Source organism: Rhizobium sp. NPDC092011, from assembly GCF_044756305.1.
Taxonomy (GTDB): domain Bacteria; phylum Pseudomonadota; class Alphaproteobacteria; order Rhizobiales; family Rhizobiaceae; genus Rhizobium.
Genome location: NZ_JBIVSO010000010.1, coordinates 171,730 through 227,846 on the forward strand (window position 1 = coordinate 171,730; position 56,117 = coordinate 227,846).

Here is a 56,117-nt window from a genome sequence, read left to right on the forward strand (position 1 = left end):
CGATGACGGATGCACTGCCCCTTCGCAAAATCTCCTTCACAGGATCGAACGCGGCCGGTGCGCAGGTGATGGCATCCGCCGCCCGCCGCGGTATTCCGGTTGCTCTCGAACTCGGCGGCAAATCCGCGATCATCGTCACGGAGGATGCGGACCTCGATCTCGCCGTGGAATGCGTGATAACCGGCATCTTCTACAATGCTGGACAGGTGTGTTCGGCGACCTCTCGATTGCTCGTGCATGAGGCGATCGAGAGCCGATTGCTCGAGGCGCTGATGGAGCGCGTGCGCTCCATGGCTGTGGCTTCTCCTCTTGAAGACCGTTGCGACATGGGTCCGATCACAACGCCCGCCCAGTTCCGCAAGGTGGAGAATTACTTCGCGGTCGCCAGGTCCGAAGATTGTGATTGCCTGACCGGCGGTCACAGGCTCGATGGCCCCGGTCAATTCGTCGCTCCCACGATCTATCGCCACGTCGATGTCGGAAGCCGGATCTGGTTGGAGGAAATATTCGGGCCGGTTCTGGCGACCCGTCGGTTCCGCAGCGATGCGGAGGCCATCGCACTTGCGAATGCGTCAGACTACGGGCTGGCAGGCAGCATCGTTGCCGCGGATCCGGAGCGCGCCGGGCGATTGGCGGACGAGATGGTGGCCGGCCATGTTTGGGTCAACACGCCCCAGATCGTTTATCCGCAAAGTGCCTGGGGCGGCTTCAAGTCCAGCGGCATCGGCCGCGAACTCGGCCCCTGGGGGCTGGCAAGCTATCAAGGTGTCAAACACATCACGTCGGCGCCCTGATCCCGCTTGAGGCAAAGCTGAATTTTCACGCTAAAACAGACGCAAATGGAGGAGCTCATGACCGTCATCGCCGACCTTATCATCCGCAATGGAGCCATTCGGACCATGGATGAAAACCGACCTACCGCACAGAGCCTGGCGGTTTTGGGCAACCGCATCATCCGGATCGGCTCGGAGGCAGAGTGCCAGCCGCTCGAAGGACCGGAAACCAGGGTTATCGACGCGCGAGGCGCCACCGTGCTGCCGGGCTTCAATGAAGCGCATCTCCATATTTTTGGCGGCAGTGTCTCACTGCAACAATTATCGGTCGCGACCGTCAAGGGTGTCGAAGATCTCGCGGCGCGGATCGCCGAGTGGCGAGCCCATAATCCGGGCCTCGGATTCATCGTCGGACACTCCGCGCCCTATAATTTTATCTCCGACGAGCGGATGCCGAGGCGCGAGGATCTCGACAGGGCGTGCCCCGACTTGCCGGTCTTCATCTCGTCGGCGGATCATCACACGGCATGGGCAAATACCGCGGCACTGAAGCTTGCCGGCATCGAGCGCGGCGCGGCCCTGCCGCCGGGCAGCGAAGTCGTGCTGGATGCGAACGGTCTTGCGAACGGCGAACTGCGCGAAGCGCCGGCAATGAACCTGATCTATTCCCTCTCCCCGTCAGGAGGTCGCGATCTTCTCGGCGCGGTCACGACTGCCGAAGACAGCGGCATCACGCCCGAGGAACGCTCGGAAGACATGGCGGCGCTGCGCAAGGGATTGGCCTATTGCGCGCAGAACGGTATCACCTCGATCCAGAACATGGATGGTAATTATTACCAGCTCGACATGCTGCGTGAACTCCATGCAAATGGTGAACTGCCGGTGCGTGTGCGCGTGCCCTATCTCTTCAAGCCGGGAACGGCCGTCGAGGCGATAGGCAATGCGGCGGACTGGCGCGAAGAGTTTCAGAGCGATTTCCTGACGTCGGATTTCATCAAGATATTTGCCGATGGCGTCGTCGAGTCCGGAACCGCGGTTCTTGTCGGCGACTATGCCGATGCGCCCGGCCACAACGGGACGCTGCTCTTCTCAGACGCCGATTTCAACGAGGCCGTGATCCTCGCCGATTCGCTTGGGCTGCAGGTTGCCGTGCATGCGATCGGGGACGGCGCCGTTCGCCAGGTGCTCAATGCCTATCAGGCCGCTCGCGAAGCGAACGGCGGCCGGGACGCACGTCATCGCATTGAGCACATCGAACTGCTTCAGGAAAGCGATTTCCCGCGCTTTGCCGAACTCGGCGTTGTCGCGTCGATGCAACCGGCCCATCCGCCCGAAGCGATGGATTTTCCAGCCGAGACCTATCTACCCAGGATCGGCGCGGAGCGGGAAGGCATTGCCTTCCGGACGCGGGAATTGCTGGATGCGGGCGTCCCGCTTGTTTTCTCGTCTGATTGGCCGGTCGCGCGTCTTGCGCCGCTTGACAGCGTAAAAGCGGCGGTCATGCGACGGCCGTGGCGAGAGGGCGGCAAGGACCAGTCGGTGACCGTCGATCAGGCACTGCACGCCTACACAAGGGCTGGTGCCTGGGTCGAATTCAAGGAAACGCAGAAAGGCAAACTGGCACCGGGCTATCTTGCCGACATCGTCATTCTCGACACCGATCTTACGAAAGTCACGCCCTCCGAGCTTTCCAGCGTCTCAATTGCGGTGACGATCTGCAATGCCCGCGTGACCTATGCGAAGGATGACGCGATCTAAAAGCTCTCTAAAGAAAGGTTTGGCGCTGGAGCCGCAGCGACGATCGCCATTGCGAATGTCGGTGAGCGATCTCGAATGGCGGCTCCAGCTTCTCCGCCGGCATGACCTATGGGGACTATCTGGATAACTTCCCTGGAGCATCGGCGGTGCGTAGCATCACGCCTTGACTGCGGGCGAGACGCAGATCAATCGCAACTGGTCCGTTCAAGGTTTCGAGCTGAGCTGAAATACGAATAGACGCATGGGACCTCGAATGTCGGTTTCCATGATTATGACAGCCACGATATTAGGCGACCTTGTCCACGCCATATCTCTGCGCGTCACCTAAGACGCGCAGCGCTGCGGGCTGTCTACACTTCGTCAGCCTCGATCCCTTTGCCGGGAAACGTCATCCTCACGCAGGCGCCTTTGGAGCCGGCATTGACGACGGCAACGGTGCCGCCGTGGAGTTGCATGATCTCCCGAACCAGATTGAGGCCCAGTCCGGCGCCGCGGCCATCGGGGCCGAGGCGATTGAACGGCTCGAAGATCTGTTCGCGCGCGTCCCAAGCGACGCCGTTGCCCTCGTCGGAGACTTCGACAAAATGCTCCTTGCCGACGCGCATGCAGATCGTTCCCTGACGACCGCCGTGATCGATGGCATTTTGGACGAGATTGGTCAAAGCCCGTTCGAGCGACGTGTGGTCGCCGATCACGAACACCTCGTCGGCCTCCGGTTCGAAGCTCACGTCATAACCGGCACCCAACGCCAGAGGACCGAGGTCGAATAGCACCTGCTTGGCCATGGCGGTCAGATTGACCGGCAGGAAGTGGTCGCGCTTCCGATCGAGACGTTGAAGATCGAGCAATTGACCGGCAAGCGTCGTCAGCCGAGCGGCATCCTCCAGCAGATCGCGCCTGTCTGAACCGGCGGGCAGGGCTGAAATGCGCGCATTCAGAATGGCGATCGGTGTGCGCAGCTCATGGGCCGCCTGCGCCAGGAAATGCTGATGGCGCTCATAGCCGACGTCGAGACGACGCAGCGCATCATTGACGGCCCCCACAAGGGCGCTGATTTCTATCGGCACGTCGCTTGCCTGCAGCTGTGCACCGCGCTTGTCGAACTCGATGTGAGCCGCCTGTTCCACAGTTCGCCGAAGACCCGCCAAAGCCCGCCTGACCACCAGTGGGGTTGCGAGCGACGTCGTCAAAGCCATAAGGAGGATGATGGGCAGGATCAGCGAGACCAGCCCGCCTGAAATACCTCTTGCAAGCCGCTGCACGGACATTTGTCCCTTCGTGCCGGTCAGGATCTGAATCCGGCCGGCAGGGCTGTCCACCCACTTGATCACCGCGTCGGGTTTCCCAGCCAGCTCGGGTTGCTTGCTCAGCCGTGCGTCGCTGAGCTGGTCGAGCATTGCGATGACAGGCAGATAGCCGGAGGGAATGCTGCCCTCTTGCAGATGGTGTCCCTCCGTGTCGCGGATTGTGAACCACAGGTCGGGCGCCTTGGCCCGAAGACTGCCAAGGGCAGGGGTCTCCCGCAGTGCCAGTCCGCCCGCCGTGTCCCGTTCGACCGCCTCGGCCAGGACGTCGAGGCTGGCACCTTCATAATCATCGAGGAGATAGCCAGTGCTCCACAGCGTGGCCGTGATCATGAGCAATACGATCGCGATTATGCATGCTTGCAGCGTCACCAGCCTGCTGACGAGCAGCCATTTCAGCGAAGGCTGCCGCATCATGCCGTCTCGCTGATAAGATAGCCGACACCGCGGATGCCGCTGATGGCGACGCCGGCATCGGCCTCGGTAAGCTTGCGGCGCAGACGGGAAATATGCGTGTCGAGCGCATTCGACTCGATCTCGTCGTTCATGCCGAAAACGGCTTCCATCAGCGTCTCACGCAGCACCATTCGCCCCATGCGCCGCATCAGCGCTTCCAGCACGAGTAGTTCGCGGCGCGGCATGCGCAGAGAAACACTTCTGACATGCGCCTCGAGATGCGCGAAATCGAAGGACATGCGACCCAGTCTCACGATATCGGGCTGCAGATTGGCAGGGCGGCGCAGGATGGCGCGCAGACGAGCCAGGAACTCCTCAAAGGAGAATGGTTTGCCAAGATAATCGTCGGCGCCGCTGTCAAGACCGGCGATGCGATCGAGCAGATCGCCCTTTGCGGTCAGTACCAGCACCGGCACGGTATCGCCTCTTGCGCGCAGCGATTTGACCAGCGACAGACCATCCCCGTCGGGCAAACGGCGATCCAGCACAACCGCGTCGTAAACCCCGTCGTAAAGCGCGGCGTCGGCATCCGACAGGTTCGCCACATGGTCCACGACCATTCCGTGGCGTACCAGTCCATTGCGCAACACGACCGCCATCGGTTTTTCGTCCTCGACCAGAAGCACACGCATTCAGTCAACCCCATTGTTTGCCCGGGCCAGCAGGCCATTCACGCGCTCCTAACATCCTTCCATTGAGGCAACCTTGCAGATAAAATTCTGCTGCATCGCCTTTTGAAAGGTGAACAGCGATCGCTCCGGACCGGCCGATCGGAGGATCGATAGCCGCCGACCGGGTAGAGCGTTTTGCCGCGAAACTTCCGTACCGCCCGGCACGACCACGTTATCGGATACCAAAGCTCCGGGTGTCAGTCTGTTGCCATCGATGTTCGAAGGCCTTCCATATCAGCAGGGGTGGGTTCCACTCCAGTGAACGTGACCAGGTAGGAGCGCAGGTGGGAGTACCGTTCGGCAAGTGTCTCCCGCACCTGCAAGGTGAAATGGCCGATTTGCGTATAATAGAGGACCCGAGCCCTGGTATTGGCCTCTTCTTGAGGAAAGCCATACCGCTCGAACATGCGGGTGACTGCTTCGACGCGCTGCCGATCCGCTTCATCGACGATCGATCGAATTCTTGGGTCGTGGCGGCCCCAGAAGCGAATTGCGAGATCGAGATCGGGCTCGAAAAGGCTATTGTCGATCCAGCATTCGAATATGTTGCAAACGGCCTTGTTGACCGTTGCGGCCGGTCGCATCGCTCGCTCGATGATCGGACCGGTATTCTTGCTCAGCCAATAGGCCAGTATCTGGTCCTGGAGATCCTGAATACTGTCAAAGAACCAATAGAAACTCGACCTTGATACGCCGAATTTTTTTGCCATGACCTGGATTTTGACCTGGTCTATGCCGCCCGTGATCAGGGTCTCGATGGCAAGATCAAGCCAATTCTCCTTCGTCAGCTTCCCGCTGCCATCATGGGCTGCTCCAGCGGTTGCTTGTGATCGAACAGCCATAGTTGAACCTTTGGACGGTGACGGATGTGCGGTGATGCCGGCACGTTTCATTGCGGACATCTTCGTACAGCTTTCGCCACCGCCTTACAAATCGAATAGCGGGCATCCCACTTGGTTCGCACCCATTATGCGAAAAGCCTGACAGGTCCTGAGCCCTGGACAGAAGAATTACGGTGACGTGCCAGCCTTGACCGCGTTCGGTGCGAGCGTGAGTGTTCGATCAAAGAATGCGGGGACTTCCTCGCCGAGTTGCTTCAGAAACTCCGCGCGGTTAAAACCGGGCGGGTTGGCGCTGATGTCGCCGTCCAATGTCTGGATGGGCGCGCTGGCACTGTTCATGAAGGCGAAGTGCCCGGCATTGGCGACGACGCGATAGGTGGCTCCAGGAATGTTCTGCCCGATCCATGCGGCGTGAAAACGTGGCGGTAGCCAGCGATCCTTTTCCGCGGCGTAGATCATGGCCGGTACGGTGATGGCCTTCAGGGATTGCTCCGTGAACATCACGCCGACAGGCGCCATGGCGACGATTGCGCGGACACGTGGATCGGCCGTCGATTCAAGCTCACCTGGTGCCTGCAATTGGCGAATGTCGCGGACCATGCCGCAGGTGATCGGATCTTCTTGGGCCTCGTTTACGCAATGCGTGCCGATCCGGGATAGATCGACCCGCCCTCCCGCCAGGGCAACCACGGTATAGCCGCCGGCCGCGTGCCCGGCGGCGCCGATCCGCGGACCTTGAGCATCCGCAGCGATGCGGTCCTTCCATTCGGGATCCGCAAGCAGGGCGTCGATCAGGCGCGAGACCTGGCGGGGCCGCTCGGTGAAGTAGGTGCCCAGCGGCTTTTGCCACAGCGAACTGTCCTGATAGCTGTCGCCTGGATGACGCAGGGCTGCCACCAGATAGCCGTCCCGCGCGAGTGCCTCGGCCAAGCTGCTTTGGCCGAATTCCGAGCCGCCGGTCCCGTGGCTGAGCATGATGAGGCCTTTGGTCTTTGCTTCGGGAGCGGCCATGGGCGTCGCGTGGATCGTAAACGACCCCACCATGATCGAGCGGGCAGGTGCCTGCGTCGGGTAGTACAGCGCGGCCGGGATCTTCACAGGGTTCGTGATGGAGGGCGGGACCTCGTAGGGTCGCCAGCCTGCTTCGGCTGCTCGCGCTGCTGAGACGAGCAGGCCCGTTGCGACTGATAGGCTGCAGAGCAGCAGCGCGGCGGAACGGAGCCGTTTGTAAATGGCAAATGTCATTGATGCACCTCTTGTGAGCCGCTATCCTGTTAGGTGCGGGCCGGAGAGCAGGTCGAGCCCGATTTCGCGAACGGTGGGATTTATTCGCCAGTGACCATTCAAGGCATCTTCTCGGCGGCTGCGCCGCTTCGATGGTACCGGCCCGCTGTCATCTTGCTGCCGCTCGCCGCCGCGACAGCGCTCGCCGTAACGGGGGCGTTCGGCACCTATCTCAGCATGACGCTTCCGCTTCGCCTGCTGCATTTTGTCGGTGTCGCCATTGCGATCTGCGCGATCGTCTTTGCGCTCTGCGAAATCGTTCAGCGATTTTGTTTCGGTGGCGCATTGCCATTTTGGGCGATGCTTGCGATTGGGGCCATCACGGCTCCGGTCGGCGGCTGGATCGTTCTCGAAGCCTTGGGCTTGTCGGCGCCTCGGGCGCTTGCCCATGTCACCTACTCCGAGCTGACGACCCAGGTGCTGCTGTCCAATCTCGCGATCGCAAGCCTCGGATGGACGTTGCTCCGGCAGTCCCGCTCACAAAGCACCCTTTGCGAGGCACAACAGCAGCTTCATCCGACCACCGACCAGGCGTTGCGCGCGAAACTTCCGATCGGGATCCGCAGCGCCGTCATCCTCGCCCTGAGCGCCGAGGATCATTATGTGCGAGTAAGGACCGACCGTGGCGAGGCTCTGATCCTGATGAACCTCGCAGCCGCGATTGCGGCGCTTGGCGAGGATGCGGGTGTGCGCGTCCATCGCTCGCATTGGGTATCGCGCCAGCTCGCCGAAGAGGCGAGGGTGCGTGGCGGCAGGCATGGCGTCCGTCTCAATGACGACACGGTGTTGCCGGTCAGCCGTTCGGGCCGAAAGTTGTTAAACGAGGGCTGGGCGGCTTAGTCGAGATTGGCCGCCGTGATCGCAACGGCGCATTCAATTTGGATCAGACGCGCCGTGTCGACTATCACCGAATGCAGTTTATTTGAGCCCGCGATAGCAAAGCAAGCGCTTATAACGGCTCCCTTTTGCGCTCATAGGAATCACTTCGCACCCATCATGCACAAGGCTGGCATGGTCGGAAAATGGACACAGATGTCCATGGCACATCTGTGTGAACGCTGAAATTCCTCCAGAAAAAGCGGAAATAGTCTGAAATCCATGGGCTTGATGCAAGTTGCTGTTTGAAGATGGCGCGCCGTTACCGCGTTTGCGGAATATTTATGGACATATATGTCCACAATGATTATCGTCTCGCCACTTCAATCTTGCTGAGGAGCCTTGCACCTTGTCCCGTTCGATCGGTCCGACGCTATGCGCCTGAGGATCTTGCGCGCCAATGTTCCAATGAACGCTCCGCGCCTGCTGCGCGTGGGAAGGCGATGGCGGCACGAGGATCCTCCTGGTCAGAGGCGGGCAGCCTCCTGGGAGGCTGGGTGGCTCTTCCGGCTAAATTTCCTGCAAACTCCGAGCGGGGCGCGGTCGTGACAAAGAAATATTCGGCATTTGCCCTTCTGAAAGAGGGGCTGAACAATCAGAGTGGCTGGCAAAAAGCCTGGCGATCGCCGGAGCCAAAAGCGCGCTACGATGTCATTATCATCGGCGGCGGTGGGCATGGGCTTGCCACGGCATATTATCTGGCGAAGAACCACGGCATCACCAATGTCGCCGTCATCGAACGCGGTTGGCTTGGCGGCGGCAATACGGGCCGAAACACCACGGCCATTCGCTCCAACTATTTCTTTCCTGAGAGCGTCGCGCTCTATGAACTGGCGCTCAAGCTTTACGAAAGCCTCTCCCGCGAGCTGAACTACAACATCATGTTCTCACAGCGCGGCATGATAAGTCTGGCGCACAGCCCCGCGGATCTCGAAATGGCTGCAAGAACCGTCAACGCCATGCAGATCAACGGCATTGACGCGGAACTGCTGTCGGTCGCACAAACAAGGGCGCTGGTGCCGCTCTACAACGATGCTCAAGATGCGCGGTATCCGATCTTCGGTAGCGTGATCCAGAGACGAGCCGGGACAGCGCGGCATGATGCCGTTGCCTGGGGATATGCCCGCGCGGCCGATACGCTCGGCGTCGATATCATTCAAAACTGCGAGGTGAGCGAATTCATCATCGAAGACGGACGCTGCCGTGGTGTGCGAACCTCGAAAGGCGATATTCGCGCCGAAAGAACAGGCATGGCGGTTGCCGGGCATTCGAGCGTCCTTGCCGAAAAAGCCGGTTTCCGCCTGCCGATCACCTCCTATGCACTTCAGGCCTGTGTCTCCGAGCCGGTAAAACCGGCGCTCGACTGCGTCGTTCTTTCGCCGGCGACCGGCGTCTATGTCAGCCAGTCCGACAAGGGCGAGATGGTCATCGGCGGCGGATTGGACCGAGTTCCCTCTTATGGTCAGCGCGGCAATCTGCCGACGCTCGAGACTGTCATTTCCGGTCTGCTCGAGATGTTTCCGAGCTTCCGCCAACTCAGGCTGATGCGCCAGTGGGCGGGGATCGTCGACGTGGTTCCCGACAGTTCACCGATTTTTGGCGAGAGCCCGCTTCCCGGCCTGTTCCTGAATTGCGGCTGGGGAACCGGCGGGTTCAAGGCAATTCCGGCGGGAGGGACGCTGCTTGCCCACTTGCTCGCAACCGGCAGGCATCACGACATCAGTCGACCATTTGATCTCGACCGCTTTGCAAAGGGCCGGTTGATCGATGAAGCCGCCGGCTCCGGCATCGCACACTGAGGGGGAATGATGCAGCTTTTTCCGTGCCCATTCTGCGGTCCGCGCAGCGAGAGTGAATTTCATTTCGGAGGCGATTTCGGCAATACGCGGCCGGAAGGCACTGACGTCAGCGACGAAACCTGGTCCTCCTACCTGCACTTGCGCAACAATTCGAAAGGACCGGCATCCGAGGTTTGGATGCACATGACCTGCGGCGAGATATTCCGGATGAACCGCGACACCGTCACCCATGCCGTCGTCTCATCCGACGCCTTTCTCGGAGATCACCAGCCATGACCTCGCATCGCATCGACAGTCTCGGCCGCATTGACCGGTCGAAGCCGATCCGCTTCACTTTTGATGGAGAGGATGTCCATGGTTTTGTCGGCGACACGATTGCCTCCGCCTTTCTTGCAAACGGGATCAGCATCGTCGGCCGCAGCTTTAAATATCATCGCCCGAGGGGAATCTGGGGAGCGGGGGTCGAAGAGCCGAACGCGATCGTGGACGTGATCGCACCCTCTGCCATCCGAAACTGCCGCGCAACGACCGAACTTGCCGTCGACGGCATGGTCGTGCACAGCGTCAATGCCAGTCCGACCGCGGCAAAGGACCGCAACGCGTTCCTCGATCGTTTCGCCCGCTTCATCCCGTCAGCATTCTACTACAAGACGTTCATGTGGCCGGATTGGCATCTCTTCGAGCCACGCATCCGCGCAATGGCTGGCCTTGGCGTGCTCGATCCGAACCTCGATCTGCCGCGCTATTCCGAACAGGTGAACGAGAGTTGCGATCTGCTCGTCGTCGGTGGTGGCGTGGCCGGGCTCTATGCGGCGCTTAAGGCGGCGGAGGCCGGAAAATCGGTCTTTCTATGCGATGACGGTCACGAATTTGGTGGCGTCCTGCTCCATCGGTACGCCATGATAGAGGGCATCGCAGGCGACGAATGGATTTCGAAAACCGTCGCAAGGCTGGCCGAACTCGGGGTATGCCTGCTGCCGCGCACGACAGCGTTTGGTGTTTACGATCATATGTTGGTCGGGCTGAATGAACGCCGAAGGGATGGCGGCGCGGATCGGCTGTGGCGGATCAGGCCCAAGACGATGCTGCTGGCAACGGGAGCCATCGAGCGGCCGCTGCCATTTGCCAATAACGACCTTCCAGGGATCCTGTCGGCGGAGGCGGGGCTTTTCTACCTGCGTCGCCATGGTGTCGCGGTCGGAAAGCATGTGGTGATTGCTGGCAATAATGGTCACATGCAGGAGGTCGCCTCGGCATTGGCGGCGGCAGGGTCGAAGATCACCATCGTCGACTATCGCAAAGGCCAGCGGCTTGCCTCGGCCCATGGCAAGGGCCGGGTCAAGGCGGTGACACTCGATGACGGGACGACGGTCGCCGCGGATGCGGTCCTGACATCCGGCGGCTTCACGCCGACCTTGCATCTCTATTGTCAGGCGCGCGGGAAACTCCGTTTCGACGATGAACTGCTGACCTTTGTTGCCGGCGATGCGTTGGATCAGGTGTTGATTGCAGGTGCTGCAGACGGCCGATTTGACTTGCCGGGCGTGCTGCAGAGTGCCGCGGCGGCCTTGAGCAAGATTGGTGTTGAGATCGGGGCTGTCCCCGACGTCAGATGCGAGGCCGTTGATCCGGCGATCGTCCCCGCATGGCCGCAACCGGGGATGACGGGTCGTGTCTGGCTCGATCTGCAGCACGATGTCACCGTCAAGGACATCGAGCTCGCGGCGCGCGAGAACTTCATTTCGGTCGAACATCTCAAACGCTATACGACACTCGGCATGGCAACCGATCAGGGCAAGACGTCTAACCTCAATGGTCTCGCCTTGATGGCGCAACTTACCGATCGCGCCATTCCGGCTGTGGGTACGACGACATACCGTCCGCCTTTCACGCCGGTGCCGCTTGCTTCGCTCGCGGGCATGCGCGCCGGCCCGCTGATGAATCCGCCGCGGCGACTGGCGCTCGAAAACTCACACCGGGCGGATGGGGCAAATCTGCGCGAATATGGCGGCTGGCTGCGGCCCGCGTGGTATGGCGACATGGCTGAGGAAGCCGCCATTCAATTCGAGGCGAACAGGGCCCGCGAGACCGTCGCGCTTTTCGACGGATCGCCCCTCGGCAAAATCGAGGTTCAAGGTCCGCAGGCGGCGGAGTTTGTCGACTTCGTCTATTATAACACCATGTCAACATTGAAGCCGGGGCGCTGCCGTTATGGCTTGATCCTGAATGAGGCGGGTGTCGTCTATGATGACGGGGTGCTTGTTCGGCTTGAACAGAACCGGTTCCTGGTGTCGTGTTCATCGTCGCATGTGTCAGGCGTTCATGCCCTGCTCGAGGAATGGCGCCAGGACCGGTTCGACCGCAACCGGCTCTTCATTCACGACGCGACGGCCGACAGCGCAACATTGACGGTGTCGGGGCCAAGATCGCGAGCCCTGCTTGAAGCCGTCGATCTTGGAACGCCTCTCCATGACGAGGCTCTGCCGCATATGGCAACGAGCTGGGGCCGTTTCGGCAATGACGCCGTCAGGATTACCCGGGTGAGCTTCACCGGCGATCGCTCCTACGAGCTGTCGATCCGCGCCGACCGGGCCGCAGCACTCTGGTCTCGACTAAAGGAGGCAGGCCGCGCATTCGATGCGGTCCTGCTCGGCCTCGAAGCCCTCATGCTGCTGCGCGCCGAAAAAGGTTTCATCGTGATCGGCAAGGATACGGATGGCCTGACCCTGCCGATGGATTTGGGAGTGTCCACGCCTCTTGCGAAGAAGCCTGTCGATTTCATCGGCCGCCGGTCGCTGCTTACGGAGGAGGCGCGGCGGCAGGATCGCAAACAACTCGTGGGGCTGGAGGTGCTGGAAGGGAATGAACCTTTGGCGGCGGGAGCGCATGGGGTTGAGGCTGTAGCATCCGGCAAGCGCAGCATCGGCTATGTCACCTCCAGCTATTCCAGCCCGGCCTTGAACCGGCCGATTGCACTGGCCCTGATCGAGCGCGGGGCGGCACGTCATGGCGAGGTGATTCAGATCCAGCATTTGGGAGAGATGCGCGATGTCCGCATCGCGCCTCCGTGTGCCTTCGATGCAAAGGGAGAACGGCTCAATGCATAGGTCCGATGCGACGCAGCTCTGGAGAGCGCTCCCGAAGGAGGACTATCGGATCGAGATTGCCGGCGTCCTTGTTCGTATCGTCAATGTCGGCGCCCAATTCCTGGTGAGCGGCGCTCTCGACAAGGCCGCGGACACAGCCGGGGTGAGCCCCGAAGGAGCCGGAGCGCTGGGTCTGGTGACCGGTCCGCGTCTTTCGCTCCGTCTGGCGCGCGAACGTCTTCTGATCGTCTCGGACAATGAGGAGGCTCTCACGCCCGGTTGGCACGACCATGGATATGCCGTTACCTCGATGAGCGGGGCGCTGATCGTCTTCGAAATCGCCGGGCAGCGTGCAATCGAAATCGTCAAGCGCGCGACGACACTGTCCTTGGCGCAGCCTGGGCGCAGTGCAGCGGTCAGTTTTGCTGGTGCAAATGCCTATCTTTATCGCTTTGGCGAGGAGGGCACGATACGCGTGCATATAGACCGGGGTTTGGCCGGTTATCTTTGGCAATGGTTCGAGGAATTCGATCGGCTGACACCCACAGAGGTGGCTGGGCTATAGGGCGTTCTGCAGATCGGACGAAGGGAAGGATAATGAGGTGCATATCGGACCCTTTGCAAAGGACGATACCAGTCATTTCCAGCGACCGCGCAGGGCCAACCAATCTCGTTAGAATCGGGAGCCGAGGCGTCCGGCGCCGAATATGATCGGAGGAATTTCAAATGGAGGGTTGCAGCTTAATCCAAGCAAAATTGGATATTGAACATCACTGTCCACACGTCATATGAAGATGTTGTCACTTTCAGAGCGCAAGGCAAAAAAAGCCGGCTCGAAAAATGGAAGCGACGAGGGAGTTGGCCTCCAACAGGAGGCGCCGCCACGCGGCTATAACAAGGGGAATGAATGAATGAACAAATTTCTGATTATCGGCACGACCATTGGTCTGTTGATGGGAACTGCGGCTCGGGCCGACGACATCACCTTTGCCGTTGCCGGACCTTTGACAGGCCCGCTTGCAACCATTGGTGATCAGTTCAAGCAGGGTGCGCAAGCCGCCGCGGACGCCATCAACGCCAAGGGTGGCGTGCTTGGCCGCAAGATCAAGCTGCAGCTCGAGGACGACCAGTGCGACCCGAAGCAGGCTGTCTCTGTCGCCAACCGCATTGTCGCAAACGGTGTGCAGTTTGTTGACGGCCATGCCTGCTCGGGCTCAAGTATCCCGGCTTCGGCGATCTATGCCGAAAACGGCACCTTGATGATGAGCCCGGCGTCGTCCAACCCCGTCCTGACGGATCAGGCTGCCGCTAAGGGCTGGACCAATATCATGCGTCTCTACACGCGAGACGACGCTCAGGGCGCCTTCATCGGGCCGTGGATTGCAAAGCAATATGCCGGCAAGAACGTTGCGATCCTGCACGACAAGACCGCCTATGGACAGGGTGTTGCCGATGCCGTTCGCGCCACCATGAACCAGGCCGGGCTCAAGGAAATCATGTATGAGGGCATCAATCCCGGCGAAAAGGACTATAACGCTCTCGTCACCAAGCTGAAAAACGCAAAGGTCGATGTCGTCTATTTCGGTGGCTACCATCCCGAAGCCGGCCTGATCCTGCGCCAGTCGGCGGAAGCGAGCTACAAGTTCCAGCTGATCATGCCCGATTCGATCGCCTCGCCGGAATTCTGGCAGGTGGCAGGTCCGGCCGGTGAGGGCACGCTGTTCGTCTTCCCGTCCGATCCGCAGTCAAAGCCGGAGGCGAAGGAAGCGGTCGCGAAGATCCAGGCTGGCGGCTTCAAGCCGGAAGGTTTCACCCTGTTCTCCTACGCCGTTATCCAGGCATTCGCCCAGGGTATCGAACGTGCCGGCTCGGATGATCCGACCAAGGTCGCAGCGGCTCTGAAAGACGGCAAGCCGATCGATACTGTTGTCGGAACCGTGACTTTCGACGAGAAGGGTGACCTGAAGAACGCCAGCTACGACATCAACCGTTGGAGCAATGGCGCCTACGCTCCGATCGCCAAGTAGGATCATAAAAGGCTGATGGACGATGCCGCGTTCGCGCGGCATCGAACGCTCGATGCGGGATGATCATGTTGTGACGATCTTATCCGCACCGAATATGTGCATTGCATCGATGAGCAAGCTTGTGCTCGCGGGAACAGAGGCGGCATTTGACATGATCCCGCCTCTGCCGTTTTCTCCGGAAATATCCCTTACTGCCAATCCGCGCCGACACGCTCGGGCTGACCGCCGAATGCGACGGGACGATCCAGCCCGGTTGCAACGACCGACACCCTGAACACGCCATCGAGGTTGCGATCGAAGATCGCTCCGACGACGATGTCGGCATCGTCGAGAACCTCGTCGCGTATGCGGCTGGCTGCTTCATCCACCTCGAACAGCGTCATGTCCGTTCCGCCGGAAATGGAGATCAGGACGCCTCTTGCGCCCTTCATGCTCATGTCGTCCAGAAGCGGGTTGGCAACGGCGGCTTCCGCCGCTTTCAAGGCGCGGCCCGGGCCCGATGCTTCGCCCGTTCCCATCATTGCGCGACCCATGCCACGCATGACGGTTTTGACGTCGGCAAAATCGAGGTTGATGAGCCCTTCCTTGACGATCAGATCAGTGATGCAGCTCACGCCGGCATAAAGCACCCGGTCGGCCGTCATGAACGCATTGGTGAAGGTGGTCGTGGCGTCAGCGATGCGAAAGAGGTTCTGATTGGGAATGACGATGACGGTATCGGCGCTTTCGCGGAGCCGTTCAATCCCTTCCTCGGCCGTGCGCATGCGACGGTTGCCTTCGAAAGTGAACGGCTTGGTGACGACGCCGACCGTCAGGATACCTGCCTGGCGCGCGACCTTGGCGATGACCGGGGCGGCCCCAGTTCCCGTACCACCGCCCATTCCGGCGGTGATGAAGCACATATGCGTGCCGTGGAGGTGATCCATGATCTCATCGATGGTTTCCTCCGCCGCGGCCCGCCCGATTTCAGGTAGGGATCCTGCGCCAAGGCCTTCGGTGACCTGTGCCCCAAGTTGAATGCGCCTTGCCGCCTTCGACGTCGAAAGCGCCTGCGCATCCGTATTCGCCGCGATGAACTCGACGCCTTCAAGCTCCTCGGTGATCATGTTGTTGATTGCGTTGCCGCCGCCGCCGCCAACGCCCACGATGGAAATCTTGGGAATGACCCCAGATATTGGTGAGCGGATGTCGGCCATGAAGAACTCCATTGTATCAGGTCACTCAAACGGGATCGCTTGAAGCCCTTAAATAGACACCTTGGCGATTCGCTGAAAGAGCGTGATATTAGGGTGTAACATGGGCGTATTGCGGCGGAATCCGTCCATCCCCATAATTTAATGGGTGATGCGCGATAAGGTGACTAGGACTGAGCAGGCAATTTTCGCTGTCACATCGGCGGATGGCTTCAATCCTCTCCATGATGGATGCTCATGGATCCGGCTTGATTGTTCGTGGCTTGGCGCCTTCCGGCACAGAGTTGAACGAAGGTGTTTGCAGCCTTGCGCGCGCGTGCCGCGATCTCCATCGCTTGCGGGCGCTCAGCGACACCCAGCAGAAGGCCGGTCAGCAGATCGCCCCATAAAAGCCCAAGGAACTGATCGGCCCGCTCGGCGGGAGTGCCGTCAAGCAGATCGGCATCTATCGCCAGAAGCATGATCCGGCGCAGTGCGCTGCGCACCGCATCACGTCCAATCGTGTCGAGCGTCAAGGCGACCTCGGGCGCCCGGGCCGCCTCGGCGATTGCCAGTCTGAAGATGGCGATAACCGTTGGATCGCTGATTTCCTGTAGCAGCTGCCTGCCGAAGGAGAACAGGACCTCCGCGAAGCTTTCGCGGTCGCGTGGAGCCGGCAAATCTGCGGAAAGTTGCAAACGACCAGCCCGGCTGCAGATGCAGGCGACCAGCATTTCCTGTTTGTTGCCAACGAGCGAATAGAGTTCCCGTTTCGATACGCGTGCCTGTGTGGCGATTTCGAGGGTGCTGGTCGCCGCATAGCCGTGCTGTGTGAACGCCGTGAATGCCGCTTCGAGAATTCGCTCGCGAACGGCGGCTTCGTCTCCGCTTCCTTTTCGTCGCAACGAGCCTGAAGGCGTCATGGAATCTCCTCGCTTGACTTTGGTACTCATTGGTACCAAATTGACTGGTACGCGATAGTACCAAACGATGAAGCGATTCTCTGCCCCAAAAGATGACGTAGCCTTTCGCATGCAGCGTAGATCGGGCGCGGTCTCATGACTGAGGAATTGGGGCACCGGTACGCAACGCCAACTGGGAGTCTTCGAGCAATGTCACCAGCAATGATCTTCAGCACGCATCTCGTTTTGGGCTACATTCCGTGGCTGTTCTGGTTCAGCGCGTATTTTTGGCCAAAGCTCAGAACCATGGATCGTGTCGAGGCGCAGCGCGCCATTGCGCTCCTTCACAGCTTCCGCTTTTTCGGCCTCGTCTTCATTGTGCCGGGCGTCGTCGGTGCTGCGCTGCCAAAGGAATTCGCCGAGTTCGCCGCCTATGGCGACTTTGCAACGGGGATCTTGGCCATCCTCGCGCTACTGACGATCAGGCTGCCTATCGTGTTCTGGCCGCTGGTCGTCGGGTATAATCTTGTCGGGATGGTGGATATTCTGGTCGACTACTATCATGGCGCGCGTTTCGCTCTTCCGAGCCTGTCCGGACAGCTGGGCGCGGCATATGTGATCCCGATCATCTACGTGCCTCTGCTCATGCTCACCCATTTCGCTGCGGTTTACCTGCTCCTGCGGCGGGGCCATAAAAACGACCGCATCCTGACCAGCGGCGCGGTGCCGTCCTAGTTCGCCGGGCGCGGACTTCGGCCGAGCATAAGCCCGCAATCTTCGTCGCAGTGTTGATGATGACTGCAAACCGGGGAGGAGATAGTTGAGCGCCGATCCGTCGGAGACATGACCAGTGTCACGCTCCTGACGCTCTCATCCCTGAAATATGCCGCCGCCGCACGCCTTTGCCGCATAGAGCGCCTGATCTGCTTTCGTGAAGAGCGCAGTGGGCGTCTCTCCCTGCGTAAAGGCAAGCCCGATCGAGGCGCCGATACTGAAGCTGGATCCGGAGCATTTCATCGGTGCCTTTGCCGTGTCGACCAGGCGCTGAGCGACATGCTCGATCGTTTGCCGATCGACCGCGGGGCCGAAGAGGACGGCGAATTCGTCGCCGCCGATACGGGCGATCAGATCGGCGGATTGGCATGTTGCCGTCAGTCGACGGGTGAACTCGATCAGGCATTCGTCCCCGACACCATGCCCAAGCGTATCGTTGATCTGCTTGAACTGGTCGAGGTCAACGAGCATCAGGGCTCCCCCCGATCCCGCTGGTTGGCAGATCCTGGCGAGCTGCACCTGAAACTGCGTGCGATTGGCAAGACCCGTCATCACATCATGCTCGGCAAGGTGCCGGATATGCTCGAAGGCCGTTTTTTCCTCGGTGATATCCTGCTTGATACCGAAGAGCCCGAGCGGTTCGCCATTTCGGCGCTCGACGGTGGCGAATATTCTGATCCACCTCTTTCCGTTATCCGGCCCCCGGATCTCCGCATCGAGTTTGAAGCCGGAGCCGCGTTCAATCGCATCGCTGCGCAATTTTTCCAGTCGGGCTAGCGATTCTTCCGAGTAGCGTCTCAGGATATCGCTACGCACAAGACCGCGATCGTGTTGAAGACCGAACAGATCGTAGGTTCCGTTGCTCCAGATCAATTGTTCGCTCGGCAATTTGCACTGCCACACGCCCATGGATGCCGTCGCGGATGCGCGCTCGAAGAGCTCGACACCTGCCAACGCAACTTCAACCTCGCGGATCAACTCAGCCTGTTGATCGATTTGCCGACGCAATTGCCAGACGGTTCGTCGGTCGAAAGGGCCTTTCAAGGCGGCGTGAAGGCGCTCCAGCAGGGAGTAGAAGGCGGTCTGTGGCGCGGGCGCTCGATGGCAACCGGACGGATGGAGGCTCAGTTCGGTGTGATCTGCTGAATTTTCCATGTCTTCGCCGACTTGTGAGTGTGCGCCTCTGGAGACAATCCCTATCGTGGAATCGTTAATCTCCGATGAGAATCCGGAATGTTCCTGTTCAAGGCGGGCCGCGAATATTATCGGTCAAAACTGGGTTGAACCGATCTTCCAATTTGCCGGCATTGCAGCTTCGGCGCGCTTGGCTCACGTAAACTTTTTTGGTGTATGTAACATAAAAGCAATCTTAGATTTAATAGGATTGCCTTCCATAAGGACATGCGCGTATTTTCGGCAATCAAGGATTAAATTTAATAAAATAGACAACCTTGAATTATATTTCCTTCCTTTGTCTGTCGCGCGGAAGAAGTGTCGAGGTATTGCCAGTATCTCCACTTTTTCCAAGGTGGTGAGCAGGAAGTATTGCCACGATATTTAGACGATTTTTAACCATCTTCTAATAGTTCGGCTCTTGGGGTGCCTTCGCTCCAACACTGCCATGACGGCATGATTCCAAACACAGACATGCCATTATCGTGCGAATGAACCGCGCACGAACCGGTAGTGCTATACGGGGGGTTCTTTGCGAACACGTTTCAACCTCATGACCAAGATCCTGCTGGCTGCGTCGCTGGCGGTCATCGCCGCCTTCTGCGGCTTTTCGGTCTATATCGACAATCTTCAGCGTACGACCATCGCCGGCGGTGTTGCGTCGGAAATCGACTCTTCGGGCGAGCTTGCCGCGACGGGAATCGCCAATTGGCTGAATGCCCGTGTCATGTTGACCGACTTTGCGGCAGACGTTGCGCGCAAATCGGAAAGCAAGGAGGATGCTCTACGCCGTCTCGACAATCCATTGCTGGCGCGCGAGTTCGCGATGGTCTATTTCGGCAATGAAACAGATGGCAGCTTTGCGCGCCTGCCCGCCGGCGAGATGCCCAAGGGCTTCGATCCGCGCAAACGCGGCTGGTACAAGGATGCGGTCAGGCTTGACGCTCCCTTGTTGACTGATCCCTACAAGGACGCCTCTACCAATGCGCTCGTCATCAGCGCGGCCATTCCGGTCAAGCGCGATGGCAAGCTTCTTGGCGTTGCCGGTACCGATTTTCCGTTGCAGGGATTGCTCGACATGATCGGAAAAGTCGATCTTGGCGGCATGGGTTCGGCCTTTCTCGTCAATAGCGCGGGAACGGTGCTTGTTCATCCCGACGGCGCGCTGGTGTCCAAATCGTTGGCCGATGTTTTTCCACAGAATACACCCTCCATCGATGGCAAGGGCCTCATGGAAACCCAATTGGGCGACAGGTCCGTGCTCGTCAAATTCATGCCGATCAAGGGTCTGCCCGTGAACAATTGGTATCTCTGCCTCATCGTTGACCGCGATGTTGCCTATGCGGGGATCAGCAAATTCCGGGTCGCTGCGGCGATCGGCACCGGCGTCAGCGTTATCGCCATGTTGGGTGTGCTCTATCTGCTGCTGTCGCGGCTAGTCATCAAGCCTGTCGTTCGGATGACCGGAATGATGAGCAAGCTTGCTCGTGGCGATGTCTCCGAACAGATTCCGGACGCAGACCGGGCAGATGAAGTCGGGCAGATGGCGGCGGCGGTTGCCGTTTTCCGAGAGAATATCATCGAGCGAGGACGTCTTGCGCGCGAGGCCGAGCAGAACGAGGCTTTGACCGAACAGGAGCGCCGCGAACGCGAAGCGATCAAGGCGGAGGAAGCCCGAAACATCAACCTTGCCGTGAATGCCGTTGCAGAGGCTTTGGGCAGGCTTGCCGATGGCGATCTGGTTTCGCGCATTGCGACGCCATTTGCCGGAGACCTCGACCGGCTGCGCAATGACTTCAACCACTCGGTTTCGAAGCTGCACCAGGCGATGTCGACCGTCGGCGAAAAGGCGATGGCCATCGACGGCGGCGCCAGCGAAATCCGCGCTTCAGCCGATCAACTGGCACGGCGCACCGAGCAACAGGCGGCCTCCGTCGAGGAAACCGCCGCGGCGTTGGAAGAGATCACCACAACCGTCAGGGATTCCAGCCGCCGGGCCGAAGAGGTGGGCCTGCTCGTGGCGCGTGCGCGCACCGGAGCGGAAAAATCCGGTGAAGTCGTGCGTCGTGCGGTCTCGGCCATGCAGGGGATCGAGCAGTCCTCGGGCGAAATCTCCAATATCATCGGTGTGATCGACGATATCGCCTTCCAGACCAACCTGCTGGCTCTCAATGCCGGCGTGGAGGCTGCCCGGGCCGGCGAAGCCGGCAAGGGGTTTGCCGTTGTTGCGCAGGAGGTGCGGGAATTGGCACAGCGTTCGGCCAACGCGGCAAAGGAGATCAAGGCATTGATCACCACTTCGGGCGACCAGGTCCGATCGGGTGTGGCGCTGGTCGATGAGACCGGCGCAGCGCTCGAAGCGATCGTCCGCGAGGTGCAGGAAATCAACACGCATGTCGATGCGATCGTTCTTTCCGCTCGGGAGCAGTCGACCGGTCTCCAGGAAATCAACACCGCCGTGAACACGATGGATCAGGGTACGCAGCAGAACGCGGCCATGGTGGAAGAGCAAACGGCGGCAAGCCACGGACTTGCAGTCGAGGCCCAGGCGCTTAACACCCTGCTGGCTCAATTCCAGCTCAACGGGGCGGGAGCTCCCCTGCAGGCGATGCATGCGAGAATGGGCCGCGCTGCTTAGTTTTCGAGCGCCTGCCAAGCGGTTCTTCCGTCGAACGGGCAGAATATGCCTGTCGGACCCGCAAGCACTTTGCTAAGTAAATTCGAGCGCCCCACTTTCGTGGTGGGGCGCTTTTTGATTGGCGCACCCTGTCTGAAACGATGGCGAGCGATTTTTGGAGATGAGAGAATGGAAGTGGCCTACGCACCGGAACTCACCATATGTGGCATCGAGGAACTGCCGGCACACAGCGCCCGCAAGGTGACGCATGTGCTCTCGATCATTGATCCCGATCGTGCGGAACTAGACGCGTTCGCATCCTATGGAGATCATGTTCGTACCACATTGCGCTTCCATGATATCATTGCAGCTATACCGGGTCAGATCATGCCGGCGCCCGATCACGTCGAAGACATTCTGAAATTCGGCGAGGCTTTCCTCGCGCGCGCCGATCGCGCCGCGTCGAGCCATGTTCTGGTGCATTGCCATATGGGCGTCTCACGCTCGACGGCGGCGATGATGTCCTTGATGGCGCAGGCCAATCCGGAAGAGTCCGCCGAGGGGCTCTTTCTTCGCCTGGCTAAGATCCGCCCGCAGGCCTGGCCCAATTCGCGGATGATCGCTTTTGCGGACGAGCAGCTTGGCCGAAATGGCGAGCTGACGGCTGCGCTGCGCCGTCACTATGGCCGTCAGATCACGATGCAGCCGGAACTCAGCGATTGGATGACCCGGCTTGGCCGACAGGCCGAAGTCGATATGGCGCAACACAGCGCGTGAGAGCTATCGCCTTCGCGCCGGCAAGCCGGTAACGGATTCATCCATCAAAGACGTTCCAGCCAGGCGTCAAGCATTCGCTTGATGGCGGTACCTGCCGGTTCATGTCGCGCAAAGGCCCAAAGCGTGTGGGCGCCTTGCCACAGGGCGACCATCTCCCAGCCGAGGCGCGTTGCTTGCTCGGGGTCGTCGGACAGGCGCCCGCCGAGCGCATTGGCAAGGCTTCCGATCCAGGCTGCACCACGAGCTCGCAGCTTGGGGTTTCGTATGTCTTCTCTCAGGAGGAGCAATCCGTCGGTTACATCGCGCTCGGCGGTCTCGGGAGGCATCAGGCGCATAAGAAGGTTTACGGCACCTTCCGGTGTCGGCGCCGCTTCGGCATCGGCGGCCGCCGTTTCTGCCTCAAGTTTTTCCCAGGCACGCATCAGGATGGCTTCGACAAGAGCCTCCCTGTCACCATATCGTTGCACCAGGGCTGCAGGGGATAGGCCGCATGCCCTGGCGCTTCTTGCGAAGGTAAGCCCGTCAGGGCCCGTCTCCACAACCAGCTCGATAAGGATGTCGAGCAACTGCTCATCGGAAATTGTCTTGTGTCTTGGCATGTTTATTTATAAACGTATATTTAGTTATTAATCAAGAGAGAAGAGCATGGCGAGGATTTTGGGCTATATCGCAACTAGTCTGGATGGGATGATCGTTGCCGAGAATGACGACCTTGAATGGCTGTTCAAATATGAGAGCATGGACCTCGGCGAGCACGACTATAGCGCCTTTCTCAAGGGGATCGGCACCGTCGTCATGGGACGTGGAACCTATGATTTCATCGCAAAGGATCCGTCGCCCTGGGCTTACAGCGACCAGCGCGTCATCGTGGTTACGTCTCGGCCGATTGAGAATCCGAAAGGGATACTGACCGTTCGCGGCGATGTCGATGCTCTCATCACCGAGCTACGCGCCCTGACGGATGGAGACGTCTGGATGCTCGGCGGCGGCCAGCTGCAAATGGCTTTCCTCGAACGAGGCGCACTCGACGAGATCGAGATCTATATCATACCGGAGCTGCTCGGCGGCGGCCGGCCGCTCTTTCCGCTAACCGGCTTCCGTGCAAGTCCGACGCTTGTCAGCGCCAAGGCAATCGACAGGGGCTGTGTGCGGCTGCACTATAGAATGGAGCCCAGATAGAATGGCTTTCAGGACGCGATAGTTTTCTGCGAGGGAATATCGCGAACGGTGGTTTCTGCGGGAGCTCGGGTTTAAAGTTCTTTCGTGGGAGCCTCAGCTAAGCCAGGTGGCTTGCCTTGGAACTAGGGGACGGATTGTCCGGCGGTGGTGAGCATTCGGGCCGGCAATCCGCGACGGGAGTGTTGCCGTTTCGGCAATGAAAGAGGCGAAAATCAGCGCTTCTTCAGAACGCCCTTGTTTGCCATAGTTTACGGAAAGCGCCCTTGAGAGCGCTGCGAGGCGAGCATCATGGCTTACGTGATTACCGAACCCTGTATCGACACGAAGGATGGAGCCTGCACGGTCGCCTGTCCCGTCGACTGCATCTACGAGGGCGGCAGGATGTTCTACATCCAGCCGGACGAATGCATCAATTGCGGGCTCTGCCTTTCCGTATGCCCGGTCGACGCTATCTTGTGGGACGAGGAAATGCCGGTGGAGCGGCTCTTCCTGCGTGACGTCAATCGCGACTTTTTTGCCGACGACGTCACAGGCTGGGGCGCGCCCGGCGGCTGGGACAAGAGCCGTACGACCAGCCTCGATCACCCTTTCGTTGCGGCCTATCGCGACCAGTCTGAAAACCGAGTTTAATAAGCAGGGAGGAGCCTTTCGTGACGCAGACCCGGATTGCCGGCGTGATCGCCGCCGTGACGACGCCGTTTGACAAACACGGCGATATTGATACGGACGCTTTCATCGAGCATGGTCGCTGGTGCCTGGACAATGGCTGCGATTTTCTGAACGTGCTGGGCACGACAGGCGAAGCCAATTCCCTTTCGGCTGCCCAGCGAAGCTCTCTCATGGTGAAGGCGGCACAGGGATTGGATGCCGACAGGCTGATGGTCGGTACCGGCACGCCCGATCTCGAGACGACGGTGGCGCTGACGCGGCGCGCCTTCGATCTCGGCTTTGCAGCAGCGCTCGTACTGCCACCCTATTACTACAAGCCGGTGGAAGAAGACGGACTATTTGCCTGGTTTGCCGAGCTTGTGAGAATGACGGCTGAAACCCCGGTTCCGATCTATCTCTACAATTTCCCGCAACTGACCGGCATCGAGTTCTCGCCGGCTCTATCGGCCCGGCTTGCACAGGCCTTTCCGGAGCGGGTTCATGGGGCGAAGGACAGTTCCGGCAATCTTGGTTATGCGCGGGAGCTTGCGAAGATCGAGGGTTTCGCCGTGTTCCCGAGCAATGAGGCGGCGCTTGCCGATGTCGATCGCGATGGCTATGCGGGCTGCATCTCCGCGACCGTCAATATCGATCCCGGCTCGTCACAGCAGCTGTGGCGCGATCAGAAAAATGCCGGGCTGCTGGAGCAGGTACGTGGGCTGCGGCAGGCGATCGCCGCCCATCCTCTCATTCCCGCGGTCAAGCATCTTGTCGGCAGACGCACCGGAAATGTCGTCTGGAACAGACTTTTGCCACCGCAGCTGCCGATTACCGACAAAAAGAGGCTCGATGCTCTTAATGCATTGAATGTCAGGACACTGGCCGACGCATGATGTTGTTTTGGCCCGGTTTCACGCGCTGCCGGGCCAACTCGCATAATAAGCGCGGGTCGCCGCCGAAAGGGCGCTGACGAGAGGCCTTTGTCTTTCGAGCCTCGGCAGATCGGTTCTCGCCTGTGCCAGCAGTTCGCAGAGGGCCGCGTCGAAATCGACGCGTGTCAGCAGTCCGTTGCGCATGATTTCCCGGTCGGCGACCACGAGCCCCGTGGCATAACGGGCACTCATGCGGTTCAGCAGGATTTCCGCCTCGTCGACGTCGTCGAACAGCGCGTCGGCGATCAGCGCCTGATAGTCGATGATCGTGAAATCCCCCGCGCCCGCTGCGTTGATCACCTGACGGCCGACTTTAATTGCCGCATCGAACAGGTTACAGGCCCCCAGCCGTCGCGACAGGCCGTGCCCGCCCTGCAGCAGATAGAGGAGCCGCATTTCCCGCCAGAGATCCTGATCGTCGTCCAGTCCGGTGCCGTCGAGGCCGATGGCAAAGGCTGGGCCGCCATGTTCGATCGTAGATGCGATCGGAGCAATGCCCGAGCGCAGGCGCAGATTGGCCGAGGGATTGCTGACCAGTTGCACACCGCGTTCGGCAAGCAGCTCCAGTTCATCCGGGCGCAGCTGAACGCCATGGGCAATGGCGAGACGCGGCGACAGGAAGCCGATCCTGTCGAGATAGGGGACGATACCATCGGGAAAGCGTCGATCGAGCCATATGCGCTGGCGCGGGCTCTCGAGCAGATGCATATGAATGCGCCGGCCATGAAGCGCCGAAGCCTCGGCAATCGCCTCCAGAAGCGCGTTCGAGCACCATTGCGGTCCGATAGGTCCGTATTGCACGTCGATCAATGGGTTCGTATTGGCCGCTGCAACGGCCTCGACAGCGGCGAGCTGTGTATCGACGGATGCATAATTGGGAATGGTTCCGGAAAGCGCATGCCAGTCGTCTTCGCGCAGAAAAGGCTGCAATCGCTGCGGACCGCCATCATAGGCCCATGCATCATGATCGAGCAACGGGCAGGAGAGGGCAAGCCGAATGCCGACATCGCCAGCGGCTCGCATGACCGCGCTCGCCTCATCGACCAGACGGTCGGCATTCAGGGAGTTGTGACAATGCATCGTCGCGCCGATCCCTGCCCTGGCTAACCGGCCAAAGGCGACCAGCGCTTCAAGGTAGGGGTCGGTGCGCGGCCGCAGCCGGAGGCCCGGTATCCAGACCTCAAGCGCATCGTCGACAGCGCCGAAATCGAGGGTGCGGATGCCATAGCCATGGTCATGGGCGTTGACGGGCGAGGGGATGACGAGATCGCCGGGATTGAGACGAACGGATTGGAGCGCCGGCGGCAGGTTTGCCCCTTGCTCGATCCTTTCAGCAGGTTCGTGACCCGGATTGAGCAGCAGTCGCACGGTCATGTTGGCTTTCCTCTATCGCGAGACCAGCGTGTTGATCTTCCCGGCGAATTTCGACAATTCCTCGCCCATCGATTGGGCGACGACCTCTGTTGCATGGGTGAGTTGGCGGCGGCGCGACACGACGATGCCGACTTCGAGGTCCTGCAGCTTCGACCCCGCGATCGAAAGCGCGACGGCGTCGCCGGCCTCCAGCTCGCGCAGCAGGCCCAGCGGTGTGAAGAAGGCGACACCTTCGCCGGCAAGGATCATCGGTTTCAGCATCATCTGATTGTTCGTCGCGACAAGCGTGCGCCCGACGCGGTTAAGCGCACCGAGTTCGACTGCGATCATCGAACTCATGACTTCGTTATCGAGCTGAAGCAGCATGTTGAACTGAGCGCATTCCTGCAGTGTCACTGACTTTTGCCGGGCAAGCGGATGTGTCTTGGCGACGATCGCCATCAACGGCATGCGCACGCCATGGATCAGCTTCATGTCATGCGGCCGGGCAAGATCAAAGGTGACGCCGATGTCGACGTCACCTTCGGCGAGAAAGCGGAAGATATTGTTGTAGTTATCGGTGCGGATGCGAAAATCGACGGCCGGATGCCTCTTGTGAAAGCCGGAGACGAATTCCGGCAGGAACTGGATCGCCAAGCTATCCAGGGCGGCGATGTGGACGCGGCCGGTATTCTTGCCGTGGAGATCGCCGAGATTGGACTTCATGATCTCATATTCGTGCAGCGTCTCCTTGGCGTGGCGCAGCACGATTTCGCCGGCCGATGTCAGCCGGAGCCCATCGGAGAAGCGCTCGAACAGCGGTGTTCCGAGCTCGTCTTCCAGTTTCTTGATCTGGCGGCTGACGGCCGAGGTCGCGACATGCAGCTCTTCGGATGCCTTGCGGATCGATCCGGAGCGCGCGACCTCGGCAAAATACTTCAGGATGCTGGCATGCATGAAAAGCCCTCGGCGATCTCGAAGCTATAGCACGCCTATATGCCGCGCCAAACGGGCGCTCGCTTCTCCCGAAATGCCGCTACACCTTCCATGGCGTCCTCGCTTTTCAACGCCTTGATGAGCGCCGGTGTCCTGAGCGCTTGAGCCTCGGCCGGGCTCAAATGCGCGGTGCGATTGACCGTCTGCTTGATGGCGCGCAGCGACAATGGTGCGCAGGCGACGATGTCGGAGGTCCAGCGATCGACGGCGGCATCGAGTTCGGCAGCCGACACAACCTCGTTAATGATGCCATAGCTTGCCATTTCCTGCGCGCTGAACTGCCGACCGGTCAGCATGACGGCCATGGCGCGGTTGAAAGGGATCTTGCGCTGGAGGAGCACCATGCCGCCATCGAGCGGCATGCGGCCGACGCGAGCCTCCGGTAGGCCGAAGCGTGCCGTTTCCACGGCGATGACGATGTCGCAGCCGAGCACCATCTCGAATCCACCGCCAAGCGCATAACCATTGACGCGGGCAATCACGGGCACGTCCAGCGAGCGACGGAAGGCAAGGCCGCCGAACCCGTTTTCCCGCCCGACCGTCCAGTAGTCGACACCGGAACTGCCGCTGCCGCCCTTCAGATCGGCGCCTGCGCAGAAGGCCTTTTCGCCGGAGCCGGTCAGCACGACGCAGCTGATGTCGTCGCGTCTTTCGATCTCTGTCCAGATCGCCTCGAGTTCCGCTTCGGTTTCGGCATCGACGGCGTTCATCCGGTCGGGCCGATCAAGCGTGACGCGGGCGACGCGGTCCTTAACCGTGAAGGAGATGCTCATGCCGCGTCTCCCTGTACTGCGGAAAGCGACGCCAGAATCTCGTCATTGTGCTGGCCGAGCTGCGGCGGTGAGATCCGCACCGTCACCTGGGCGGCCGACATGTCGATCGGCGAGCCGATCAGGCGGATCGGGCCGGCTGCTGTTTCGCCTGCCTCCAGGATCATTTTGTTGATGATCGTCTGTTCGTCCTTCAGTGCCTCGGGCAGCGAGCGCACGGGTGCGCAGAGGATGTCGACGCCCTCCAGCCGTGCGATCCAGTGGTCGGTACTGTTCCTGGCGAAGTTCTCACGAAAGATCGCCTGCAGCTCCGGCCGCCGCGCCATCTGTGCATCGAAATCCTTGTATTGCGGATATTGCGAGAGGTCCTCGATCTCGAGCGCCTCGCAGATGTCGCGCAACGGATTTGGCTTGAAGGCGCCGACCATGACGATTGCGCTGTCCGTCGTCTCGAAGACGCCGGTCAGCGGGAAGGCCCCCCAGTTCAGATCCCTCTGCCGCATCAGATGCGTCGTGCCTTCCTGCATCTGCATGGCGATCATGGAGTTGTAGAGGCTGACGGCAACTTGCTGGCCTTCGCCCGTCTTGTCGCGTTGTAAAAGGGCGAGCAGAATGCCCTGGACGAGATGCATGCCGGCGGAATAATCGGCGAGCGGCGTCGCGTAGATCGACGTCGGGTGGCTATTGTCCGACTTGCGGCGCATGACGCCGGAAACCGCCTGCGCCAGTACATCCTGGCCGCCCTTGTGCTGGTAGGGGCCGGTCAGCCCGAAACCGGTGCCGACGGCATAGATCAGGCGAGAATTGATCTTTTTCAGGTCCTCATAGCCGAAACCCATGCGCTCCATGACACCGGGTCGGAAGTTGTTGACGACCACGTCGGCCGTTTCGAGCAGCACCTGGACTGTCTTGCGGGCGCTGGGCTCTTTCAGATCCAAGGCCAGGCTCTTCTTGTTGCGGTTCAGGGAGCAGAAGACCGGGTTGTTGAGCCCGTCGGGATCCGAGCCGAGCGACCAGCGCGAGAGATCGCCGATCTTCACCTTCTCGATCTTGATGACTTCGGCGCCATAGTCGGCCAGGACCTGCGTGCAGGAGGGGCCGAGCATCACCTGGGTGAAATCGATCACGCGGATACCGTCGAGGGGTAAAGTCGTCATTCTGCTGCCTCCAAATATGTCGCGTTTTCCGAGGGTATGTCGCCGGGATCGGCGCCCTGGGCCCGCATCTGCTTCTGAATTGCCCGGATGTCGGCCTTGCGCACGGTCGTTCCGGCGTTGAGGGCAACGGTTGCGGCGACACCTGCCGCTTCGCCCATTGCCATGCAGGGGGGGATCTCGCGACTGGACTTCTGCGCCTGCGGTGTTGCCGAATAGTGCCGGCCAGCAACGATCAGCTGGTCGACCTCCTTCGGCAGCATGGAGCGATAGGGCGTGTAGTAGTCGCGGCCGCGGCAGACCGTGTCGGTGAAATGGCGGCGGGTCATGACGTCGTCCTTCGTCACCACATAATCGCCCTGCAACAAGCGTGTCTGACGCACGCCGGTCTGCGGCGCGAAATCGACGACATAGGCATTCTCGAACCCCGGCATCTTTTCGCGGGCAAAGTCGAGTAGCTTGGCGATCCGCGCGCGGCCGTCCATCTCCGCCTTGGTCAGGTCTTCGACCTTGAGGCCGCTTAGCGTCGGCATGTGCGGGCAGTTCAGCCAGACGACGCCGGGCAGCGGCGTCTTCAGCCACCAGAAGGACCAGCACCCACCGATCAGCCGCTTGGCTTCGTGATCGAGCGCCTTGAAAGCTTCGGGCTCCTGCCGCTCGAAACGCTCAGCTGCCTCCGTATCGATCCCACCCCAACGCGACACCGTCGTCAGGATGAAATTGGATTCGACATGGGAAGCGCCGGCGCTTGCCGCGACATCGAGATCGCCCGTCGTGTCGATGACGACATCGCCGAGGATCGCCTGCATGCCCTCTTTCGTCTGGCAGATCACGCCCTTGATTGCTCCACCCTCGACGATCGCCGAGGAGAACCAGCTATGGGTTCTAAGCTTGATCTTGGCTTCGCCGATCATGTCATAGGCGGCGCGCTTGAAGGCGTCGGGATCGAAGGCGGCCGAAAAGCAGATCGGATGCGGCATCGACTGCGTGTGGAAGTCGAACAGCCCCCAACGCGCCCAACGCTGCCAGGCCTCCGGCGTGTCGCGAAATTCGATCAGGCGATCGCGGTCGGTCGGCGTCACGCAGAGCCCCCAGCGCTGCATGCGCTCGATCATTTCCATGCAGATGCCGCGCACGGTGATTTCGAGCTCGTTGATCATGTCGTCGAGCACCAGCACCATGCCCCCGGCAGCAAGCCCGCCGACATAGGGATAGCGCTCAAGGAGAGTGACGCTTGCGCCGTTGCGCGCTGCCGAAACGGCTGCGGCAATCCCGGCCGGACCTCCGCCGACGACAACCACATCGGAGCGATCGACGACACGGATATCCCGTGCAGGCTGGCGAATAACCTGTTCCATTGGTGTTTCCTCGATGTTTTTGGTTTCAGTGTTGTCCGGCCGGCTTCCAGCGGATTATCTTCGCCTCTGCAATCGAGACGATGAAAAAGAGGATCACGGCCAAAAGTGCAGCGATGACAACAGTTGCGTAAAGCAGCGGCGAGCGGAAATTATAGGTCGCCTCGATGATGAGCGCGCCGAGCCCGAAGCTGGAACCGATCCACTCCGCCACGATTGCCCCCATGACGCTGCTGGTTGCCGCGATCTTCAAGGCGGCGAATAGGAACGGCAGCGAACTGGGGAGGCGAACCTTCCAGAGGATTTCGGAGTTGCTCGCCGATAGCACCCGCATCAGATCGAGCATGGCAGGACTTGCGGAACGAAGTCCCTGGACCATGTTGACCAGCGTCGGGAAGAAGCAGATGAGGCCGGCGATGATGATCTTCGGGGCGATGCCGTTTCCGAAGATCAGGACCAGGATTGGGGCAAGCGCGATGATCGGGATCGCCTTGACGAAGACGGCGATCGGATAGAAGGCCTTCTCCGCCGTGGCGCTATGGACGAACCAGATCGCCAGGAGGATGGCAATGACGTTGCCGAAGACGAAGCCGAGAACGGCTTCGAGCACTGTGGGTAGGAGGTTTCGTGTCAGTGTCGCGGCATTGTCGCGAAAGGCATAAAGGACGTCGAGAGGGCTTGGCGCCATGAAGGTCGGGATCTTGAAGATCCAGATAACCGCCTGCCATAGCACGATGCAGCCGAGTGCCGCGAGGATCGCCGGCATGTGCGAGGAGACGACGCCAACGGTTGCGTCGAGGACGGCGACCTTGCGCGGTGCCTTGGCGATGCGGCCGATGTCGGAGTGGACGGCATTGCTCATATGCATTCCTCCAGCAGCGCGCGCAGATGCGCGGTCACCCTGATGAAATCAACGGTATCGCGCATCGCAAGTGCGCGCGGATAGGGGAGGTCGACCTTCATGAATTCCTTCACCCTGCCCGGGTGCGCCTGAAGCATCAGCACATGCTCGCCGAGGAAGACGGCCTCGGGGATGGAGTGGGTGACGAAGACGATTGTCGTGCCCGTCTCGCGCCAGATGCGCAGCAGCTCCTCATTGAGCTTGTCGCGGGTGATTTCGTCCAGCGCACCGAAAGGCTCGTCCATCAGCAGGATGCGCGGCTTTGTCACCAGGGCGCGGGCGATGGCGACACGCTGGCGCATGCCGCCTGACAACTCGTGCGGCAGGGCATTTTCACGCCCCTTCAGGCCGACAAGCGCCAGCAGTTCCATGGGGTCGGCATAGGAACTTTTGTCGTGTTTGCCCACTTCAAGGGGAAGGCGGACATTGTCGATAACGCTGCGCCACGGCAGCAATGTCGCTTCCTGAAAAACGAAGGCAAAGTCCCGTCCCTCGCGTGCCTGTCGTGGTGGGCGACCGAATACCGAAACCGAACCATCACTGATGTGAACGAGATCGGCAATGCAGCGCAGCAGGGTCGACTTGCCGCAGCCGGACGGCCCGAGCATGGTGACGAACGACCCTTCCGGAATGTCGACCGAAACATTGGAGAGGGCAGTGAATTCATTGCCCTTGTCGCCGAAGCGGATGTCGAGGTCGCGGATGGAAACGGCAAGCCTTGCCGTTTCGGCAACCGGCAATGGTTGTGGCTGCTGGATGATGGTGGCGCTCATCATGACGGTCACCCGATTTGCTTGCGGATTTCGGTTGTGGCGTCGAGGATCGCCATAGTGGCGACGTCGTCTACCGTCGGAGTGGCGCCGGTAAATTGCTTGAGATCGGCATAGGCCTTGATCTGCGCCTCCCAATTGTCCTTGTTCATCGCACCCCAGCCTGTCTGCTTGGTGCTGTCGCCGAACGAAAAGTCGATGACGGGATGCACGGCCTCAAGCTCGCTCGCCTTGTCGAAATTGGGATAGGCTTCGACCAGCATGTCGACGGCTTCTTCGGGATGTTCGCGAACATAGCCCCAGCCTTTTGCGGCGGCTGTGGTGAAGCGCACCAGCACATCGGAATGTTTGTCGAGCTGCTCGTCGGTCGTGTAATAGACGTTAGCGTAGAGTTTCAGGCCGGCGTCCCACAGCATCATATCGACGCGTTCGTCGCCCAGCACCTTCAAGGCATTGGTATTCGTCACCCAGCCGGTCACGGCGTCGGCCTGGCCGGTGACCAGCTGGTTCATATCGGAACCCATATTGACCATCTTTACCTTATCCTCCGGAATGCCATTTTGGGCGAGGAGGGCGCGCAGAAGGATAAATGCGGTCGGCTGGGTGGCGATGGTCTTGCCGATCATGTCCTTCGGTTCACGGATCGGTGATTTCTTCAACGAGAAATATGTAAATGGATGCTTACGGTATCCGGCCAGAAACGCTTTCACGGGCATGCCGGCGGAGCGGGCGAGCATCACGGAAGGGCTTGAAGAGATCTGCCCGATTGCGGACTGGCCGGCGGCAACGCCGGCGACGCCATCGACATTCGGGCCGCCCGGTACGATGGTAAGGTTGATACCCTGTTCGGCGAAGAAGCCTTTTTTCTGGGCCGCAACCTCGCCGAGTAGACCGTTGGAGGCAAGCCAGCCGAGTTGCATGCGGACCTCGGCGACATCGGCCGCCTTGCCGGCGCGGATGCCAACGAAGGTTTGGGTTGCAGCAAGGCCTCCGACTAACGCAGCATTTGACAGAAAACGGCGGCGATTCATCATGAATTGAGACATTCTGATAGTTCCCCTGTTGATTGGGCGATCGGACTTTTCGTCTCTTTATCCACCAATGATGGGATGATGCGGGAATTTGGCGTTCTAATAAAGAACAATTATGCGTATTATCGATTGCCAAAACGGCAACGCCATTGCCGATGGGCGGCGTTTGGCAAGAGGGGCTTCGGCACGCTGGGATGTCACCTTAATTCTCGCCCATGGATAGGATGAAATACCCTGCGAAGGGGCCGGATCGACGATCGCTCTTGTCGATCAGCCGGCGACGGTGCGCTCGGGTTGCTGCAGGATCGCGTCTCGCCAGACAGACCAGCGTCGGCGCAGCTCACCAGGGCGAAGACCATGTGCTTCGTCGAGCATATCCGCGGCGAGAATCCGATCGGTGCGGAAATGGCGAAAACCCTGCCGCAATTCGCACCACGCCACGAGAATGCGGCTGGTTTCCGAGTAGCCGAGGATAACGGGCCATACGGTTCTCAGCGTTTCCTCGCCGGCATCCGACCGATAGCGCAGCCGAAGTTTCCTCCCCTCGCGCACGGCAGCCCGAAGCATCGACGGATCGATGGTTTCGTCTTCGTGTTTCTGGGTCATCGGCTTGGCGCCGACGCTCGGTTCGACAATGTAAGGGCGCAGGTGTTCGGGAACAGTTGCGGCGATCTTGGCAGCGACATCGCTGGCGGCATTGGCGAGGGTCTTGTCGGCCCGCCCCGCGACCCATTGCACGCCGAGCATCACCGCTTCGATCTCCTCGCGTGTCAACATGAGCGGCGGCATATCGTAGTCGGAGGAGAGGATGTATCCGAAGCCCGCTTCACCTTCGATCGGAACCCGTTGGCTAATGAGATCCGCAACATCGCGATAGACCGTTCGCTTTGAGACCTCGAGCTCCTCCGCAAGCGCAGCGGCGGTCACCGGTCGGCTCGATCGGCGCAAGATTTGGATGATTTGAAACAAACGGTCGGCGCGGCGCATGCTTACTGACTCCTGCTGCCAGTATGGTGGCAACAGGCTTGTGCGACAAGTGCCTTCTCGGCGCCTGTGATCTTGTGCGCCTCTTGAAGGAGATAGCCCGTGAAATTAGCGTCCACCCGCCTGATCGCTGCCGACATCAAGAAGATCGTCAGCTTCTATGAGATGGTCACAGACCAAAAAGCCGAGTGGCTGGCACCCGTCTTTGCCGAAATCGTCACTCCCACCGCAACACTTGCCATCGGCAGCGACGAGACCGTCGCCCTGTTCAAGGAGGGGAGCGCCGAGCCCGGCGCCAATCGATCTCTCATCATCGAGTTTCAGGTCGATGATGTCGAGCGCGATTTCCTGAGGATAAAGGACCATGCGGAGGTCGTGCATGCGCCGAAAATGATGCCCTGGGGCAACAAGGCGGCGCAGTTCCGTGATCCGGAGGGGACGCTCGTCAGCCTCTACACGCCCGTTACCGACATTGCGAAACAGCGCTTCGCCACACGTTGAGGGTCGGCCATCGTTGAAGCAACGGGCTGAGATCGAACCGCCCGTTGCCTGTCGCGATTGGATGTGCTCCGGCATTTGCCGCGTCCGGCCACGATATGCCGTCTGTGATATTGCCTGCCATCCGATGGTCCTCAATCGCTGGCGGAGGACTGCGGTGGGGCTGGTTAAGCTGAAACCGGCGTTTCGTGCAGGTGCCGCCACCGGAGCGGTTCGCCGGCGAAAGCTTCCAGCACGACGGTCGAGCGCCTGATGGTTTGAATTCCATCGGCATCCGCCTGCGTCTCGCGATAGGTAAGGCAGGCACCTTCAGCCCATTGGCGAACGATTTCGATCTCGTCGACTACGATCCGCAGCTGCGGGCTTTTTCCGCGTAGCGGACCAAAGAAATCGGCTACGGCCCGTTTGTTGAGAACGCTCCCCTGCATCGAAATCATGCGGAATTCGGGCGAGAAATGTTCAAGCAGCAAGGCAAGATCTGCAGGCTTGGCCGTTCCGGTGAACCAGTGTTCGATCGCGGCGCAGGTGTCGATGATCTCACTGAACAGTTTGTTGGTATCGGTCATATTCGGCTCCTTGCCGGGTGAGGTTGGACGATGATCACGCATGCTGGCCGCCAGATCGCAGGCGCAGAACGAGGGGTAGCGGAAGTACGATCAGAACGGCCGCAATCACGAAGCAATATCGGTACGGCATGGTATCGCCCGTGTTGCCGCCGACCGCGAAAAAGAAGCCGAGCAGGCCACCGAGCACGCTTGCACCGAGAGAGAAACTGAGCTGTCGGTTGATATTCCAAAGCGCGCTTGCCTCCGCCATCCGCTCTGTTCGAATCGAGGTGAAGGCTGCCGTTTGTGCTGTGCTCGTGCAAAGGCTTGCTCCGAACCCCATTCCGACGAAGGAGGCGATTCTGACGAACAGCAATCCGGCGAATGGTGTGGCCAGCAGCAGCACGCCGGCTGAGGTGACGGCCATGCCGACCGCAAAGAGTGGTCGCGGACCTCGCGAGGCAAACAGCCGCCGGGTCGACATGATCCCGACGAAGGATGCGCCGGCCCATGGAAGCATCAGCATTCCGGTCTCGGTAGCCGTCAGCCCCAGGCGATCCTGCAGGTAAAGGGAGGCGACCAGGTTCACGCCCGTGAACACGCCTGGCACACAAAGATAGATGATGCTGCCGGTCCTGAGCATCGGATCGGACAGCAGGCGCAGATCGAGCAGCGGCTCGGGCGAGCGTAATGCATGATGGACATAGCTTGCGCCCGCCACGGCTGCGACAACAAGAGCGATTGCGGCGTGAAGGGTGTTTCCCGCTTGGCTGACGAGCGTCAGGCCCAAGGGCAGGCAAAATAAGGTCATGGCGCTCAGCAAGAAGCCGGGAATATCAAGCGCCGGCTTGGCTTCCGTCGGTCTCTGAGCCGGGGCCCAGGCAAGGGTCAGCGCGGCAATCGCCACGGCAAGCGGTGCAATGCCGACAAACACCCAGCGCCAGGAGACGCGATCGGCGGCAATGCCACCGATGGCCGGCGAGAGTGCCGGCACCAGCAGCGCAACGGTCATGACCACCGCCGTCAGATGGGCACGGTCCTCCGGCGGATAGGCGCGATAGGCCATGCTCTGACCGACCGGCACAAGCAGTCCTCCGCCCAGACCCTGAACCAGCCGCCAGGCGAGAAGCGCCGTCATCCCGCTGGCAGAGCCTCCGCCGATGCCGCCCACCGCCACGATGAGCAGCGAGGCAACGAACACGCGACGTTCGCCGATCCGTCGGGCAAGCCAGCTCCCCAATGGAATGGCGACCGTCAGGCCAAGCATATAGATGGTGCCGACCCAGGTGAGCTGCGCCACCGATGCGCTGAGCTCCCGCTGCAACGCCGGCAGAGCGGCGTTGAAGATGAACATGTTCGCGAGATCGACGGCAAAGCCTAGAAGATAAAGCGTGGCTATACGGGAGCGGACAGACAAGGAAAAGCCTTTGATTGGAAACACGCTTGCCGGGATATTCGCTTTCCTATCGCTGGACCAGACGATACAATTCGACATCATCTGTCGTATTTTTTTACCAATCGGAGGAAAGAGATGGGGGTTAGTCTCGATCGCCTGGCCGTTTTCCGGGCTGTGGTGGAAACCGGATCGTTCACCGCGGCCGCCCGGCAGCTCAATCAGGCGAGAGCCGCCGTCAGTTTCAATGTCAAGCAGCTCGAAAGTGAATTGGGCGTCACGCTCCTTCACCGCACCACGCGCAGCCTAGCCCTGACCGATGCCGGTGAACGGTTCTATGCGCGCTGCCTTCGCATTCTGAGCGAGGCTGACGAAGCGATCTGCGAGGTGCGGATGGATCAAACAGGGCTGAGCGGGAGTTTGCGGCTGACATCCACTGTCGAATATGGCGTCGCGGTGATCGCTCCGGCACTTCAGAAATTCACCGCGCTCCATCCCGATCTCGATGTCCAATTCGAAGCGAGCTCGACGAATGTCGATTTGTTGCGGGAGCGGTTCGACGTGGCGATCCGCATGGGACGCAACGAGCAATTCCAGACGTCGCCCTATGCGGGTGTGCGTCTTGCGACATATAGGCTGCGGCCCGTTGCGTCCCCTGAGCTCGTTGCAGGACTTGAGAAGACCATTGTCGACACGCCCGCGATGTTGAGTGCGCTGCCGTATGTCGGCAACGCCACCGTCGAACATGTGAAAAGTTGGACCATGCTCGATGGCAACGGGCGCGAATGCCTGTTCGAGGTGCCGCGCAGGTCTCGATTTCTCGTCAACAACGCATCGGTGGTTAAGGCGCTGACCATTGCCGGCGCGGGCGTTGCGCTTCTGCCGGATTGGTTCATCGCGCCGGAACTCGGCAGCGGAGCCTTGATCGATGTCCTGCCGTCCTATCGTTTCCCCGACCAGCAAATCTATGCGATGCATCTGCCCGTACATGTCGTTCCCCAGAAAATTCGGGCATGGCTCCGGTTCCTCAAGGATCATCTCCGCCATTGACTTTGCCACAGCGCTCTCAACCAACGCCGTCCCCTTCCTGTTGCGGCCTCTGATTGTGTAAGGGTGGCGCTTCATCGATTTTGCGTCGGAATGCCAGTGTTTGCTACCGATCGATGGCCGTCGAATCTAAGGAGACCGGCTATTCCGGCATGATGAATGTTGCGTCCGCTCCGGTGCCCGGCGTTGAAACGGTCGCTTTCGTGGATCGGCGGCGGCTGTCGTTGCAATTGCGCCTTGGCGGCGAATGGTTCACAAAGGAGCGTATCGGGGCGGCGCGAAGCTTTCATTCGAGGTATGTCCCTAAAACACTTGCGGATCGCACGACGAAGGTCCTGTGACCGCCACAATGCCAGATGACGCCACATCCCGGAGTTCCCATGCGCCGTATTGGTCTTTTTGTCGTGGTTGCTTTCCTGTTTCTGGCCGTTGTCTTGGCAAGCACCTGGACGGCGCTCGCATCCTTCTACCGCCTGCCGATGCCGCAATCCGGCCGCCTGGCCGTTGCCGCGCTTTTTTGCTTCTTCGGATTGCTGACGCTCATTGCCCTGTTCACAAGGCTGCGATGGCTTGTCTTTGTCATCTTTGCCGCCACATTTGCCGCGGTTCTGATCTGGTGGAGCACCATCACGCCGCCAGTCGGGGTCGCCTTCTTGCCGGAGGATGCGCGGCAAGTCACCGGCAAGATCGAAGGCGACCGCCTGGTTCTAACTGATGTGCGCAACTTCGACTGGCGTACCGCGACCGACCATACCGAAAAATGGGAAACGCGCAGCTACGATCTGTCGAAGCTGCGCAGCGTCGATCTGTTCATGTCCTATTGGGCCGGCCCTACGATGGCGCATACGATGATGAGCTTCGGTTTCGAAGACGGTGAACAGATCGCCTGGTCCATCGAAGTACGATACCCGGTAGGCGGATCCTATTCGCCGATTGCCGATGCCTTCAAGACCGATACGCTCATCGTGATCGCCGCCGACGAGCGCGATGTCATCGGGCTGCGCACCAATGTGCGCGGCGAGGGTGTGCATCTCTATCGTTTGAAAGTATCGCCTGAGGATGTTCGCGCCATTTTAGTCGGCTATGTTAACGACGCGAATGCGCTTGCCGCCGAACCGCAATTCTACAATTCGATCACCACCAACTGCACGACGGCCATTGTCCGGATCCTGCGGCTTGTCGGCGCCAAGGTACCGCTCGACTGGCGCTTGCTGGTCAACGGTTATCTGCCCGGCTATCTCTACGATCAGCAGCGTGTCGACACGCGTCTGCCGCTGGCAGAGCTGCGCGAGCGTTCGCGCATCAATGCTCGGGCCAAGGCGTTCGGCCTCATGCCGGGCTTTTCGGCGGCAATCAGAGAGGGCCTACCGGACCCGAACAAATAGCGGCGAGATCGTCTTGCGCATGCGCTCGGTCTCGCTTTGCCACTCCTGGTCCAGCCGCAAAGTGCCTTCGCCGGTCACCGGCCTGACCCTGTCGGAGACCAGTCGGCCTTGAGTATTGCCGTCTGCTCGCCGGCGAGCGTAGTAGCGACCGGCCTCGATCTGCGGCTCAATCCCAGATGGTCAGCATAGCGTTTTCGACAAAGGCCAGATGAGCGTCCATGGCGTTTCGCGCGGCCATCGCATCGCCCGCGACAATGGCATGAACGATGCGATCATGGTCGGCCATGATGTGTTGGCGAACACTCTCCATATCCGCAAGATGCCGGTGGAACCTCTCGTCAACATCATCCGATCTGGAGTTCCACAATTGATCCAGCAACTCACGCAGCAAGGCGTTGCCGCTGCCTTCGGCGACCGTCAGATGCAGCGCGCGGTCGTTCTCAGGAGACCAGGTACCGCTCTTCGTTTCGGCTCGCATATGCTTGGCGATCGCAACCAGTCTTGATTTTCCGGCTTCGTCGATATTCTCAGCTGCCGACGCGGCGGCCGCCGGCTCCAGCAGCCGGCGCACGGCCATCACTTCAAGCGGCGAGTGGCCCGTTTCGGGAAGGCTGTCGACGGGCTGGTTCGGGGTGCTCACAAACGCGCCTACACCGACGCGGACATCGATCAAGCCGGCCACTTCAAGGGCGATCAAAGCTTCCCGTACGGTCGGGCGCGATACGCCGAGGCTTGATGCGAGCTCGCGCTCGGACGGAAGCTGATCGCCGTGGCGCGCCGTACCGTCAGCGATCTGCTCGCGAATCTGGTCTGCAATTTGAAGATATAGCTTCCGGTTCGATACCGCTTGAAGTTTCATAGTCGTGTGGTGTCCCGCTGATCGCAAATATTTGGAAGAAACGACGTTCGCTGTCAACTTGCCTTCCTGGTGGTCAGGCCACTTGACAGCAAGGTGGCTGTACCGTAGTTGAGCAGTCAGCGACACGGGAATGGCTGTCTGACGGAGGAGCGGATATGACGGATCTAACGGGCAAGACATGTCTCGTGACTGCAGCGGCGCAAGGTATTGGCCGCGCCGCCGCCCTGGCCTTTGCCGCCGCCGGCGGTCGTGTCTATGCGACCGACATCAACAAGGATGTGCTCGACGAACTGCGCGGTCAGTCCGGAATAGAAACGCGGATCTTGAATGTTCTGGATACGGCGGCTGTCGACGCTCTAGTCGTCGAGATCGGTCGCATCGATATCTTGTTCAATTGCGCCGGCGTGGTTCATGGCGGGACGATCCTTGAAAGCACCGAGGCCGAACTTGATTTCGCGCTCGATCTCAACCTGAAAGCTCAGGTGCGCACGATCAAGGCGGTATTGCCGGGCATGATCGAACGCAAGGATGGCGCGATCATCAACATGGCGACCGTTGCATCGTCGGTGAAAGCTGTTCCGAACCGCTTCGTTTATTCGGCCAGCAAGGCGGCGGTGATCGGGCTGACCAAATCGATCGCCGGGGACTATGTCGCGCACGGCATTCGCTGCAATGCGATCTGTCCCGGCACGGTCGACAGCCCGTCGCTGCAGGAACGGTTGCGAGCCACAGGCGACTACGAGGCCGCCCGCCGAGCCTTCATCGCCCGCCAGCCGATCGGCCGGATCGGGACGGCCGAAGAGGTTGCGGATCTTGCCCTGTATCTCGCCGGCGCGACCTACACGACGGGACAAATCCACGTCATCGACGGCGGCTGGACGGCTTGAGGCGATAAGATGAACGCTCTCGTCTCCATGACCGGTATCGACAAAACATTCCCGGGCGTGCGCGCGCTCCAGAATGCCCGCTTCGAGCTGCGCCCCGGCGAAGTGCATGCGCTTATGGGAGAAAATGGCGCCGGCAAATCGACGATGATGAAGATACTCGCCGGCATCTACCAGTCGGACGCGGGCGAGATATTGATCGGCGGTCAGAAGCTCGAGATCAACTCGCCGGCAAAGGCGAGGGACGCCGGCATCGGCATCATTCATCAGGAGCTTAATCTGATGCCGCATCTGACGGCGGCTCAGAACATCCTGATCGGACGCGAGTCCCGTCGTGCCTTCGGACTGCTGTTGGACGAGCGCAAGCTCAATGAGCGGGTCCGCGAGATATTCCGCTCGATGCGGCTCAATCTCGACCCGAGAGCCATGGTCGAGAGCTTGACGATCGCCAAGCAGCAGATGGTCGAAATCGCCAAGGCGCTCTCCTATCGGTCGCGAATCCTCATCATGGATGAGCCGACGGCGGCTCTGAATGATGCGGAGGTCAACGACCTCTTCGACATCATCAACCGGCTGAAAAGCGAAGGCGTCGGCATCGTCTACATCTCCCACAAGATGGACGAAATAAAGCGCATCGCCGATCGGGTGACCGTCATGCGCGACGGCTCCTACGTCGATACCGTCGATGCCAAGACCACCGAAGTCGGCAAAATCATTTCAATGATGGTCGGGCGGGAAATTACCAGTGAGCTTGCGACACCGCCGGATCTTTCGCAGAGCCCGATCGTACTCGAGGCACGGCGGCTCAATCGCGGAACGATGGTGCGCGACGTCTCCTTTACATTGCGACGCGGCGAGATTCTCGGCTTCGCCGGCTTGATGGGTGCGGGCCGCACGGAAGTCGCGAGGGCCATATTTGGCGCCGACCGGCTGGTCTCCGGAGAGGTGCTGGTGCATGGCAAACCCGTCCGCATCCGTTCGCCCCAACATGGGGTGCGGGCTGGCATCGGCTATCTTTCGGAGGACCGCAAGCGCTACGGCCTGCTGGTCGGCATGGATGTCCGCAACAATATCGCAATGGCAAGCATGTCGCGCTTTGTGCGAAGCGGCGGCCTTCTGAACGAAAGCGCGATGCAGCGCATCGCCAGGCGCTATATCGGCGACCTTGCCATCAAGACGCCTTCCGATCGCCAGGAGGTGCGCTTCCTGTCCGGCGGCAATCAGCAAAAGGTGGTCATTGCCAAGTGGTTGCTGCGCGATTGCGACATTCTGATTTTCGACGAGCCGACGCGCGGCATCGACATCGGCGCCAAGTCCGAGATCTATCGCCTGCTGAATGAACTTGCCGCAGAGGGCAAGGCCATCATCGTCATTTCGTCCGAATTGCCCGAGGTCCTGCGGCTCAGCCATCGCATTGCGGTCATGTGCGAGGGCAGGTTGACCGGGTTTCTGCCGGCAAGGGCCTCGCAGGAGGAGATCATGCATCTGGCTACGCTGCGCGACGGCGCCATCACAGAAGGAAGAAGCGAATGACCTCGAACGTCGACAGCGATGAAAGAACGCTGAAGGAAAGGATTTCCGATTCGAGACAGAAGCTTCTCGCGTTCAGTGGCTTGGTCGTCTTGATCGTCCTCTTCGCCGCAGTGAAGCCCGAGGATTTCCTTCAGGTCAGCACATTGACCAACATTCTCACTTCGACGGCCGTCAACGGCACGCTTGCAATAGCCGCGACCATGATCATCATCACCGGCGGCATCGACCTGTCGATCGGCACGTTGATGACCTTCTGCGCGGTTGCAGCCGGTGTGTTCATCACCTGGCTCGGCCTGCCGATGCCGCTTGGCGTGGTCGGCGCGATCCTTACCGGTGTGGTATGCGGTGGCGTGTCCGGCTTCCTGATCGCCTATGCCAAAATCCCTCCCTTCATCACGACGCTTGGCATGATGCTGATCTACAAGGGACTGTCGCTGCAGATCACCAACACCAAGCCGATCTATTTTACCCAATCGCCGGAATTTCAGCAGATCGCCAGCGGCTCGATCATCAAGGACATCATTCCCGGCCTGCCGATCGCCAACAGCGCCTTGATCATGGCGATCGTCGCCATCGTGATTGCCTTCGTTCTGGCAAATACCTTGTTCGGGCGCTTCATCTTTGCACTGGGCTCGAACGAAGAGGCTCTTCGCTTGTCTGGCGTCAACGTCGATCGCTGGAAAATGATGGTCTATGCGGTCGCCGGCGGGATCTGCGCAATCGCGGGCCTGCTCATCGCCTCGCGCGGCAACTCGGCGCAGCCTGCGCAGGGCATGGGCTTCGAACTCGATGCGATCGCCGCTGTCGTCATCGGCGGAACCTCGCTCGCCGGAGGACGTGGGACCGTGCTTGGCACCATGATCGGCGCCTTCGTCATGAGCGTGGTGCAATACGGCCTGCGCCTCTACGGCATGGCCTCCGAAAAGCAGGTCATGGTGACCGGGCTCATCATCATTCTCGCTGTTTATTCGGACATCTTCTGGCGCAAGAAGGCCTGATCACCCAACTGCGCCCGTCGAGAGTTGAGACAGTCAAAAAGAGGCAGAACGCCCGCATGCAAGCCAATCGAATTTAACCCACAGGAGGAGTTATGATTACCAGACGTACTATTGTCGGACTTATGTCCGCAGCCGCTTTCCTCGGCACCGTCGGCATGGCCCACGCCGCCGACAAGCCCTACATCGCGCTGATCTCGAAGGGGTATCAGCATCAGTTCTGGCAGGCCGTGCGCCAGGGCGCCGAACAGGCCGCCAAGGACCTCGACGTAACGGTAAGCTACGAGGGACCAGAGGGCGAATCCGCCATCAACCAGCAGCTCGACATGATCCAGGCCGCCCTTGCCAAGAAGCCCGCTGCCCTCGGCCTTGCGGCGCTCGACAGCCAGGCCGCCATTCCGCTGGTCCAGCAGGCCAAGGATGCAGGGATCCCGATCATCGCCTTCGATTCCGGCGTCGATAGCGATTATCCGCTGACCACGGCCTCGACCGACAGCAAGGCGTCAGCAGCGCTTGCCGCCGACAAGATGGCCGAGTTGATCGGCGGCGAGGGCGAAGTCGCGATCGTCGGGCACGATCAGACGAGCACCACGGGCGTTGATCGTGTCGAAGGGTTCAAGGGCGAAATTGCGGCCAAATATCCGAAGATCACCATCGTCGACATCCAGTATGGCGGCGGCGACCACACGAAATCGGCCGACATCACCAAGGCGATCATCCAGGCGCATCCGAAGCTCAAGGGCATTTTCGGCACCAATGAGGGTGCCGCGCTCGGCGTCGCCATCGGCAAGAAGGAAGCCGAAAGCAAGGTCGTGGTCATCGGTTACGATTCCGGCGCCGGTCAGATCGACGCGATCAAGGACGGCACCATCGCCGGTTCCATCACCCAGAATCCCGTCGGTATCGGCTACAAGACCGTCGAAGCAGCGGTGAAGGCCACCAAGGGCGAGACGTTGCCCAAACACATCGATACCGGGTTCTACTGGTACGACAAGTCGAACATCGACGATCCGAAGATCGCCGCCGTTCTCTACAAGTAAACTTAAACGGGGTGCCGGCACGGCCGGTGCCCCTCTTTACCCGCATCCGGCCAGGTGTGCCGGGCGTTGCCGTCGCCCCAGGAGATATTTATGACCGTCATCACCGATCTGAAGGTGCTAGATCTACGCTTTCCGACCTCGCAGCATCTGGACGGTTCGGACGCGATGAATCCGGATCCGGACTATTCGGCTGCCTATGTCATCTTGGAAACCGATCGTGGTCTTGATGGACATGGGCTGACCTTCACCATCGGTCGCGGCAACGAGATCTGCTGCGCTGCGATCGAGGCCATGCGTCATCTTCTCGTCGGGCTCGATCTTGACGAGGTTCGTGCAAATCCGGGCGCAGCCTGGCGCCGGCTGACCGGCGACAGCCAGTTGCGCTGGATCGGTCCCGACAAGGGCGCCATGCATCTTGCGGCAGGCGCCGTCGTCAACGCCATTTGGGATCTACTGGCGAAGGAGGCAGGCAAGCCCGTATGGCAGCTTGTGGCCGACATGACGCCTGAAGAAATCTTGAAGATCGTGGACTTCCGCTATCTGACAGACGTGCTGACACCGGACGAGGCGCTTGATATTTTGAAGCGCGCGGAAGCCGGAAAGGCCGACCGCATCGCGACCTTAAAGCGCGAGGGCTATCGCTGCTATACGACATCGGCTGGCTGGCTGGGCTATTCGGAAGAAAAGCTGCGGCGCCTCTGCAAGGAAGCCATCGATGCCGGCTTCAATCATATCAAGATGAAGGTCGGGCGTGATCTGGAGGACGACATTCGCCGCCTGACGATCGTAAGAGAAATTATCGGCCCTGACCGTAATCTTATGATCGACGCCAATCAGGTCTGGGACGTGCCGCAGGCGATCGATTGGCTGGGCCAGCTGGCATTTTCCAAGCCGCTCTTCATCGAAGAGCCAACAAGCCCGGACGACATTGCCGGGCATCGCAAGATCCGCCAGGCTGTCGCGCCGATGAAGGTCGCGACCGGCGAGATGTGCCAGAACCGCATCATGTTCAAGCAGTTCATCGCCGAGGGGGCCATCGATATCGTGCAGATCGACGCCTGCCGCATGGGCGGCCTCAACGAGGTTCTCGCTGTCCTGCTGATCGCCGCCAAATACGACTTGCCGGTCTGGCCGCATGCCGGCGGCGTCGGACTTTGCGAGTATGTCCAGCACCTGTCGATGATCGACTATCTCTGCGTTTCCGGGACGAAAGAGGGCAGGGTCATCGAGTATGTCGATCATCTACACGAGCATTTCCTCCATCCCTGCGTCATCAAGGATGCGGCCTATATGCCGCCCGATGCGCCAGGTTTCTCGATCGAGATGAAGGCACAGTCGCGCATGGACTATCGTTTCAAGGGTCGCGAAAGCCATTCCGAGCTCGGCTGACGGGCAAACGCGTCCGGGCTCTGACGGAGGTCTATTCGGGATAGGCGGCCGAAGCGAGCATTCGCCGGGATATGGATGAGCCGCTGCGTCGGGACGATCTTCTTCACGCCGAGTCGCGTCTGGCGATGAGACTGGCATCCGGTCTGTCGTTGCGTCACCCGGCGAAAAGGCAAGGGATCGGTCTCGGCGCGGCGCGGTCGTACGAAAAGTTTGTCATGAACCATGCTTCGTCGAGTGCACTGCTTTGACTTGATCCGAAACCGCTCCTGAAGATATCAAGTGTCTGGATTTCACGAAGGAGCATCTCAATGCAGGATGAGCAAGCCGCGATTATCGAAGAATTGGGCGTCTCCGCGCAATTCGACGCCGGCACGGAAGCCGAACGACGCACGGCTTTCCTGGCAGACTATCTACGCAACAGCGGCGCCCGGGCATATGTTCTCGGCATCAGCGGTGGGATCGACAGCCTTACGGCGGCTCTTCTCGCCCAGGCGGCGGTCCGCAGGCTGCGTGACGGTGGATATCCCTGCGAATTCATCGCCGTGCGGCTGCCTTATGGCGTCCAGGCCGATGAGGCCGACGCACAGGCCGCCCTGGCGGCAATCCGGCCGGATCGTTCCGTGACGGTGAACATCAAGCCCGCCGCGGATGCCATGATTGCCGAGGTCGAACGCGGCGCTCCGGGCGTTTTCGGAAGTGAACGCGCGGATTTTCACCACGGAAACGTGAAGGCACGCGAACGGATGATTGCCCAATACGCAATCGCGGGAGCCGCGCGCGGTCTGGTTATCGGTACTGACCATGCAGCCGAAGCCTTGATGGGCTTCTTCACGAAATTCGGCGACGGCGCTTCCGACATCCTCCCGCTTGCAGGGCTGAACAAGCGCCGCGTCCGGGCCGTGGGCAAGGTGTTGGGAGCCCCGGATAGCCTGATTTTCAAGGTACCGACGGCGGATCTGGAGACGAATGCCCCCTTGCGGCCGGACGAGGACGCCTATGGCGTGACCTATGACCAGATCGATGATTTTCTGGAGGGTGGATCCATCGACGGCCAGGCCCGCGAACGCATACTGACCACACATCGAAACTCTCGGCACAAGCGCGCGCTTCCCGTCGCACCGTAATCGACGGGTGAGCAGACCAGTCAGCCTGTCGCCGCACTGCTCACCGAGCTTTGCCCTTGAGCGTTTCCGCCCTTCTCTGGATGGCGGAAACGGTCTGTCGACCTATCGTCGCGTATCCTGCTTGGAAAACCGGCCAATATTTTCCTGGGAATGTCCCCCCTCGGTCGACTGATTCGAGGGCATCACGACCTTTCGCGCAGGAATGAATCGATCTCGGAGCGGGTCGGCATCGATGGCGCCGTACCCGACTTCTGCACCGAGAGTCCCGCCACGGCTGCGCCGAACCGGACGGCTTCGAGGGGCGGGAGCCCCTCCGAAAGGGCCGCCGCGAACCCGCCATTGAAGGCGTCGCCGGCACCGGTGGTGTCGACAACGTTGGAGATGTCGAAAGCCGGCACGAAATGCGTTCCGGCAGCGCCGTGAAGCAATGCACCTTTTGGGCCCAGCGTGACGACCACATTGCGTGCCCCACGCTCGATCAGGCTCGTCGCTGCTTTCAACGCACCTTCGTCCGTGCTCGTGTCTATCCCCGTCAATGTGGCGGCCTCGGTTTCGTTCGGCGTGACGAAATCGCAATAGCCGTATATGGCGTCGCTCACGGGAAGCGCCGGTGCTGGATTTAGAACCGTTGTGACACCATGCTCGCGGGCCATGCGGAGCCCTTCGACGGCAGCATCGATAGGCTGTTCGAACTGCGTTACGAAGACTTTTGCACCGGCGATCAGCGATTGGGCCGCGCGAATGTCGGCGACGCTCAGATTGGCCGCTGCGCCGCTTTCGACGATAATCGCATTGTCCCCGTTCTTCGCAGACACGAAAATAAACGCAGCGCCTGTGGGGCTGATGTCGTCGACCAGCACATGCGAGGTCGCAACATCATCCTGTTCCCAAGTCTTGCGCGCCATTTCCCCGAAGGCATCGCGACCGATGCGGGTGATCATCGCCGACCTGGCGCCAGCGCGCGCCGCGGCGATTACCTGGTTCGATCCCTTGCCGCCGGGGCCCATGGCGAAGCCGCGGCCAAGCAGCGTTTCGCCGATGACCGGCATACGTTCCGCCTTGAAAGCCAAATCGGCCACAAATGTACCAAGCACGACCACATCGGCGCGATCCATCGATTTCCTCCCAATATACAGTCCGACGAAGCGGCTCCGTCCGCTCGTCTCACCCTGACATGCCAGTGCTGCGCCTGCTGCGCAAGGCATGATCGCTTATCCGTGGATCGGCTGTTCTGACGATTATGCCCCGGGAGACTTGGGCGACCAGAGGATGGTTTGCGCCGTCTTTTCATAGGCCATGCCGTTTGGATAGCTGATTGCCTCCAGTTGCAGGCCCCAGGGCGACTGGAAGTAGAGAATGCTTTGTCCGGCATGCGGCCCCTCATTCATGGTAAGGGGCCCCAGGCGTGTCGCAATGCCCTCATTATCGAGATAGGCCTTGGCGGCCTGGATGTCCTCGACATAGAGCCCGACATGGAAGGCGCCGATATCGCTGTTTTTCTGCTCGAGGCGCCGCTGGTCGGGTGCGTCATACTCGAACAGTTCGAGATTGGAACCGTGGCCGATGCGGATAAGCGCAGCGCGCTTGATACGGGCTCGCGGATGCGTGCCCAGTGCCTGATGCATGAAGTCGCCTTCTTCATCACCAATCGGGCCAAAGGTATATGCGTGTTTGCAGCCGAGCACCCGTACGAAAAAATCCAGTGCCTCATCGAGATCAGGAACCGTTACCCCCGTATGATCCTGCCCGAGAAGGCCGGGCAACCCTCGGCTCGCGATATTCGTCATGCTTCCCTCCCATTAAAGGGCTCAAGGACAAAGTGCCGCTTGGGCGACCGTCCTCGAGACCCGGTTCTGTATTCGCCTATATGTCTCCTTGAATTGCGGAATGTGCAACTGCCGAGAGAGCGCCATCCGCTTCTGATTGGATTGTGATGCATGCGAAGGCCGATGATCGCCCCTGCGGCTAAGCGAGGCAAAACATGCCTCGTGGGGAGGTAGAGGCTGCCGGTGGCTAGCATGAAGAGTCCGACCGGCACCATCTTTTCGGACCCAATTGGGCGAGGATACGCCTTATCAACTAAGCTTCATCGAGAGTTCAATATCCTCGGCAATGGGAAGGGATAAGTAATTCTCCTTGGAGGCGCGGATGCAGCTTAAATATTCGGGGCACATTTCCGCATCGTCGGCAAGGATCAATGCGCCCGTCCGCAGCCTTGGCGCCACCAGTTCAAAAATGTCGGCGTAGAGCGCCTTGGCGCCGTCCAGCAGCAGCAGGTCGATGCATTCGGGGAGGTCGTATCTCAATGTCTGCATGGCATCTCCGGCGCGAATCTCGACCAGATCGGCAAGGCCTGCCTCCTCAAGGTTTTGCTGCGCCCTGTCGATCTTGCTCTTTTCAAACTCGCTGGAAATCAGCCGGCCGCCGCCATTGTCGCGCAATGCCGCCGCGATGTAGAGCGCTGAGATCCCGAAGGAGGTTCCGAATTCGACGACCGTTCGCGCGCCTGTCGCCCGGACGAGCATATAGAGGAGCTCACCCGTCTCACGGGATACGGGTAACCAAAGATCTTTTAGCCGCGTATAGAGATCGAGATACTGCGTTTTGCTGGTTGTGAGCGCGGCGCGCTCCTCCGATGTGAAAGACCTGATGGCAGGGCTCGTGGCGGCATCCGCCTCTGCGAACAAGCGATCAAGCAATGGCCCGACGGGGGCGGAAGAAAGGCTATTCATGGTGGTCTCCAGAATATGAGGTTGTGCCGGAGACAGAAATACGAATAATCATTCGCATTTTCTAATCGCATTGTAGAGCGGCTTGATGACTGAACGCGTAACGTCCCGGATTTCCACGAGAAAGGAACCAAAACAGAGCCGCTCGAATGAGCTTGTTTCGGCCATTCTGACAGCAGCTGTTCAGGTTTTGACGGTGGAGGGCGCCCAGCGGTTCACCACGGCTCGCGTGGCGGAAAGGGCGGGCGTCAGCATTGGTTCGCTTTACCAATATTTCCCCAACAAGGCTTCGATCCTCTTCAGGCTCCAAAGCGACGAATGGCAACGCTCGACCGAAATGCTTCGAGACGTTCTCGCAGACACGAGGCCGCCGAGAGATAGATTGCGACACCTCGTGCATGAGTTTGTTCGGTCCGAATGCGAGGAGGCGCCGGTGCGCATGGCGCTCGCCGATGCAGCGCCGCTCTATCGGGATGCTCCGGAAGCGCGCGCGCTCAGGTTAGAGGCGGATCGTATTTTCGACAGCTTCATCCTGGAGCTGCTTCCGGACCTGTCCGACGGCGCCCGCGACATTGCAGGCGAGCTGATTGCGACGACATTGACCACGGTCGGCAAGGAGTTTTCACAGACATTGCGTGCGAAGAATGAGATCGATGCCTATGCTGGCGCCATGGCCGATATGCTTTGTGCTTATGTCGACAAGCTGGCAGCGGGCTGAGCTGGGGCCGTCGTGCCATTGAGTGTTGAGCTCGAGTTGCCTACCACTCAAGTATCAGGCGATGATCAACGACGCATCTCCTGTGCCGTCGTGATCCACGTAGATCGCAGAACTTATGCAATCGTTCCCCATATCTGTGGTTACGACAGGGATCACCCTCAGGCACGCATAGGTGCGTGCTTTCGAACTCGCGCAACCATGTGATAATAGTTTGCCGAATCGATTGGGCGAATTAGCCCCGATCCGATGGCAACCGAAAATCCGAAGTGTGAGTATGTAATGAAGCGACTTCTCTCGATCGCATTGCTTTGCCTTGTTCCGGCGGCAGGTTTTGCGGCTGCGCCGACCAAGACGGTGACTTATTTTCAGGTGGTCAGCGCCTATCTCAAGGATGCGAAGGCTGCTGCGGCCAAGTACGATCACAAGCGACTTGCTTTCGATGGCTATGTCGTGCGGATGGGCACCGATCCCGACGGCACCTTCTTCGGCGGCATCCAGAGCGATGGCCAGAAATTCGACCTCTCGTTCAGCCCTGCCGATCAGGCGCCTCTCAAAAGCAAATATGACGGCGGAGAGATTAAGCCGTTCGAGCCATCGAACGCCCTTACGTTCGAATGCCTGAACGAAGGTTATGTGCCCGAAGCAATGACGATCAGGCTGACCAACTGCAAAATGGTGCACTAATTTCAGCCGGTCATCTCCAGCAGATGCCCCCGAAGTCCCGCGTACCGGCGAGTTCGCCGCTACGCGGGCTGTCTTTCGGCGAGCCTCTGTTCGAGGCGGCGATAGTCGATCTTGCCGTTGACGTTGACGGGGAGATCTTCGATCAGGTGGATCTCCGCGGGGAGCATGTAGGGCGGCAACAGACGATACAGCTGCTGTTTGACCTCGCCGATATCGATCTTCGCCCCCGCGATGAAACCAATGATTGCTTCGGCGGACCCTTCATCGCGTCGCGGCCATGCGACGACGGCCACTCGCTCGCTCTGTGATGCGGACGCCATCGCTGCTTCCACGTCCTGAAGCTCGACACGGTATCCGCGGATCTTGATCTGGCGATCCAGCCTGCCAGCAAAAACCACCCCGTGCCGCGCATCCAACCGCCCGGCATCACCGGTCCGATACCAGCGTCCATCATGATCGGCGACAAATTTTTCCGCGTCTAGCGCAGGAGCATGCCAATAGCCAGCGGTCATTTGCGGCCCGGTGAGCCAGATTTCACCGGTCTCGCCATGGGCGACCTCGGCTCCATCTCCGTTTCTAATTGAAAGGCGCTGCTCTCCTATCGGCCAGCCGATCGGCGTCACGGCTCCGTCGAAGAAATTCTGCGGATCGATGCGATAATAGGAGGTGTGGATGGTGCCTTCTGTCGGGCCGTACATGTTGAAGATCGTCGCGTTCGGCGCTGCTGCTTGCCATTTCCGGCTGAGGGAGACGGGAAGAGCCTCGCCGGCAAAGAGGCTATATTTGAGGGAGGGCATGCCATCCGGTGTAATAAGCCCGAGTTCGGCCGATTTGGCGGCCGCGGAGGGAACAAGCAGGCAGGCCGTCAGGCTGTTTGCGCGAATCGTACGGGGAGCGAGAATGGCACCATTCTGTGGTGCAACGAACAATTCAGCCCCATGCAGCCAGCACATCATCATGTCATGGACGGACAAATCAAATGTCAGGTCGACTGCTTGGAGCAGTCGATCGCTGCTGTCGATCGGCATGAGGTCATGAACAGCATCGATATAGGCGGTAAGGTTGCTGGCATTGATCGGTACGCCCTTGGGCACACCCGTCGTACCGGAGGTGAAAAGGAGATATACCACCGTTTGATCGGTGAGCGCGCGAAGGGAAACAAAGGTATCGAGCTCGGTGCCAAGCGCGCCCGATTTCCGAATGGGCTTGGTGGCCAACAACGGCAGGGTTGGTGGTTCGGCGCCGATATGCTCCTCAAGCTCTGCCGCGACTGCCTCATCCACGACCAGTGCAACGGCGCGCGACGACGACAGGATTTGCCTGTTTCGGATAGCAGGGAAGGTGACATTGAGGGGCACATAGCCGCAGCCGGCAAGTAGAATGCCCAGCACGGACGAATATGCGGCGAATGTCCGTTCCGCACACAGGGCGACAAGCTGGCCCGGCTGGACACCTGCGAGGCGCAAGCCTTCGCACACGTCGATAGCCGACTGAAACAGCTCCTCGTAGGACGCACGAACGCCGGCAACATTAATTGCCGGCTTGTCCCGAAAGCGCCTCGCTGCGACAAGAAGCCGTTCATCCAGTGTCATGCATGGCTCCGGTCAGCTAGAGGGCGCCACGTCGCGACCGGAAGAGTTGGTACACGACTGACGAGACATGCGCGAAACCATAGAACAGCCGCCACCGCAGCGCTCTTTGCAGATTGACAAGCCACGGTTTCCATTCGGCAATCGTGGAGACGGTCCGTCGTCTCCATCTCCGCGCTCCATATCGCAAGGTAGTGCCTAGTGATAAACTGGGCTTCGCTTTCTTCGCGGTCTAGATCGTTCCAAGTCACAGTCTTGTCTCGGTCCGCTTTGCTCCCGCCGTCTCCAATCGGCTCCGGACATTTCGCTACATACGCCCTCCCGTCGTTTCATTTGTCACGTCAATTGAAGCGTCACAGAAAATCAGGTGTTTTTGAAAAAGCTGTGCTAAAAGCAGACTATGACATTCTGCAAAGGCCAGGGAGGGGACGATGCAGTCATTGCTCACGCCGGTTCACACACCCGTGCCGGTCGAGGTGCTTGAAGCGGAGATCCGCAGGATCTGCGGAGCGTTTACGCTTGAACCAACCCTGTCGTCGGGCATTGTTGCCGGCGACGTCGCCACCCGCCGCATGGGGCTTTTCGAGACGGCAATCGTCGGGCTCGATGCCAGCAAGCATGTCGAGCGCGGCGCAAAGGCGATCCGTCAGGATCCTGGCGAGCACTTCTTTCTTCTGGTTCAGGATACCGGCCAATGCAGTGTCGAACAGAATGGCAGGGTGGCCGATCTGGAGCCCGGCGACATGTTTCTCGTGGATTCAGTTCGTCCCTCGCGGTTCCTTTATCGCGGCATTCGCTCAAGCCAGGTTTCGATCCATTTGCCGCGCAACGAGATGGTGCACCGCTTCGGCGACGCTTGTACCGGCGGCGTGTCGATTAGCCGAAGCGATCCGCTATGGTTGGCGATGCGCGCCGTGTTGACGAAGATGATCGACAGCTCGATTGCCCAGACCCAACTTGGAGAGGCATTTCTCTGTCTTCTGGGGGCTTATCTCCAATCAACGCGCGGGGCAGGCGCCCCCGAAACCTTGCTGTCACGCGCGCTCACGCTCATCGATCGTCATAGGGCCGATCCTGCCTTCGGTCCGCGAGAGCTTGCCAGCCGGCTCAATGTCTCCGAGCGCATGCTGCAGCGGCATTTTCAGGTCCTCGGGGAGACGCCCGGACATCGTCTGCTGAACCGGCGCCTGGAGATCGCCCATAACCGTCTCTCCACTCGAATTCCGCATGGGACCGGTGACGGCATTGCCGCTATCGCCTATGATGCAGGCTTCAACGATCTCTCCTACTTCTACCGGGAGTTCCGCAAGAAGTACGGCGTTACGCCGGGCGCCGTCGCTCGCTGTCATTGACGCTTTTGTCCAACAGTCCGGACGCATCAGTCCAAGTCTGCCGCGTGTTTCTGCCCTAATCTTCCGCCAATCCTGGCCCCTGGCCGGGCTTTCGTGGAGGAAACTGGCAATGACGCTTTATTCTGCAACCATCAATGGAACGCCGGTGAAGGGCGCGGCGGATTTCGTCGTCTTCAATCCGGCGACCGGACAAGAGGCCGGCCGCGCACCCGACATGGACGGCGGCGATCTCGACCGCGCAGTTGAGGCCGCGCGCATGGCATTCGCTGCGTGGTCAGCACGCAGCGACAAGGACTTGCAGAGTATCTGCGCCGCGGTGACCGCCCGCATCGAGCAGGGCGCGGAGGAACTCGCCACTCTCATCACGCTCGAACAAGGCAAACCGCTCAATGGACTTGGCTCGCGTTGGGAAATGGGCGGTGCAGTTGCCTGGGCAGGCTATACGACCGGGCTTTCCCTGCCGGTCAAAGTGCTGCAGGACAATGCCGAGGGGCGCGTGGAACTGCATCGAAAGCCGGTCGGCGTCGTTGGCTCGATCACGCCGTGGAATTTCCCGGTGATGATCGCGATCTGGCATATCATGCCGGCGCTGCGGACGGGCAATACGGTTGTCGTCAAGCCGTCGCCGCTCACTCCGCTCTCAACGCTGCGTCTTGTGGAAATCATGAACGAGGTGCTGCCGCCGGGCGTATTGAATGTCGTGACCGCCGATGACCAGGGCTTCAATATGGGCGCGGCGATGTCCGCTCATCCCGGCATTAACAAGATCGTCTTTACCGGCTCCATCGCGACAGGCCAGAAGGTTATGCAGTCGGCGGCATCCAACATGAAGCGGCTGACGCTGGAGCTTGGCGGCAATGACGCCGGCATTGTGCTGCCTGATGCCGATCCGCAAAAGATTGCCGAAGGCCTTTTCTGGGGCGCCTTCATCAACAACGGTCAGACCTGCGCCGCGCTGAAGCGCCTCTATGTGCATGAGACGATCCATGACGCCGTCTGTGCGGCACTGGTCGCCTATGCCGGCAATATTCCGGTCGGCGACGGCATGGACGAGGCGAGCATTCTCGGCCCGGTGCAAAACCGCATGCAGTTCGACAAGCTGAGCCGGCTGGTGGCCGATGCCAGAGGGCGTGGCAAGGTGCTTCTCGGCGGCGCGCCGGGCGAGGGGCTCTTCTTTCCCCCGACTGTTATCGCCGGGCTCTCGAATGGAGATCCGCTTGTTGATGAGGAGCAGTTCGGCCCCGCTTTGCCTGTGATCAAGTACAGCAATATCGACGATGCCATCCGCATGGCGAACGACAGCCCGAACGGCCTCGGAGGCTCCGTCTGGTCCTCGGACATATCGGCGGCAAAGGCCGTGGCGTCGCGCATGCAATGCGGCTCGGTCTGGATCAACAAGCACGGAGCAATCCAGCCCAACGCACCCTTCGGCGGCGTGAAAGCCTCCGGTTTCGGCGTGGAATTCGCTGAGGAGGGGCTGAAAGAATACACGGATATCCAGGTGATATTCGCCTGATCTCGAATAGCTATGACAGGGAGGATGGAAATGAACGTGAAACACATGCTGGCTTCGGCCGGGCTGCTCATGACGCTTTGCGCGTCGGCAGCCATGAGCCACCCGCTCGACGGGCTGACGGCCGAGGAATATCAAAAGATCAACCAGATCCTGCGCGAGCAGAAAATCGTCGACGACAAGACGCTTTATCCGCTGATCGAGTTGAAGGAGCCGGCCAAGGCCGATGTTCTCAAATGGAAGGAGGGCGACACGCCGCTCGACCGTGAGGCGAAGGTGCAGCTGACCAGCCTTTCTGGCTTCAAAGAGGCGGTGGTCAACATCACCAAGGGCACCGTCGAAAGCACGACGACGATCAAGGGACAGCCCATGGTGCTTTTCACCGAGTTCATGGACGCTTTGCAGGGCGTGCTCGGCGACCCGCAAATGGTCGCGGGCCTCAAGAAGCGCGGACTGACGCCGGATCAGGCCTTCTG

General features: G+C 60.1%; 53 protein-coding genes (2 of these 53 only partly in view). 29 read left to right on the forward strand and 24 right to left on the reverse strand.

Annotation, left to right across the window (positions count from 1 at the left end):
* Both ACIQJ2_RS29185 and ACIQJ2_RS29190 read left to right on the forward strand, forming a co-directional pair.
* On the forward strand, positions 1 to 794 hold the 3' portion of the coding sequence (locus ACIQJ2_RS29185) for an aldehyde dehydrogenase family protein (RefSeq protein ID WP_400746660.1). Its footprint begins 649 nt before the window's first position; only the last 794 of its 1,443 coding nucleotides appear in the window; its start codon lies beyond the left edge, outside the window; the stop codon is at positions 792 to 794.
* Between the two features lie 57 nt (positions 795 to 851).
* On the forward strand, positions 852 to 2,531 hold the full coding sequence (locus tag ACIQJ2_RS29190) for an amidohydrolase (protein WP_400672506.1): 1,680 nt from the start codon (positions 852 to 854) through the stop codon (positions 2,529 to 2,531).
* A 350-nt stretch (positions 2,532 to 2,881) separates the two neighbouring features.
* On the opposite strand, the gene ACIQJ2_RS29195 is transcribed toward ACIQJ2_RS29190, so the two are convergent.
* From ACIQJ2_RS29195 to ACIQJ2_RS29210, 4 genes are all read right to left on the reverse strand, one after another.
* Positions 2,882 to 4,249 carry a sensor histidine kinase gene (locus tag ACIQJ2_RS29195; protein WP_400672670.1) on the reverse strand — a complete coding sequence of 456 codons (1,368 nt, stop codon included), beginning with the start codon at positions 4,247 to 4,249 and terminating at the stop codon, positions 2,882 to 2,884.
* Positions 4,249 to 4,923 (reverse strand): response regulator transcription factor, encoded by a 675-nt coding sequence (locus ACIQJ2_RS29200; RefSeq protein ID WP_400672508.1) that lies wholly within the window; start codon positions 4,921 to 4,923, stop codon positions 4,249 to 4,251. Before ACIQJ2_RS29200 ends, ACIQJ2_RS29195 begins: the two co-directional genes overlap by 1 nt.
* A 236-nt stretch (positions 4,924 to 5,159) precedes the next feature.
* A complete protein-coding gene (locus ACIQJ2_RS29205; RefSeq protein WP_199150959.1) occupies positions 5,160 to 5,804 on the reverse strand; it encodes a TetR/AcrR family transcriptional regulator in 645 nt (214 codons plus the stop codon).
* Positions 5,805 to 5,972: 168 nt separating this feature from the next.
* The gene (locus ACIQJ2_RS29210; RefSeq protein ID WP_400672511.1) at positions 5,973 to 7,049 is read right to left on the reverse strand and encodes an alpha/beta hydrolase family protein; all 1,077 of its coding nucleotides are present in this window, start codon (positions 7,047 to 7,049) and stop codon (positions 5,973 to 5,975) included.
* A gap of 90 nt (positions 7,050 to 7,139) precedes the next feature.
* Here ACIQJ2_RS29210 and ACIQJ2_RS29215 point away from each other — a divergent pair, with 90 nt between their 5' ends.
* From ACIQJ2_RS29215 to ACIQJ2_RS29240, 6 genes are all read left to right on the forward strand, one after another.
* Complete coding sequence (locus tag ACIQJ2_RS29215; RefSeq protein WP_400672514.1) at positions 7,140 to 7,928, forward strand: LytTR family DNA-binding domain-containing protein; 789 nt, start codon at positions 7,140 to 7,142, stop codon at positions 7,926 to 7,928.
* Positions 7,929 to 8,509: 581 nt separating this feature from the next.
* Positions 8,510 to 9,763, forward strand: coding sequence for a sarcosine oxidase subunit beta family protein (locus ACIQJ2_RS29220; protein WP_400672517.1), 1,254 nt, complete (start codon positions 8,510 to 8,512; stop codon positions 9,761 to 9,763).
* A 9-nt stretch (positions 9,764 to 9,772) separates the two neighbouring features.
* Positions 9,773 to 10,039: a sarcosine oxidase subunit delta gene (locus ACIQJ2_RS29225; RefSeq protein ID WP_400746662.1), complete on the forward strand. Its 267-nt coding sequence runs from the start codon at positions 9,773 to 9,775 to the stop codon at positions 10,037 to 10,039.
* Positions 10,036 to 12,870: a 2Fe-2S iron-sulfur cluster-binding protein gene (locus tag ACIQJ2_RS29230; RefSeq protein ID WP_400672523.1), complete on the forward strand. Its 2,835-nt coding sequence runs from the start codon at positions 10,036 to 10,038 to the stop codon at positions 12,868 to 12,870. Before ACIQJ2_RS29225 ends, ACIQJ2_RS29230 begins: the two co-directional genes overlap by 4 nt.
* A complete protein-coding gene (locus ACIQJ2_RS29235; RefSeq protein ID WP_400672525.1) occupies positions 12,863 to 13,414 on the forward strand; it encodes a hypothetical protein in 552 nt (183 codons plus the stop codon). The genes ACIQJ2_RS29230 and ACIQJ2_RS29235 overlap by 8 nt, the downstream gene beginning before the upstream one ends.
* A gap of 346 nt (positions 13,415 to 13,760) precedes the next feature.
* The gene (locus tag ACIQJ2_RS29240) at positions 13,761 to 14,876 is read left to right on the forward strand and encodes a branched-chain amino acid ABC transporter substrate-binding protein (RefSeq protein ID WP_199150644.1); all 1,116 of its coding nucleotides are present in this window, start codon (positions 13,761 to 13,763) and stop codon (positions 14,874 to 14,876) included.
* A gap of 188 nt (positions 14,877 to 15,064) precedes the next feature.
* Here the strand turns inward: ACIQJ2_RS29240 and ftsZ are convergent, their stop codons facing one another.
* A complete protein-coding gene (gene ftsZ, locus ACIQJ2_RS29245) occupies positions 15,065 to 16,072 on the reverse strand; it encodes a cell division protein FtsZ (protein ID WP_199150645.1) in 1,008 nt (335 codons plus the stop codon).
* A gap of 209 nt (positions 16,073 to 16,281) precedes the next feature.
* On the reverse strand, positions 16,282 to 16,971 hold the full coding sequence (locus tag ACIQJ2_RS29250; protein ID WP_400672528.1) for a TetR/AcrR family transcriptional regulator: 690 nt from the start codon (positions 16,969 to 16,971) through the stop codon (positions 16,282 to 16,284).
* A 189-nt stretch (positions 16,972 to 17,160) separates the two neighbouring features.
* Between ACIQJ2_RS29250 and ACIQJ2_RS29255 the strand changes: the two genes are divergently transcribed.
* On the forward strand, positions 17,161 to 17,685 hold the full coding sequence (locus tag ACIQJ2_RS29255; RefSeq protein ID WP_400672672.1) for a hypothetical protein: 525 nt from the start codon (positions 17,161 to 17,163) through the stop codon (positions 17,683 to 17,685).
* A gap of 135 nt (positions 17,686 to 17,820) precedes the next feature.
* Here the strand turns inward: ACIQJ2_RS29255 and ACIQJ2_RS29260 are convergent, their stop codons facing one another.
* Positions 17,821 to 18,879, reverse strand: a complete 1,059-nt coding sequence (locus ACIQJ2_RS29260) for a diguanylate cyclase domain-containing protein (protein WP_400672531.1) — start codon at positions 18,877 to 18,879, stop codon at positions 17,821 to 17,823.
* 550 nt (positions 18,880 to 19,429) lie between these two features.
* On the opposite strand from ACIQJ2_RS29260, the gene ACIQJ2_RS29265 reads away from it, so the two are divergent.
* Positions 19,430 to 21,535, forward strand: coding sequence for a methyl-accepting chemotaxis protein (locus ACIQJ2_RS29265; protein ID WP_400672534.1), 2,106 nt, complete (start codon positions 19,430 to 19,432; stop codon positions 21,533 to 21,535).
* A gap of 168 nt (positions 21,536 to 21,703) precedes the next feature.
* Complete coding sequence (locus ACIQJ2_RS29270) at positions 21,704 to 22,291, forward strand: tyrosine phosphatase family protein (protein ID WP_400672537.1); 588 nt, start codon at positions 21,704 to 21,706, stop codon at positions 22,289 to 22,291.
* Positions 22,292 to 22,335: 44 nt separating this feature from the next.
* Here ACIQJ2_RS29270 and ACIQJ2_RS29275 read toward each other — a convergent pair whose 3' ends face one another.
* Positions 22,336 to 22,890 carry a TetR/AcrR family transcriptional regulator gene (locus tag ACIQJ2_RS29275; RefSeq protein ID WP_400672540.1) on the reverse strand — a complete coding sequence of 185 codons (555 nt, stop codon included), beginning with the start codon at positions 22,888 to 22,890 and terminating at the stop codon, positions 22,336 to 22,338.
* A 46-nt stretch (positions 22,891 to 22,936) separates the two neighbouring features.
* Between ACIQJ2_RS29275 and ACIQJ2_RS29280 the strand changes: the two genes are divergently transcribed.
* The 3 genes from ACIQJ2_RS29280 (at position 22,937) to ACIQJ2_RS29290 (ending at position 25,011) form a co-directional block, all read left to right on the forward strand.
* Positions 22,937 to 23,470 (forward strand): dihydrofolate reductase family protein, encoded by a 534-nt coding sequence (locus ACIQJ2_RS29280; protein ID WP_400672542.1) that lies wholly within the window; start codon positions 22,937 to 22,939, stop codon positions 23,468 to 23,470.
* Positions 23,471 to 23,758: 288 nt separating this feature from the next.
* Positions 23,759 to 24,100 (forward strand): ferredoxin, encoded by a 342-nt coding sequence (gene fdxA, locus ACIQJ2_RS29285; protein ID WP_199150653.1) that lies wholly within the window; start codon positions 23,759 to 23,761, stop codon positions 24,098 to 24,100.
* A 20-nt stretch (positions 24,101 to 24,120) separates the two neighbouring features.
* On the forward strand, positions 24,121 to 25,011 hold the full coding sequence (locus ACIQJ2_RS29290; RefSeq protein ID WP_400672545.1) for a dihydrodipicolinate synthase family protein: 891 nt from the start codon (positions 24,121 to 24,123) through the stop codon (positions 25,009 to 25,011).
* An 18-nt stretch (positions 25,012 to 25,029) separates the two neighbouring features.
* On the opposite strand, the gene ACIQJ2_RS29295 is transcribed toward ACIQJ2_RS29290, so the two are convergent.
* From ACIQJ2_RS29295 to ACIQJ2_RS29335, 9 genes are all read right to left on the reverse strand, one after another.
* Positions 25,030 to 26,424 carry an amidohydrolase family protein gene (locus tag ACIQJ2_RS29295; protein WP_400672547.1) on the reverse strand — a complete coding sequence of 465 codons (1,395 nt, stop codon included), beginning with the start codon at positions 26,422 to 26,424 and terminating at the stop codon, positions 25,030 to 25,032.
* Between the two features lie 12 nt (positions 26,425 to 26,436).
* Positions 26,437 to 27,360 carry a LysR family transcriptional regulator gene (locus tag ACIQJ2_RS29300; RefSeq protein ID WP_199150656.1) on the reverse strand — a complete coding sequence of 308 codons (924 nt, stop codon included), beginning with the start codon at positions 27,358 to 27,360 and terminating at the stop codon, positions 26,437 to 26,439.
* Between the two features lie 35 nt (positions 27,361 to 27,395).
* Entirely contained in the window at positions 27,396 to 28,172 is a 777-nt protein-coding gene (locus ACIQJ2_RS29305) for an enoyl-CoA hydratase-related protein (RefSeq protein ID WP_400672550.1), read from the reverse strand.
* Complete coding sequence (locus tag ACIQJ2_RS29310) at positions 28,169 to 29,326, reverse strand: CaiB/BaiF CoA transferase family protein (RefSeq protein ID WP_400672553.1); 1,158 nt, start codon at positions 29,324 to 29,326, stop codon at positions 28,169 to 28,171. The genes ACIQJ2_RS29305 and ACIQJ2_RS29310 overlap by 4 nt, the downstream gene beginning before the upstream one ends.
* Positions 29,323 to 30,681, reverse strand: a complete 1,359-nt coding sequence (locus tag ACIQJ2_RS29315) for an FAD-dependent oxidoreductase (RefSeq protein ID WP_400672556.1) — start codon at positions 30,679 to 30,681, stop codon at positions 29,323 to 29,325. The genes ACIQJ2_RS29310 and ACIQJ2_RS29315 overlap by 4 nt, the downstream gene beginning before the upstream one ends.
* 25 nt (positions 30,682 to 30,706) lie before the next feature.
* Entirely contained in the window at positions 30,707 to 31,540 is an 834-nt protein-coding gene (locus tag ACIQJ2_RS29320; RefSeq protein WP_400672558.1) for an ABC transporter permease, read from the reverse strand.
* Positions 31,537 to 32,352: an ABC transporter ATP-binding protein gene (locus ACIQJ2_RS29325; RefSeq protein ID WP_400672675.1), complete on the reverse strand. Its 816-nt coding sequence runs from the start codon at positions 32,350 to 32,352 to the stop codon at positions 31,537 to 31,539. The genes ACIQJ2_RS29320 and ACIQJ2_RS29325 overlap by 4 nt, the downstream gene beginning before the upstream one ends.
* A gap of 8 nt (positions 32,353 to 32,360) precedes the next feature.
* Entirely contained in the window at positions 32,361 to 33,395 is a 1,035-nt protein-coding gene (locus ACIQJ2_RS29330; RefSeq protein WP_199150563.1) for an ABC transporter substrate-binding protein, read from the reverse strand.
* Positions 33,396 to 33,650: 255 nt separating this feature from the next.
* Positions 33,651 to 34,367: a helix-turn-helix transcriptional regulator gene (locus ACIQJ2_RS29335; protein ID WP_400672561.1), complete on the reverse strand. Its 717-nt coding sequence runs from the start codon at positions 34,365 to 34,367 to the stop codon at positions 33,651 to 33,653.
* 99 nt (positions 34,368 to 34,466) lie between these two features.
* On the opposite strand from ACIQJ2_RS29335, the gene ACIQJ2_RS29340 reads away from it, so the two are divergent.
* The gene (locus tag ACIQJ2_RS29340; protein ID WP_400672564.1) at positions 34,467 to 34,865 is read left to right on the forward strand and encodes a VOC family protein; all 399 of its coding nucleotides are present in this window, start codon (positions 34,467 to 34,469) and stop codon (positions 34,863 to 34,865) included.
* 164 nt (positions 34,866 to 35,029) lie between these two features.
* Here the strand turns inward: ACIQJ2_RS29340 and ACIQJ2_RS29345 are convergent, their stop codons facing one another.
* The gene (locus ACIQJ2_RS29345) at positions 35,030 to 35,428 is read right to left on the reverse strand and encodes a DUF4440 domain-containing protein (protein ID WP_400672567.1); all 399 of its coding nucleotides are present in this window, start codon (positions 35,426 to 35,428) and stop codon (positions 35,030 to 35,032) included.
* A 34-nt stretch (positions 35,429 to 35,462) separates the two neighbouring features.
* Positions 35,463 to 36,824, reverse strand: a complete 1,362-nt coding sequence (locus ACIQJ2_RS29350) for an MFS transporter (protein ID WP_400672570.1) — start codon at positions 36,822 to 36,824, stop codon at positions 35,463 to 35,465.
* Between the two features lie 114 nt (positions 36,825 to 36,938).
* Between ACIQJ2_RS29350 and ACIQJ2_RS29355 the strand changes: the two genes are divergently transcribed.
* From ACIQJ2_RS29355 to ACIQJ2_RS29365, 3 genes are all read left to right on the forward strand, one after another.
* Positions 36,939 to 37,850, forward strand: a complete 912-nt coding sequence (locus ACIQJ2_RS29355; RefSeq protein WP_400672573.1) for a LysR family transcriptional regulator — start codon at positions 36,939 to 36,941, stop codon at positions 37,848 to 37,850.
* A 113-nt stretch (positions 37,851 to 37,963) separates the two neighbouring features.
* Positions 37,964 to 38,188: a hypothetical protein gene (locus ACIQJ2_RS29360; protein WP_400672576.1), complete on the forward strand. Its 225-nt coding sequence runs from the start codon at positions 37,964 to 37,966 to the stop codon at positions 38,186 to 38,188.
* A 39-nt stretch (positions 38,189 to 38,227) separates the two neighbouring features.
* Entirely contained in the window at positions 38,228 to 39,232 is a 1,005-nt protein-coding gene (locus ACIQJ2_RS29365; protein ID WP_400672578.1) for a DUF4105 domain-containing protein, read from the forward strand.
* A 166-nt stretch (positions 39,233 to 39,398) separates the two neighbouring features.
* On the opposite strand, the gene ACIQJ2_RS29370 is transcribed toward ACIQJ2_RS29365, so the two are convergent.
* A complete protein-coding gene (locus ACIQJ2_RS29370) occupies positions 39,399 to 40,091 on the reverse strand; it encodes a FadR/GntR family transcriptional regulator (RefSeq protein ID WP_400672581.1) in 693 nt (230 codons plus the stop codon).
* A 155-nt stretch (positions 40,092 to 40,246) separates the two neighbouring features.
* On the opposite strand from ACIQJ2_RS29370, the gene ACIQJ2_RS29375 reads away from it, so the two are divergent.
* The 6 genes from ACIQJ2_RS29375 (at position 40,247) to nadE (ending at position 47,056) form a co-directional block, all read left to right on the forward strand.
* Positions 40,247 to 40,978, forward strand: coding sequence for an SDR family oxidoreductase (locus tag ACIQJ2_RS29375; RefSeq protein ID WP_199150571.1), 732 nt, complete (start codon positions 40,247 to 40,249; stop codon positions 40,976 to 40,978).
* Positions 40,979 to 40,987: 9 nt separating this feature from the next.
* The gene (locus tag ACIQJ2_RS29380) at positions 40,988 to 42,508 is read left to right on the forward strand and encodes a sugar ABC transporter ATP-binding protein (RefSeq protein WP_400672584.1); all 1,521 of its coding nucleotides are present in this window, start codon (positions 40,988 to 40,990) and stop codon (positions 42,506 to 42,508) included.
* Complete coding sequence (locus ACIQJ2_RS29385; protein WP_400672586.1) at positions 42,505 to 43,506, forward strand: ABC transporter permease; 1,002 nt, start codon at positions 42,505 to 42,507, stop codon at positions 43,504 to 43,506. The genes ACIQJ2_RS29380 and ACIQJ2_RS29385 overlap by 4 nt, the downstream gene beginning before the upstream one ends.
* A gap of 92 nt (positions 43,507 to 43,598) precedes the next feature.
* The gene (locus ACIQJ2_RS29390) at positions 43,599 to 44,543 is read left to right on the forward strand and encodes an ABC transporter substrate-binding protein (protein WP_199150574.1); all 945 of its coding nucleotides are present in this window, start codon (positions 43,599 to 43,601) and stop codon (positions 44,541 to 44,543) included.
* Between the two features lie 90 nt (positions 44,544 to 44,633).
* Positions 44,634 to 45,932 carry an L-fuconate dehydratase gene (locus ACIQJ2_RS29395; protein ID WP_400672589.1) on the forward strand — a complete coding sequence of 433 codons (1,299 nt, stop codon included), beginning with the start codon at positions 44,634 to 44,636 and terminating at the stop codon, positions 45,930 to 45,932.
* A 308-nt stretch (positions 45,933 to 46,240) separates the two neighbouring features.
* Positions 46,241 to 47,056: an ammonia-dependent NAD(+) synthetase gene (nadE, locus tag ACIQJ2_RS29400; protein WP_199150576.1), complete on the forward strand. Its 816-nt coding sequence runs from the start codon at positions 46,241 to 46,243 to the stop codon at positions 47,054 to 47,056.
* A 182-nt stretch (positions 47,057 to 47,238) separates the two neighbouring features.
* Here nadE and rbsK read toward each other — a convergent pair whose 3' ends face one another.
* The 3 genes from rbsK to ACIQJ2_RS29415 form a co-directional block, all read right to left on the reverse strand.
* Entirely contained in the window at positions 47,239 to 48,171 is a 933-nt protein-coding gene (gene rbsK, locus ACIQJ2_RS29405; RefSeq protein ID WP_400672592.1) for a ribokinase, read from the reverse strand.
* Positions 48,172 to 48,294: 123 nt separating this feature from the next.
* On the reverse strand, positions 48,295 to 48,843 hold the full coding sequence (locus tag ACIQJ2_RS29410) for a VOC family protein (RefSeq protein ID WP_400672594.1): 549 nt from the start codon (positions 48,841 to 48,843) through the stop codon (positions 48,295 to 48,297).
* A 288-nt stretch (positions 48,844 to 49,131) separates the two neighbouring features.
* Positions 49,132 to 49,788 carry an O-methyltransferase gene (locus ACIQJ2_RS29415; protein WP_400672596.1) on the reverse strand — a complete coding sequence of 219 codons (657 nt, stop codon included), beginning with the start codon at positions 49,786 to 49,788 and terminating at the stop codon, positions 49,132 to 49,134.
* Between the two features lie 85 nt (positions 49,789 to 49,873).
* Here ACIQJ2_RS29415 and ACIQJ2_RS29420 point away from each other — a divergent pair, with 85 nt between their 5' ends.
* Both ACIQJ2_RS29420 and ACIQJ2_RS29425 read left to right on the forward strand, forming a co-directional pair.
* Entirely contained in the window at positions 49,874 to 50,503 is a 630-nt protein-coding gene (locus ACIQJ2_RS29420) for a TetR family transcriptional regulator (RefSeq protein ID WP_400672599.1), read from the forward strand.
* Positions 50,504 to 50,782: 279 nt separating this feature from the next.
* Positions 50,783 to 51,187: a hypothetical protein gene (locus ACIQJ2_RS29425; protein WP_199150487.1), complete on the forward strand. Its 405-nt coding sequence runs from the start codon at positions 50,783 to 50,785 to the stop codon at positions 51,185 to 51,187.
* Between the two features lie 59 nt (positions 51,188 to 51,246).
* On the opposite strand, the gene ACIQJ2_RS29430 is transcribed toward ACIQJ2_RS29425, so the two are convergent.
* Complete coding sequence (locus ACIQJ2_RS29430; protein WP_400672602.1) at positions 51,247 to 52,779, reverse strand: amino acid adenylation domain-containing protein; 1,533 nt, start codon at positions 52,777 to 52,779, stop codon at positions 51,247 to 51,249.
* 428 nt (positions 52,780 to 53,207) lie between these two features.
* Here ACIQJ2_RS29430 and ACIQJ2_RS29435 point away from each other — a divergent pair, with 428 nt between their 5' ends.
* From ACIQJ2_RS29435 to ACIQJ2_RS29445, 3 genes are all read left to right on the forward strand, one after another.
* On the forward strand, positions 53,208 to 54,128 hold the full coding sequence (locus ACIQJ2_RS29435; RefSeq protein WP_400672605.1) for a helix-turn-helix domain-containing protein: 921 nt from the start codon (positions 53,208 to 53,210) through the stop codon (positions 54,126 to 54,128).
* A 109-nt stretch (positions 54,129 to 54,237) separates the two neighbouring features.
* Positions 54,238 to 55,644 (forward strand): aldehyde dehydrogenase family protein, encoded by a 1,407-nt coding sequence (locus ACIQJ2_RS29440; protein ID WP_400672607.1) that lies wholly within the window; start codon positions 54,238 to 54,240, stop codon positions 55,642 to 55,644.
* A gap of 30 nt (positions 55,645 to 55,674) precedes the next feature.
* Positions 55,675 to 56,117 carry the start of a tyramine oxidase gene (locus ACIQJ2_RS29445; RefSeq protein WP_400672610.1) on the forward strand. 1,534 nt of this gene lie beyond the right edge of the window, so 443 of the gene's 1,977 nt are visible here — the first part of the coding sequence; its start codon is at positions 55,675 to 55,677; its stop codon lies beyond the right edge, outside the window.

What these genes read in the sequence shown, in the direction of transcription:
- ACIQJ2_RS29190 (WP_400672506.1), top strand. Translation starts at nt 852, where the DNA reads ATGACCGTCATCGCCGACCTTATCATCCGCAATGGAGCCATTCGGACC.
- ACIQJ2_RS29195 (WP_400672670.1), bottom strand. Translation starts at nt 4,249, where the DNA reads ATGCGGCAGCCTTCGCTGAAATGGCTGCTCGTCAGCAGGCTGGTGACG.
- ACIQJ2_RS29200 (WP_400672508.1), bottom strand. Translation starts at nt 4,923, where the DNA reads ATGCGTGTGCTTCTGGTCGAGGACGAAAAACCGATGGCGGTCGTGTTG.
- ACIQJ2_RS29205 (WP_199150959.1), bottom strand. Translation starts at nt 5,804, where the DNA reads ATGGCTGTTCGATCACAAGCAACCGCTGGAGCAGCCCATGATGGCAGC.
- ACIQJ2_RS29210 (WP_400672511.1), bottom strand. Translation starts at nt 7,049, where the DNA reads ATGACATTTGCCATTTACAAACGGCTCCGTTCCGCCGCGCTGCTGCTC.
- ACIQJ2_RS29225 (WP_400746662.1), top strand. Translation starts at nt 9,773, where the DNA reads ATGCAGCTTTTTCCGTGCCCATTCTGCGGTCCGCGCAGCGAGAGTGAA.
- ACIQJ2_RS29230 (WP_400672523.1), top strand. Translation starts at nt 10,036, where the DNA reads ATGACCTCGCATCGCATCGACAGTCTCGGCCGCATTGACCGGTCGAAG.
- ACIQJ2_RS29235 (WP_400672525.1), top strand. Translation starts at nt 12,863, where the DNA reads ATGCATAGGTCCGATGCGACGCAGCTCTGGAGAGCGCTCCCGAAGGAG.
- ACIQJ2_RS29240 (WP_199150644.1), top strand. Translation starts at nt 13,761, where the DNA reads ATGAACAAATTTCTGATTATCGGCACGACCATTGGTCTGTTGATGGGA.
- ftsZ (WP_199150645.1), bottom strand. Translation starts at nt 16,072, where the DNA reads ATGGCCGACATCCGCTCACCAATATCTGGGGTCATTCCCAAGATTTCC.
- ACIQJ2_RS29250 (WP_400672528.1), bottom strand. Translation starts at nt 16,971, where the DNA reads ATGACGCCTTCAGGCTCGTTGCGACGAAAAGGAAGCGGAGACGAAGCC.
- ACIQJ2_RS29255 (WP_400672672.1), top strand. Translation starts at nt 17,161, where the DNA reads ATGTCACCAGCAATGATCTTCAGCACGCATCTCGTTTTGGGCTACATT.
- ACIQJ2_RS29260 (WP_400672531.1), bottom strand. Translation starts at nt 18,879, where the DNA reads ATGGAAAATTCAGCAGATCACACCGAACTGAGCCTCCATCCGTCCGGT.
- ACIQJ2_RS29270 (WP_400672537.1), top strand. Translation starts at nt 21,704, where the DNA reads ATGGAAGTGGCCTACGCACCGGAACTCACCATATGTGGCATCGAGGAA.
- ACIQJ2_RS29275 (WP_400672540.1), bottom strand. Translation starts at nt 22,890, where the DNA reads ATGCCAAGACACAAGACAATTTCCGATGAGCAGTTGCTCGACATCCTT.
- ACIQJ2_RS29280 (WP_400672542.1), top strand. Translation starts at nt 22,937, where the DNA reads ATGGCGAGGATTTTGGGCTATATCGCAACTAGTCTGGATGGGATGATC.
- fdxA (WP_199150653.1), top strand. Translation starts at nt 23,759, where the DNA reads ATGGCTTACGTGATTACCGAACCCTGTATCGACACGAAGGATGGAGCC.
- ACIQJ2_RS29295 (WP_400672547.1), bottom strand. Translation starts at nt 26,424, where the DNA reads ATGACCGTGCGACTGCTGCTCAATCCGGGTCACGAACCTGCTGAAAGG.
- ACIQJ2_RS29300 (WP_199150656.1), bottom strand. Translation starts at nt 27,360, where the DNA reads ATGCATGCCAGCATCCTGAAGTATTTTGCCGAGGTCGCGCGCTCCGGA.
- ACIQJ2_RS29305 (WP_400672550.1), bottom strand. Translation starts at nt 28,172, where the DNA reads ATGAGCATCTCCTTCACGGTTAAGGACCGCGTCGCCCGCGTCACGCTT.
- ACIQJ2_RS29310 (WP_400672553.1), bottom strand. Translation starts at nt 29,326, where the DNA reads ATGACGACTTTACCCCTCGACGGTATCCGCGTGATCGATTTCACCCAG.
- ACIQJ2_RS29315 (WP_400672556.1), bottom strand. Translation starts at nt 30,681, where the DNA reads ATGGAACAGGTTATTCGCCAGCCTGCACGGGATATCCGTGTCGTCGAT.
- ACIQJ2_RS29320 (WP_400672558.1), bottom strand. Translation starts at nt 31,540, where the DNA reads ATGAGCAATGCCGTCCACTCCGACATCGGCCGCATCGCCAAGGCACCG.
- ACIQJ2_RS29325 (WP_400672675.1), bottom strand. Translation starts at nt 32,352, where the DNA reads ATGAGCGCCACCATCATCCAGCAGCCACAACCATTGCCGGTTGCCGAA.
- ACIQJ2_RS29330 (WP_199150563.1), bottom strand. Translation starts at nt 33,395, where the DNA reads ATGTCTCAATTCATGATGAATCGCCGCCGTTTTCTGTCAAATGCTGCG.
- ACIQJ2_RS29335 (WP_400672561.1), bottom strand. Translation starts at nt 34,367, where the DNA reads ATGCGCCGCGCCGACCGTTTGTTTCAAATCATCCAAATCTTGCGCCGA.
- ACIQJ2_RS29345 (WP_400672567.1), bottom strand. Translation starts at nt 35,428, where the DNA reads ATGACCGATACCAACAAACTGTTCAGTGAGATCATCGACACCTGCGCC.
- ACIQJ2_RS29355 (WP_400672573.1), top strand. Translation starts at nt 36,939, where the DNA reads ATGGGGGTTAGTCTCGATCGCCTGGCCGTTTTCCGGGCTGTGGTGGAA.
- ACIQJ2_RS29360 (WP_400672576.1), top strand. Translation starts at nt 37,964, where the DNA reads ATGGCCGTCGAATCTAAGGAGACCGGCTATTCCGGCATGATGAATGTT.
- ACIQJ2_RS29365 (WP_400672578.1), top strand. Translation starts at nt 38,228, where the DNA reads ATGCGCCGTATTGGTCTTTTTGTCGTGGTTGCTTTCCTGTTTCTGGCC.
- ACIQJ2_RS29370 (WP_400672581.1), bottom strand. Translation starts at nt 40,091, where the DNA reads ATGAAACTTCAAGCGGTATCGAACCGGAAGCTATATCTTCAAATTGCA.
- ACIQJ2_RS29375 (WP_199150571.1), top strand. Translation starts at nt 40,247, where the DNA reads ATGACGGATCTAACGGGCAAGACATGTCTCGTGACTGCAGCGGCGCAA.
- ACIQJ2_RS29380 (WP_400672584.1), top strand. Translation starts at nt 40,988, where the DNA reads ATGAACGCTCTCGTCTCCATGACCGGTATCGACAAAACATTCCCGGGC.
- ACIQJ2_RS29385 (WP_400672586.1), top strand. Translation starts at nt 42,505, where the DNA reads ATGACCTCGAACGTCGACAGCGATGAAAGAACGCTGAAGGAAAGGATT.
- ACIQJ2_RS29390 (WP_199150574.1), top strand. Translation starts at nt 43,599, where the DNA reads ATGATTACCAGACGTACTATTGTCGGACTTATGTCCGCAGCCGCTTTC.
- ACIQJ2_RS29395 (WP_400672589.1), top strand. Translation starts at nt 44,634, where the DNA reads ATGACCGTCATCACCGATCTGAAGGTGCTAGATCTACGCTTTCCGACC.
- nadE (WP_199150576.1), top strand. Translation starts at nt 46,241, where the DNA reads ATGCAGGATGAGCAAGCCGCGATTATCGAAGAATTGGGCGTCTCCGCG.
- rbsK (WP_400672592.1), bottom strand. Translation starts at nt 48,171, where the DNA reads ATGGATCGCGCCGATGTGGTCGTGCTTGGTACATTTGTGGCCGATTTG.
- ACIQJ2_RS29410 (WP_400672594.1), bottom strand. Translation starts at nt 48,843, where the DNA reads ATGACGAATATCGCGAGCCGAGGGTTGCCCGGCCTTCTCGGGCAGGAT.
- ACIQJ2_RS29415 (WP_400672596.1), bottom strand. Translation starts at nt 49,788, where the DNA reads ATGAATAGCCTTTCTTCCGCCCCCGTCGGGCCATTGCTTGATCGCTTG.
- ACIQJ2_RS29420 (WP_400672599.1), top strand. Translation starts at nt 49,874, where the DNA reads ATGACTGAACGCGTAACGTCCCGGATTTCCACGAGAAAGGAACCAAAA.
- ACIQJ2_RS29425 (WP_199150487.1), top strand. Translation starts at nt 50,783, where the DNA reads ATGAAGCGACTTCTCTCGATCGCATTGCTTTGCCTTGTTCCGGCGGCA.
- ACIQJ2_RS29430 (WP_400672602.1), bottom strand. Translation starts at nt 52,779, where the DNA reads ATGACACTGGATGAACGGCTTCTTGTCGCAGCGAGGCGCTTTCGGGAC.
- ACIQJ2_RS29435 (WP_400672605.1), top strand. Translation starts at nt 53,208, where the DNA reads ATGCAGTCATTGCTCACGCCGGTTCACACACCCGTGCCGGTCGAGGTG.
- ACIQJ2_RS29440 (WP_400672607.1), top strand. Translation starts at nt 54,238, where the DNA reads ATGACGCTTTATTCTGCAACCATCAATGGAACGCCGGTGAAGGGCGCG.